The 53,811-nt window shown below is 66.1% G+C and carries 65 protein-coding genes (1 of these 65 running past the window's edge); 40 read left to right on the forward strand and 25 right to left on the reverse strand.

Going from position 1 to position 53,811, the window contains the following annotated elements; genetic code table 11:
- Positions 1-40 carry the final stretch of a hypothetical protein gene (locus ACWUI7_RS11630; RefSeq protein ID WP_496642384.1) on the forward strand. Its footprint begins 185 nt before the window's first position, so the window shows 40 of its 225 coding nt (coding positions 186-225); its start codon lies off the left edge, out of view; the stop codon is at positions 38-40.
- A gap of 18 nt (positions 41-58) precedes the next feature.
- Here the strand turns inward: ACWUI7_RS11630 and ACWUI7_RS11635 are convergent, their stop codons facing one another.
- Positions 59-2,131, reverse strand: coding sequence for an AAA family ATPase (locus ACWUI7_RS11635; RefSeq protein WP_496642385.1), 2,073 nt, complete (start codon positions 2,129-2,131; stop codon positions 59-61).
- A 213-nt stretch (positions 2,132-2,344) separates the two neighbouring features.
- Here ACWUI7_RS11635 and ACWUI7_RS11640 point away from each other — a divergent pair, with 213 nt between their 5' ends.
- From ACWUI7_RS11640 to ACWUI7_RS11655, 4 genes are all read left to right on the forward strand, one after another.
- On the forward strand, positions 2,345-4,327 hold the full coding sequence (locus tag ACWUI7_RS11640) for a bacterio-opsin activator domain-containing protein (protein ID WP_496642386.1): 1,983 nt from the start codon (positions 2,345-2,347) through the stop codon (positions 4,325-4,327).
- Positions 4,324-4,773 (forward strand): SRPBCC family protein, encoded by a 450-nt coding sequence (locus tag ACWUI7_RS11645; RefSeq protein WP_496642387.1) that lies wholly within the window; start codon positions 4,324-4,326, stop codon positions 4,771-4,773. The genes ACWUI7_RS11640 and ACWUI7_RS11645 overlap by 4 nt, the downstream gene beginning before the upstream one ends.
- Positions 4,774-4,884: 111 nt before the next feature.
- Positions 4,885-6,018, forward strand: coding sequence for an SPFH domain-containing protein (locus ACWUI7_RS11650; RefSeq protein WP_496642388.1), 1,134 nt, complete (start codon positions 4,885-4,887; stop codon positions 6,016-6,018).
- 124 nt (positions 6,019-6,142) lie between these two features.
- Positions 6,143-6,760: a winged helix-turn-helix transcriptional regulator gene (locus tag ACWUI7_RS11655; protein ID WP_496642389.1), complete on the forward strand. Its 618-nt coding sequence runs from the start codon at positions 6,143-6,145 to the stop codon at positions 6,758-6,760.
- Between the two features lie 72 nt (positions 6,761-6,832).
- Here the strand turns inward: ACWUI7_RS11655 and ACWUI7_RS11660 are convergent, their stop codons facing one another.
- From ACWUI7_RS11660 to ACWUI7_RS11670, 3 genes are all read right to left on the reverse strand, one after another.
- Positions 6,833-7,087: a DUF7123 family protein gene (locus ACWUI7_RS11660; RefSeq protein WP_496642390.1), complete on the reverse strand. Its 255-nt coding sequence runs from the start codon at positions 7,085-7,087 to the stop codon at positions 6,833-6,835.
- 144 nt (positions 7,088-7,231) lie between these two features.
- A complete protein-coding gene (locus ACWUI7_RS11665; protein ID WP_496642391.1) occupies positions 7,232-7,846 on the reverse strand; it encodes a DUF84 family protein in 615 nt (204 codons plus the stop codon).
- On the reverse strand, positions 7,843-8,757 hold the full coding sequence (locus ACWUI7_RS11670; protein WP_496642392.1) for a helical backbone metal receptor: 915 nt from the start codon (positions 8,755-8,757) through the stop codon (positions 7,843-7,845). The genes ACWUI7_RS11665 and ACWUI7_RS11670 overlap by 4 nt, the downstream gene beginning before the upstream one ends.
- Positions 8,758-8,976: 219 nt before the next feature.
- On the opposite strand from ACWUI7_RS11670, the gene ACWUI7_RS11675 reads away from it, so the two are divergent.
- From ACWUI7_RS11675 to ACWUI7_RS11765, 19 genes are all read left to right on the forward strand, one after another.
- Positions 8,977-9,948: a transcription initiation factor IIB gene (locus ACWUI7_RS11675; protein WP_435160542.1), complete on the forward strand. Its 972-nt coding sequence runs from the start codon at positions 8,977-8,979 to the stop codon at positions 9,946-9,948.
- Positions 9,949-9,986: 38 nt separating this feature from the next.
- Complete coding sequence (locus tag ACWUI7_RS11680) at positions 9,987-10,403, forward strand: DUF7994 family protein (protein ID WP_496642393.1); 417 nt, start codon at positions 9,987-9,989, stop codon at positions 10,401-10,403.
- 24 nt (positions 10,404-10,427) lie between these two features.
- Positions 10,428-11,171: a type I 3-dehydroquinate dehydratase gene (locus tag ACWUI7_RS11685; RefSeq protein WP_496642394.1), complete on the forward strand. Its 744-nt coding sequence runs from the start codon at positions 10,428-10,430 to the stop codon at positions 11,169-11,171.
- A 75-nt stretch (positions 11,172-11,246) separates the two neighbouring features.
- Positions 11,247-11,855, forward strand: coding sequence for a trimeric intracellular cation channel family protein (locus ACWUI7_RS11690; RefSeq protein WP_496642446.1), 609 nt, complete (start codon positions 11,247-11,249; stop codon positions 11,853-11,855).
- A 69-nt stretch (positions 11,856-11,924) separates the two neighbouring features.
- Positions 11,925-12,329 carry a DUF4864 domain-containing protein gene (locus tag ACWUI7_RS11695; RefSeq protein WP_496642395.1) on the forward strand — a complete coding sequence of 135 codons (405 nt, stop codon included), beginning with the start codon at positions 11,925-11,927 and terminating at the stop codon, positions 12,327-12,329.
- Positions 12,326-12,808 carry a metalloprotease family protein gene (locus ACWUI7_RS11700; protein ID WP_496642396.1) on the forward strand — a complete coding sequence of 161 codons (483 nt, stop codon included), beginning with the start codon at positions 12,326-12,328 and terminating at the stop codon, positions 12,806-12,808. The genes ACWUI7_RS11695 and ACWUI7_RS11700 overlap by 4 nt, the downstream gene beginning before the upstream one ends.
- 75 nt (positions 12,809-12,883) lie before the next feature.
- Positions 12,884-13,834, forward strand: coding sequence for a rhomboid family intramembrane serine protease (locus tag ACWUI7_RS11705; protein ID WP_496642397.1), 951 nt, complete (start codon positions 12,884-12,886; stop codon positions 13,832-13,834).
- A gap of 10 nt (positions 13,835-13,844) precedes the next feature.
- Positions 13,845-14,693: an endonuclease V gene (locus ACWUI7_RS11710; RefSeq protein ID WP_496642398.1), complete on the forward strand. Its 849-nt coding sequence runs from the start codon at positions 13,845-13,847 to the stop codon at positions 14,691-14,693.
- An 83-nt stretch (positions 14,694-14,776) separates the two neighbouring features.
- Complete coding sequence (locus ACWUI7_RS11715; RefSeq protein ID WP_496642399.1) at positions 14,777-15,793, forward strand: aldo/keto reductase; 1,017 nt, start codon at positions 14,777-14,779, stop codon at positions 15,791-15,793.
- A 64-nt stretch (positions 15,794-15,857) separates the two neighbouring features.
- On the forward strand, positions 15,858-16,295 hold the full coding sequence (locus ACWUI7_RS11720) for a hypothetical protein (protein ID WP_496642400.1): 438 nt from the start codon (positions 15,858-15,860) through the stop codon (positions 16,293-16,295).
- A gap of 43 nt (positions 16,296-16,338) precedes the next feature.
- Positions 16,339-17,379, forward strand: coding sequence for a zinc-dependent alcohol dehydrogenase family protein (locus tag ACWUI7_RS11725; RefSeq protein WP_496642401.1), 1,041 nt, complete (start codon positions 16,339-16,341; stop codon positions 17,377-17,379).
- 78 nt (positions 17,380-17,457) lie between these two features.
- Positions 17,458-17,730, forward strand: coding sequence for a DUF7385 family protein (locus tag ACWUI7_RS11730; protein ID WP_496642402.1), 273 nt, complete (start codon positions 17,458-17,460; stop codon positions 17,728-17,730).
- Positions 17,731-17,883: 153 nt separating this feature from the next.
- Positions 17,884-18,597: a cob(I)yrinic acid a,c-diamide adenosyltransferase gene (locus ACWUI7_RS11735; RefSeq protein WP_496642403.1), complete on the forward strand. Its 714-nt coding sequence runs from the start codon at positions 17,884-17,886 to the stop codon at positions 18,595-18,597.
- Positions 18,597-18,950, forward strand: a complete 354-nt coding sequence (locus ACWUI7_RS11740) for a DUF8152 family protein (RefSeq protein ID WP_496642404.1) — start codon at positions 18,597-18,599, stop codon at positions 18,948-18,950. The genes ACWUI7_RS11735 and ACWUI7_RS11740 overlap by 1 nt, the downstream gene beginning before the upstream one ends.
- 8 nt (positions 18,951-18,958) lie before the next feature.
- Positions 18,959-20,623, forward strand: a complete 1,665-nt coding sequence (locus ACWUI7_RS11745; RefSeq protein ID WP_496642447.1) for a cobyric acid synthase — start codon at positions 18,959-18,961, stop codon at positions 20,621-20,623.
- Between the two features lie 32 nt (positions 20,624-20,655).
- Positions 20,656-21,315 carry a metal-dependent transcriptional regulator gene (locus tag ACWUI7_RS11750; RefSeq protein WP_496642405.1) on the forward strand — a complete coding sequence of 220 codons (660 nt, stop codon included), beginning with the start codon at positions 20,656-20,658 and terminating at the stop codon, positions 21,313-21,315.
- A 62-nt stretch (positions 21,316-21,377) separates the two neighbouring features.
- Complete coding sequence (locus ACWUI7_RS11755) at positions 21,378-22,070, forward strand: LysE family translocator (RefSeq protein WP_496642406.1); 693 nt, start codon at positions 21,378-21,380, stop codon at positions 22,068-22,070.
- A gap of 95 nt (positions 22,071-22,165) precedes the next feature.
- A complete protein-coding gene (locus ACWUI7_RS11760; protein WP_496642407.1) occupies positions 22,166-23,218 on the forward strand; it encodes an NAD(P)-dependent glycerol-1-phosphate dehydrogenase in 1,053 nt (350 codons plus the stop codon).
- Between the two features lie 45 nt (positions 23,219-23,263).
- Complete coding sequence (locus ACWUI7_RS11765; protein ID WP_496642408.1) at positions 23,264-23,899, forward strand: DUF420 domain-containing protein; 636 nt, start codon at positions 23,264-23,266, stop codon at positions 23,897-23,899.
- A gap of 53 nt (positions 23,900-23,952) precedes the next feature.
- On the opposite strand, the gene ACWUI7_RS11770 is transcribed toward ACWUI7_RS11765, so the two are convergent.
- Positions 23,953-25,257 (reverse strand): M28 family peptidase, encoded by a 1,305-nt coding sequence (locus ACWUI7_RS11770; RefSeq protein WP_496642409.1) that lies wholly within the window; start codon positions 25,255-25,257, stop codon positions 23,953-23,955.
- A 114-nt stretch (positions 25,258-25,371) separates the two neighbouring features.
- Between ACWUI7_RS11770 and ACWUI7_RS11775 the strand changes: the two genes are divergently transcribed.
- Both ACWUI7_RS11775 and ACWUI7_RS11780 read left to right on the forward strand, forming a co-directional pair.
- Positions 25,372-26,145: an NAD(+)/NADH kinase gene (locus ACWUI7_RS11775; protein ID WP_496642410.1), complete on the forward strand. Its 774-nt coding sequence runs from the start codon at positions 25,372-25,374 to the stop codon at positions 26,143-26,145.
- Positions 26,146-26,159: 14 nt separating this feature from the next.
- Positions 26,160-26,603: a DUF7313 family protein gene (locus ACWUI7_RS11780; RefSeq protein WP_496642411.1), complete on the forward strand. Its 444-nt coding sequence runs from the start codon at positions 26,160-26,162 to the stop codon at positions 26,601-26,603.
- A 303-nt stretch (positions 26,604-26,906) separates the two neighbouring features.
- Here the strand turns inward: ACWUI7_RS11780 and ACWUI7_RS11785 are convergent, their stop codons facing one another.
- The 7 genes from ACWUI7_RS11785 to ACWUI7_RS11815 form a co-directional block, all read right to left on the reverse strand.
- On the reverse strand, positions 26,907-27,179 hold the full coding sequence (locus ACWUI7_RS11785; RefSeq protein ID WP_496642412.1) for a DUF7314 family protein: 273 nt from the start codon (positions 27,177-27,179) through the stop codon (positions 26,907-26,909).
- Between the two features lie 4 nt (positions 27,180-27,183).
- Entirely contained in the window at positions 27,184-27,615 is a 432-nt protein-coding gene (locus ACWUI7_RS11790) for a DUF7315 family membrane protein (protein WP_496642413.1), read from the reverse strand.
- 20 nt (positions 27,616-27,635) lie between these two features.
- Entirely contained in the window at positions 27,636-28,424 is a 789-nt protein-coding gene (locus ACWUI7_RS11795; RefSeq protein ID WP_496642414.1) for a cytochrome b family protein, read from the reverse strand.
- 4 nt (positions 28,425-28,428) lie between these two features.
- Positions 28,429-29,238, reverse strand: coding sequence for a cytochrome b (locus ACWUI7_RS11800; RefSeq protein ID WP_435160566.1), 810 nt, complete (start codon positions 29,236-29,238; stop codon positions 28,429-28,431).
- A 7-nt stretch (positions 29,239-29,245) separates the two neighbouring features.
- The gene (locus tag ACWUI7_RS11805) at positions 29,246-29,635 is read right to left on the reverse strand and encodes a DUF7318 family protein (protein ID WP_496642415.1); all 390 of its coding nucleotides are present in this window, start codon (positions 29,633-29,635) and stop codon (positions 29,246-29,248) included.
- A complete protein-coding gene (locus tag ACWUI7_RS11810) occupies positions 29,632-30,285 on the reverse strand; it encodes a halocyanin domain-containing protein (RefSeq protein ID WP_496642416.1) in 654 nt (217 codons plus the stop codon). The genes ACWUI7_RS11805 and ACWUI7_RS11810 overlap by 4 nt, the downstream gene beginning before the upstream one ends.
- A gap of 96 nt (positions 30,286-30,381) precedes the next feature.
- On the reverse strand, positions 30,382-31,302 hold the full coding sequence (locus ACWUI7_RS11815; protein WP_496642417.1) for a DUF7319 domain-containing protein: 921 nt from the start codon (positions 31,300-31,302) through the stop codon (positions 30,382-30,384).
- A gap of 179 nt (positions 31,303-31,481) precedes the next feature.
- Between ACWUI7_RS11815 and ACWUI7_RS11820 the strand changes: the two genes are divergently transcribed.
- The 7 genes from ACWUI7_RS11820 (at position 31,482) to ACWUI7_RS11850 (ending at position 37,236) form a co-directional block, all read left to right on the forward strand.
- Complete coding sequence (locus ACWUI7_RS11820; RefSeq protein ID WP_496642418.1) at positions 31,482-31,964, forward strand: DUF7321 family protein; 483 nt, start codon at positions 31,482-31,484, stop codon at positions 31,962-31,964.
- 57 nt (positions 31,965-32,021) lie between these two features.
- Positions 32,022-32,642 (forward strand): HAD family hydrolase, encoded by a 621-nt coding sequence (locus ACWUI7_RS11825; protein WP_496642419.1) that lies wholly within the window; start codon positions 32,022-32,024, stop codon positions 32,640-32,642.
- Positions 32,639-33,679 (forward strand): CobD/CbiB family cobalamin biosynthesis protein, encoded by a 1,041-nt coding sequence (locus tag ACWUI7_RS11830; RefSeq protein ID WP_496642420.1) that lies wholly within the window; start codon positions 32,639-32,641, stop codon positions 33,677-33,679. Before ACWUI7_RS11825 ends, ACWUI7_RS11830 begins: the two co-directional genes overlap by 4 nt.
- Positions 33,676-34,479, forward strand: a complete 804-nt coding sequence (gene cobS, locus ACWUI7_RS11835; protein WP_496642421.1) for an adenosylcobinamide-GDP ribazoletransferase — start codon at positions 33,676-33,678, stop codon at positions 34,477-34,479. Before ACWUI7_RS11830 ends, cobS begins: the two co-directional genes overlap by 4 nt.
- Before the next feature lie 79 nt (positions 34,480-34,558).
- Positions 34,559-35,278, forward strand: a complete 720-nt coding sequence (locus ACWUI7_RS11840) for an NTP transferase domain-containing protein (protein WP_496642422.1) — start codon at positions 34,559-34,561, stop codon at positions 35,276-35,278.
- 93 nt (positions 35,279-35,371) lie between these two features.
- The gene (locus ACWUI7_RS11845) at positions 35,372-36,379 is read left to right on the forward strand and encodes a threonine-phosphate decarboxylase (protein ID WP_496642423.1); all 1,008 of its coding nucleotides are present in this window, start codon (positions 35,372-35,374) and stop codon (positions 36,377-36,379) included.
- Positions 36,376-37,236 carry an adenosylcobinamide amidohydrolase gene (locus tag ACWUI7_RS11850; protein WP_496642424.1) on the forward strand — a complete coding sequence of 287 codons (861 nt, stop codon included), beginning with the start codon at positions 36,376-36,378 and terminating at the stop codon, positions 37,234-37,236. The genes ACWUI7_RS11845 and ACWUI7_RS11850 overlap by 4 nt, the downstream gene beginning before the upstream one ends.
- Here ACWUI7_RS11850 and ACWUI7_RS11855 read toward each other — a convergent pair.
- The 3 genes from ACWUI7_RS11855 to ACWUI7_RS11865 all read right to left on the reverse strand — a co-directional run bounded on the left by ACWUI7_RS11855 (position 37,233) and on the right by ACWUI7_RS11865 (position 40,930).
- Entirely contained in the window at positions 37,233-38,054 is an 822-nt protein-coding gene (locus ACWUI7_RS11855) for an MBL fold metallo-hydrolase (RefSeq protein ID WP_496642425.1), read from the reverse strand. The genes ACWUI7_RS11850 and ACWUI7_RS11855 overlap by 4 nt on opposite strands.
- A gap of 39 nt (positions 38,055-38,093) precedes the next feature.
- The gene (locus tag ACWUI7_RS11860; protein ID WP_496642426.1) at positions 38,094-39,926 is read right to left on the reverse strand and encodes a radical SAM protein; all 1,833 of its coding nucleotides are present in this window, start codon (positions 39,924-39,926) and stop codon (positions 38,094-38,096) included.
- An 89-nt stretch (positions 39,927-40,015) separates the two neighbouring features.
- Positions 40,016-40,930 (reverse strand): DUF429 domain-containing protein, encoded by a 915-nt coding sequence (locus ACWUI7_RS11865; protein ID WP_496642427.1) that lies wholly within the window; start codon positions 40,928-40,930, stop codon positions 40,016-40,018.
- A gap of 54 nt (positions 40,931-40,984) precedes the next feature.
- Here ACWUI7_RS11865 and ACWUI7_RS11870 point away from each other — a divergent pair, with 54 nt between their 5' ends.
- The 3 genes from ACWUI7_RS11870 to ACWUI7_RS11880 all read left to right on the forward strand — a co-directional run bounded on the left by ACWUI7_RS11870 (position 40,985) and on the right by ACWUI7_RS11880 (position 42,710).
- Positions 40,985-41,140, forward strand: coding sequence for a DUF7559 family protein (locus tag ACWUI7_RS11870; RefSeq protein ID WP_496642428.1), 156 nt, complete (start codon positions 40,985-40,987; stop codon positions 41,138-41,140).
- Positions 41,141-41,144: 4 nt separating this feature from the next.
- Entirely contained in the window at positions 41,145-41,576 is a 432-nt protein-coding gene (locus tag ACWUI7_RS11875; RefSeq protein WP_496642429.1) for an Hsp20/alpha crystallin family protein, read from the forward strand.
- Positions 41,577-41,687: 111 nt separating this feature from the next.
- The gene (locus ACWUI7_RS11880; protein ID WP_496642430.1) at positions 41,688-42,710 is read left to right on the forward strand and encodes a glutathione S-transferase family protein; all 1,023 of its coding nucleotides are present in this window, start codon (positions 41,688-41,690) and stop codon (positions 42,708-42,710) included.
- Positions 42,711-42,770: 60 nt separating this feature from the next.
- On the opposite strand, the gene ACWUI7_RS11885 is transcribed toward ACWUI7_RS11880, so the two are convergent.
- Positions 42,771-43,472, reverse strand: coding sequence for an HD domain-containing protein (locus ACWUI7_RS11885; protein WP_496642448.1), 702 nt, complete (start codon positions 43,470-43,472; stop codon positions 42,771-42,773).
- A 170-nt stretch (positions 43,473-43,642) separates the two neighbouring features.
- On the opposite strand from ACWUI7_RS11885, the gene ACWUI7_RS11890 reads away from it, so the two are divergent.
- From ACWUI7_RS11890 to ACWUI7_RS11900, 3 genes are all read left to right on the forward strand, one after another.
- A complete protein-coding gene (locus tag ACWUI7_RS11890; protein ID WP_496642431.1) occupies positions 43,643-44,440 on the forward strand; it encodes an alanyl-tRNA editing protein in 798 nt (265 codons plus the stop codon).
- Between the two features lie 103 nt (positions 44,441-44,543).
- Positions 44,544-44,867 (forward strand): transcription factor S, encoded by a 324-nt coding sequence (locus ACWUI7_RS11895; RefSeq protein ID WP_496642432.1) that lies wholly within the window; start codon positions 44,544-44,546, stop codon positions 44,865-44,867.
- Positions 44,868-44,977: 110 nt separating this feature from the next.
- Complete coding sequence (locus ACWUI7_RS11900) at positions 44,978-45,526, forward strand: DUF6517 family protein (protein ID WP_496642433.1); 549 nt, start codon at positions 44,978-44,980, stop codon at positions 45,524-45,526.
- On the opposite strand, the gene ACWUI7_RS11905 is transcribed toward ACWUI7_RS11900, so the two are convergent.
- The 3 genes from ACWUI7_RS11905 to ACWUI7_RS11915 form a co-directional block, all read right to left on the reverse strand.
- Positions 45,523-46,074 carry a DUF7332 family protein gene (locus ACWUI7_RS11905; protein WP_496642434.1) on the reverse strand — a complete coding sequence of 184 codons (552 nt, stop codon included), beginning with the start codon at positions 46,072-46,074 and terminating at the stop codon, positions 45,523-45,525. The two genes, ACWUI7_RS11900 and ACWUI7_RS11905, sit on opposite strands and share 4 nt — an antisense overlap.
- Before the next feature lie 74 nt (positions 46,075-46,148).
- Positions 46,149-46,568: a methylglyoxal synthase gene (locus ACWUI7_RS11910; protein WP_496642435.1), complete on the reverse strand. Its 420-nt coding sequence runs from the start codon at positions 46,566-46,568 to the stop codon at positions 46,149-46,151.
- 110 nt (positions 46,569-46,678) lie between these two features.
- Complete coding sequence (locus tag ACWUI7_RS11915) at positions 46,679-48,604, reverse strand: beta-CASP ribonuclease aCPSF1 (RefSeq protein ID WP_496642436.1); 1,926 nt, start codon at positions 48,602-48,604, stop codon at positions 46,679-46,681.
- Positions 48,605-48,818: 214 nt separating this feature from the next.
- On the opposite strand from ACWUI7_RS11915, the gene ACWUI7_RS11920 reads away from it, so the two are divergent.
- Positions 48,819-49,328: a DUF7984 family protein gene (locus ACWUI7_RS11920; protein WP_496642437.1), complete on the forward strand. Its 510-nt coding sequence runs from the start codon at positions 48,819-48,821 to the stop codon at positions 49,326-49,328.
- Between the two features lie 114 nt (positions 49,329-49,442).
- On the opposite strand, the gene ACWUI7_RS11925 is transcribed toward ACWUI7_RS11920, so the two are convergent.
- From ACWUI7_RS11925 to ACWUI7_RS11950, 6 genes are all read right to left on the reverse strand, one after another.
- Entirely contained in the window at positions 49,443-50,309 is an 867-nt protein-coding gene (locus ACWUI7_RS11925) for an SDR family oxidoreductase (RefSeq protein ID WP_496642438.1), read from the reverse strand.
- An 87-nt stretch (positions 50,310-50,396) separates the two neighbouring features.
- Positions 50,397-50,879: a GNAT family N-acetyltransferase gene (locus ACWUI7_RS11930; RefSeq protein ID WP_496642439.1), complete on the reverse strand. Its 483-nt coding sequence runs from the start codon at positions 50,877-50,879 to the stop codon at positions 50,397-50,399.
- Positions 50,880-50,936: 57 nt separating this feature from the next.
- Entirely contained in the window at positions 50,937-51,713 is a 777-nt protein-coding gene (psmA, locus tag ACWUI7_RS11935) for an archaeal proteasome endopeptidase complex subunit alpha (RefSeq protein WP_496642440.1), read from the reverse strand.
- A gap of 4 nt (positions 51,714-51,717) precedes the next feature.
- Positions 51,718-52,197 carry an Rpp14/Pop5 family protein gene (locus ACWUI7_RS11940; RefSeq protein ID WP_496642441.1) on the reverse strand — a complete coding sequence of 160 codons (480 nt, stop codon included), beginning with the start codon at positions 52,195-52,197 and terminating at the stop codon, positions 51,718-51,720.
- Positions 52,194-52,883, reverse strand: a complete 690-nt coding sequence (locus ACWUI7_RS11945; RefSeq protein ID WP_496642442.1) for a class I SAM-dependent methyltransferase — start codon at positions 52,881-52,883, stop codon at positions 52,194-52,196. The genes ACWUI7_RS11940 and ACWUI7_RS11945 overlap by 4 nt, the downstream gene beginning before the upstream one ends.
- Positions 52,867-53,619: an RNase P subunit p30 family protein gene (locus ACWUI7_RS11950; RefSeq protein WP_496642449.1), complete on the reverse strand. Its 753-nt coding sequence runs from the start codon at positions 53,617-53,619 to the stop codon at positions 52,867-52,869. The genes ACWUI7_RS11945 and ACWUI7_RS11950 overlap by 17 nt, the downstream gene beginning before the upstream one ends.
- Positions 53,620-53,811: the final 192 nt, after the last annotated feature.

Below are 53,811 nucleotides of genomic sequence, written 5' to 3' on the forward strand. Positions count from 1 at the left end.
CGCGTACTTCGTGCTCAACCTGCACGAGACGCGCGGGTGAACCGACGCCGCACCACGATCACTCCGCTGGGACGTCCCACCGGCCGTCCGGATCGACCGACGGTTCGGTCTCCTTGAGCGCGCGCTCGACGTCCGTGCGACTGACGGTGACGTCCGCGGCCGGATCGGCGGCCGCGGTGCCGTCGGTCAGCGTCGTCTCGATAGCGAGCATCGCCGCCTCGCGAATCAGCGCGGCAAGGTCGCCACCGCTGTACCCGGCGGTCTGTCGTGCCACGGCGTCGAGGTCGACGCCGGGGGACAACGGCGTCTCTCGCGTGTGGATAGCCAGTATCTCACGGCGAGCCGTGCGGTCCGGCAGCGGGGTCTCGACAGCCGTCTCGATGCGACCCGGCCGCAACAACGCCTCGTCGATCGTCTCGGGGCGGTTCGTCGCCGCGACGACCACGACGTCCGTGAGCGGCTCAAGCCCGTCGAGCTCGGTCAACAGCTGTGAGACGACACGCTCGCCGACCCCGGTGTCGTCCCCGCGACGGGCCGACGAGATCGCATCGACCTCGTCGAAAAAGACCACCGCAGGAGCGCTCTCGCGGGCGGTCACAAACAGTTCTCTGACCGCGCGCTCGCTCTCGCCGACGTAGCGGTCGAGCAGCTCGGGGCCGTTCACCGACATGAAGTTCGCATCGCTGAGGCCGGCCGCGGCGCGCGCGAGCAGCGTCTTCCCGGTCCCTGGGGGGCCGTACAACAGCACCCCAGATGGCGGCTCGATTCCGGCCCGTTCGAAGCGGTCGGCGTACGCGAGCGGCCAGTACACCGTCCGGACAATCTCGCGTTTGGCGGCCGAAAGCCCCCCGACGTCATCTAGTGACACCGAGGGGAGTTCCAGTGAGACGGTCCGGAGGCCAGTCGGCTCGATTTCGTCGATGGCGTGGTCGAGGTCCGCCTGCCCAACGGTCGGCTCGCCAGCCCGCCGAACCGCGCGCTCGAGGGCTGCGTCAACCACGGCGGCCACGTCGGCGAGAACGAAGCCACTGATGCGGACCGCCGTCGCCTCGAGGTCGACGTCGGCCGCGAGCGGGACATCCTGGGTGAGCAGGTCGAGCGCGTCACACCGGTCGGCACCGGTCAGGTGATCGAGCGCGATCTCCCGATCGAACCGGCCGCCACGACGCAGCGCTGCCGGGACGCGTCCGGGGTCTGTCGTCGCCCCGATGACGACCGTTCCGGCGGTCGCGCGCAGCTCGTCCACCGTCTCGCGAAGCCGGTCGCCGAGTGACGACCCGGTGCCGCGGTCGCCGAGCACCTCGAGGTCGTCGAGAAGGACGATACTCCGGTCCGTCTCGCGCGTCGCCGCGACGACCCGGTCGAGCCGGTCACGCTGGTCTGCACTCGGCGCCGCGTGGAGTGTCGCAACCGAGACGGGCACGAACTCGGCGGCCGCCGACGCAGCGACAGCCTCGACGAGGGACGTCTTTCCGGCCCCGCGCGGCCCAGAGAGCAGCAGGCCAATCGATGCGGATCGGCCGGCGGCTGCGAACGTAGACGTCTCGTCTAACCGTGTCGTCACGATGTCGCGGAGCCGCCGGTACGTCGACTGGGGCACGGTTCGGTCGGGTTCGTCGACGTTCGTCTCCACGGCGACCGCGTCGGGATCGTCGTCGGTTACCACGTCGAGGTCGGTCGACGGCTCGACTATCGCCGGCGACGACGGTTCAACGGTGTCCACGACGAATCGGAGCGTCAGCGCGCCGTCGAGGTGACTGACCGTAACAGCGTCGCCAATGGTGACGGCCGTGTCCGTCAGCCGGCGGCGCAGCGACTCCTCGACGCGGGTGAGCGAGAGCGAGCGGTCGAGTCGGACTCGAACCGTCTCGGCCGTGACGGGTGATTCGCGCTCAAGCGCGACACTCTCGCCGGCAGCTACGTCCGCGTTCGCACGCAGCGATGGGCCGAGACAGACGCCCTGGTGGTCAGTGCTGACACGCTCGACGACGGCTGCGGTCTGGTCGTCACCCGTCACCGAGAGCAGGTCACCGGTGTCGACGCCAAGGGCCGCACACACCGAGGGTGGAACGCCGATACGACGGGACGGCAACGACGCAGGCGGCTCAACGACGGCAACGCGGGTACTCATGATCGCACCGGGCTCTCGACCGCCGGCGCGACAATAGCGAGTTGTGAGCGGTGGACGGGTCGCGACGATCGACCGGGTAAAACCAACATGCCGATCGGTACGGGCGGGAACGTCAAAGAGGCCTCGCCGTCGGGCGGCGATGCGGGGCCGGCGCGTGACGACTCTGTGAAAGAACTGCCAATCGTTAATGTACCCCGGCCCAAAGCGGGAGTAATGTCGGATTTGCGGGTGCTGGTCGTCCACGCTGCGGACGGGATCGATCGGATCGTATCGGCGCTCGAAACCGAGGGATTCGATGTAACGGCCACCCACACAGCTACGACCGGCGTGGCAAAAGCCGTCTCCGGCGCGTTCGACTGCCTCGTCGCCGCCCACGACCTCCCGGGAGACGACGGCCTCGCGCTGCTTGATGCCCTCGCGGAGTCACGTGTCGACCTTCCGACTGTACTGGTAGCCGACGAAGCGGGCGTCTCGGCGGCCGCGTACGATCGCGGCGCGGATCGGGTCATCCGGCGCGACGGCGCGGGAACCGCCGACCAGCTCGCGAACGAGGCAGTCACCGTGAGCGCCCGCGCTGGGATCGCACAGCCACAACAGGACGTGAGCGGTCACAAGCCAACTCATGCAGAGATCGAGCGCGCGATAAGCGAGTCGCCAATCGGGATTAGCCTCTGTGACCCGGACCTTCCGGACTACCCACTCGTGTACGTCAACGGTGCCTGGGAGCGACACACCGGCTACGAGCGCGAGGAGGTGCTCGGCCGAAATCCGCGGTTCCTACAGGGGCCAGAGACCGACCCCGCGACGGTCGATCGGCTCGGTGAGGCGATCGGCGAGGAGAAGCCCGTCACCGTCGAGGTCCGAAACTACCGGCAAGACGGGACTCCGTTCTGGAACGAGCTCACGATTGCTCCCGTGTACGACGGCGACGAGCTGGTCCACTACGTCGGCTTCCAAAACGACGTGACCGACCGGAAGATGGCCGAACAGCTCGCCGAAGAACGCGCTGAGCAGATCGCCGCCGAGCGGGAGGCACTCGACCGCGTGCTCGGACGCGTAAACGGCCTCCTCAACGAGATCAGTCGCATCCTCGTCGAGGGCGAAGACGGCGAGACGGCCTCGCGACGCATCTGTGAGAAGATCGCCGAGGAGCCGGGGTACGCCGGGGGATGGATCGGCGAGGTATCGAAAAGCACCGGTCGGCTCGAGATCACCGCCTCGAGCGGTGTCGGCGTCGACGGTGAGGAGTCATTCGACTTGGAGTCGGTGCCGGCGGCGGTCGAGCAGGCCGAAGAGACAGACGAGGTTCACGGCTGTGCGCCAGGTAAGGCGGCCGATCGCTCGCTGGCACCTGATATCATCGATGCCAGAAAGCTTCTCGTCGTTCCGATCACGTACGGCCACCACCGGTACGGCCTGCTTGGCATCTACAGCAGCGAAGCTGACGCACTCGACCGACGCGAGCAGAAGGTGTGTGAGTCGCTCGGGAAGATGATCGCGAACGGGCTCCACTCACTGGAGACGACCCGCATGTTGACCACCGACCGCGTGATCGAACTCTGTGTCGACATCGCCGACGAGGAGTTCACCTTCTCGCAGATCGCCGACGCGATCGGCGGACAGATAACCCACTTGGGGACCACGCGGCTCGATGACGAGGGCTGTGAGCTTTACTTCACGACCCACGTAACCCACTTCGACCGCGATCCGGTCGAGCGGCTGCCGTTCGTGGCATCGCTCCGCGTCGTCTCGGAGACAGATGATGACGTTACGTTCGCGGTAACAACGACCGAGTCGCCGCCGTTCGCCCGACTCGCCGAACACGGCGGCGTCGTCGACGCGGCAACCGCGGAGTCGAGCACGGCCAGCCTGACAGTTGAGGTGCCCCCAGAACAGAACGTCCGGTCGATCCTCGACGTGTTCCGCAGCGAGTACGACGGCGTCACGCTGCACTCGCGTGTCGAGCGCGAGAACCGCGATCGCAGCCTCACCGAGTTCGCCGCTGCGGTCGACGGCCGACTCACCGACAGACAGCGGTCGGCGCTCAAGACCGCGGCGTTGAACGGCTACTTCGAGTGGCCACGACCGGTCGACGGCGACGAGATCGCCTCACAGATGGGCATCACCCGCCAAACGTTCCACCAACACCTTAGGGCGGCCGAACGCAAACTCGTCGAGGCGTACGTTGACCCGTGAGCCGACCGATAACCGCGGCGGACACCCGTCAGATTGCGGCCGACGTCGAGATGGTGTTCGCCTTCCTCGACGACCCGCACAACCACGCGGCAGTGACACCCGGACTCACCGACGTCAGGGACGTCGAACGGCTCGACAACGGCGGGAAGCGACTGACGTACACCTACCGAATGACGGGGATCGGCGTCGACGGCGAGATCATCCAAACGGTCCACGAGCCGGATGCACGGATGTACTTCGAGCTTCGCGGGCGGCTCACGGGGACGATCGACCTCACCTTCGAGGCGGTCGACGACCAGACCGTGCTCGGGTACGAGGCGGTCTACCAGCTGCCCGAGTCGCTGCTGACGACCGCCGGCGCGCCGGTGCTCCGGCGGTTCAACGCGCGGCAGCTACGAACGACGCTCGACAACGTCGCGGCACACGTTGCGGCCGGCGACGAGTGACACGTAGTGGTACATAGTACGAGCGCATACTCGCGTCTTCAGGCGCGGGAGGAGGTCAATTCGAGCGGTCCGCAGGCGAACAATTAAGCCGCTGATAGCCCAAACAGGTGTATGCTATCGTTTCTCCTGCAGGCCGGGTTCGGACTGGCCGGTGTCGGGCTCCTCGTGCTCCTCCTCGCGGTCGTCACGATATGGCAGTCCGTCGCAATCGTCGACGCGTACGATAAGGAGGCGCTCACCGTCTTCGGTGAGTTCCGAAAGCTGCTCGAACCGGGAATCAGCTTCATCCCGCCGTTCGTCTCACGGACGTACGCGTTCGACATGCGGACACAGACGCTCGACGTGCCGCGGCAGGAGGCGATAACCCGGGACAACTCGCCGGTGACTGCCGATGCGGTCGTTTACATCAAGGTGATGGACGCAAAGAAGGCGTTCTTAGAGGTCGACGACTACAAGAAAGCCGTCTCGAACCTCGCACAGACGACGCTTCGGGCCGTCCTCGGCGACATGGAGCTCGACGACACGCTCAACAAACGCCAGGAGATCAACGCGAAGATCCGACGCGAGCTTGACGAGCCGACCGACGAGTGGGGGATCCGCGTCGAGAGCGTCGAGGTGCGTGAAGTGAATCCCTCGAAAGACGTTCAACAGGCGATGGAACAACAGACGTCCGCAGAGCGACGCCGTCGCGCGATGATTCTTGAGGCGCAGGGTGAACGACGCTCGGCGGTCGAACAAGCGGAAGGTGACAAACAATCCAACATCATCCGCGCACAGGGTGAAAAACAAAGCCAGATCCTCGAAGCACAAGGAGACGCCATCTCGACGGTGTTGCGCGCACGCTCGGCCGAGTCGATGGGTGAGCGGGCAATCATCGAGCGGGGGATGGAGACGCTCGCCGAGATTGGCCAGGGCGACTCGACTACGTTCGTCGTGCCACAAGAGCTCACCAGCCTCGTGGGTCGCTACGGGAAGGGACTCTCTGGGTCGGACGCCCAACAGATGGAGGGGCTCGAGGGCCTCGAGTTCGACGACGATACCCGCGCCATGCTCGGGCTCGACGACATCGACGAGATTCTTGGCCAGATCGACGAGGCGGCGGAGATGGACGTCGAAGAGCTCGAACAGGAGGCGGAGGCGATAAAAACCGGGTCAGGGGCGAACATCCGCTCGGCTGATGAGGTCATTCAAGAGATGGACGAAGAGGTGCCAGAGGGCGAAGTCGAGCGGGCCGAAGAAGAGTAGACGAGAGAACCGTCGACGTCAGCGGAAGCAGCCGATGTCCGGGGTGCGAGCTGGTCAGAACCGATCTTTTCATGCCGATGAACCCGGCGAAGCCCTTTTTATCTGTCCTGAAGTAGCAAAGGCTGTGACGGACGAGGTCGACGAACAAAAACGGCGAACGCTTCGACAGTTCGCCGCCGTGGGTGCTGCGACGCCACTCGTCAGTACGACGAGTGTGGCGGCTGCTGAGGGGGACGACGTGCCCAACGAGACCCGAGAAGCGATCCGCGGGTACGTCGCCGCCACGCCAGGCGTTCACTTTTCTAAGCTGCGCGACGACCTCCACCTTGGGACCGGCGAGACGCAACACCACCTGCGTCGACTCGAGCGAGGCGGGATCATCGAGTCACACAAAAAGGCTGACTACCGGCGCTACGTGCCAGCCGGTCAATTCTCCGACCGCGAGCGACGGATACTCGGGGTATTGCGTCGAACGACTCCACGGCGCGTGGTGATCGCGCTCTTACGCGACCCCACGGCAACCGGCGCGGCCCTCTCCGATAGACTTGGTGTCACGCGATCGACAATAAGTGCGGCCGCAGGCACCTTAGCCGAGGCTGGAGTGCTCGACCGCACCGACGGGTACGAGCTGGTGCACCCGGAGATGACGCTCACGCTGTTGGTGCGATACGCGGACTCCTTTGGCGACGAGACGGTCGCGCTCGCTGACAATGCGGCCTCCATCATCACGCACGACCCGTGACTGGCGGGTACAACGTTTCGCCGTCGGCTCGCCGGCTCGCCGCGGCAGGTCGTCGACGGCCGCAGTCCAGGTTCAACTGGTAACCATCCACGTCGTTCCCGAGGAGTACCCCCACTTTTCCACGTCGAACTCGTCTGCGGCCTCAACGACCGCGCGCATGTTCGCGCCGACTTCTTTTGCTGAGAGGTCGAGGTCGTCGGCGATGAGTCTGGATTTGAAGTAGGTCTGGTCGTCGGCGTGAGCGCGAAGGTACTCGAGGATTCGGGCTTGCTTTGCCGAGAGTCGGACGTGGTCGACCGCCGCGGGCTCCGTGTGTGCCGTGCTCATACGAATCAGAACGGACGGATCCGTCAAAAGCCGGTTGGTACGATCGGTTAACCCGCTCACACCTTGCGGTTTTGGCCGTGTCCGAGGGGGTGAAGCCTACCGCAAGCGTATGATTTGGGTACAGATCGCGAATCCGTCGCGTGTTCAGTACCGCGGCGAGACGAAGCGGCCGAGCGCACCTGCGACGGCGACGGCGAGCGCGTCGGCCCGGTCGACGGCACCGTCGGTCAGGGCTGCCGCGGCGCCGCCACGTCTCGCGACGTCGGTCGTGTCGAGGACGTCGTCCATCACGTCTCCGAGCTCAGAGCCATCGTCGAGGCGCGAAGCGACAGCAGCGGGGAGCTCGATGCTCGGTCCTGCGGCACGGCCGACGCGGGCTCCATCGTCGACGGCCGCCCACATCACCACGTACTGACCCTCAATTTCGTCGTAGGTGGCGACCCCGCCCTCGAGACCGACGCCAAGGTCGTACGGTCCAGCTTCGAGGACTGCTGCGGCGCGGTTCACGGCGCCCGTCGCGGTCTCAGCGTGGCCCGTTGGCTGGTCGCTCACTCCAGAGGGGACCGGGACGGACTCGACGACCGGTGCTTGGCCATTGGTGTCGAGGTCCCCAGCCGACTCGCCGTCAATCCCATCGGCGGCCGCCTCGGTCTCGGTGTCGGTCGCGAGCCAGTCGAGCGCCCGGATGGTCGCTCGACGCTTCACCGGATTGCCGCTCCCGACGCCAATGTGACGATCACAGAGCGCTGCCGGGATCACGACGGCCCCGTCGAGTCAGTCGGTGTCGTGGTCGCATCGATCGATGTCGTGGTCGTGGTCGTATCAGGTGTTGTCACCGCCGTATCGGGCGATGCCAGGGCGTCGGCCGCCGTCGGCGGAGTCGCAGGGACCGAATCGGGATCGACGACGCCAAACAGCCCGGCGAGCCGCTCAATGCCGGCGACGAGCACGGGGCTGGGCTGGTTCAATAACGAGTCGTCGATCACGTGGACCGGGGCGTCGATCCAGTCGCGGTCGGCAACGGTCGTCGGGTCAACCCGCTCGCCGTGCCCGCAGACGTGGACGACGACGTGGTCGGGGTCGGCGGCCGCGACCTCATCCGGGTCGACCTCGCGGGACCGCGCGCCGGCCTCGACGAACGGGTAGGTGCCACCGGCTGCAGCGACCGCATCGGGGACCCAGTTGCCCGCTGCCATCGGCGGATCAGACCACTCCTCACAGTAGACGACGGGACGCGGCTGGTCGGCGGCAGCTGCGGCGACGTGGTCGAGGCGTGCGCGGGCGGCCGAGACGAGTCGCTCACCGACAGCCGGCCGGTCGATTGCCTCGGCCCGGGCGTGGAACCCCGTGAGAACGTCGTCGAGCGTGGCCGGCTCCCGGTGAGAGACTGGGATCTCGCGCTCGCGACACGTGGCCGCCACCTCGGCTTGGAGGCCATCGCTCGTGAATACGACGTCCGGAGAGAGCGCCTCGACGCGGTCGAGTGCGGGCGTCGTCCAGCCACCGACGGCGACCGGCGAGGTGTCGTGTGCGGATCCGGCGGTCACGGGCGGGTCACAGTGGTGGGTGACGCCGACAAGACACTCGGCCGCACCGAGCGCGGCGAGCGTCGCGGTCGCACTCGGGGCCAACGAGACCACGCGGGGTGGGTCCGAGCGGGTGGCAGTCATGATGTAAACGTTGAACACGAGTCCTGGAAAGCGTTCGGTTCGCAGCGGGCGTCAACGACGACGACCAGCCCCGATCGACCGAGTCCGCGCGGCCGGCGTGAGGGATCGTGATATCCGCCGACCGCGCCGGGAACCGTTTCGGGTCTTTTAAGTTACGTTCTGCCGTTTACTTGGTAAGACTGTTCCCGTGCGTTTTCGATTACGGGGAGACAGATAGCCATGACCGAACGACTACATACCCGGGGGAGTCGCGCCCGCGGAGAGACCGAAGAAGAATCGGACCGAACAGACGAAACGCTGCGGTGTCCAGAGTGTGAGGGGCGCGTCGTCACCGACGAAGAACACGGCGAAACCGTGTGTGAAGACTGCGGACTCGTCGTCGAGGCGGACTCCGTCGACCGCGGGCCAGAGTGGCGCGCATTCGACTCCCGTGAGAAGGACGAGAAATCCCGCGTTGGTGCACCGACGACCAACACGATGCACGACAAGGGGTTGTCGACAAACATCGACTGGCGGGACAAAGACGCGTACGGCCGCTCCCTCGGCGCACGCCAGCGCCAGAAGATGCAGCGGCTTCGGAAGTGGAACGAACGCTTCCGCACGCGCGATTCCAAAGAGCGCAATCTGAAGCAGGCGCTTGGCGAGATCGACCGCATGGCGAGCGCACTCGGCCTGCCGGACAACGTCCGTGAGACCGCCTCTGTGATCTACCGACGCGCGCTCGATGAGGACCTCCTTCCTGGCCGCTCCATCGAGGGCGTCTCGACGTCGTGTGTGTACGCCGCCGCCCGGATGGCGGGCGTACCGCGCAGCCTCGACGAGATCGCCGACGTCTCTCGGGTAGAGAAAGCGGAGATCGCTCGGACCTACCGATACGTCGTTCGCGAGCTCAAACTGGAGGTAAAACCAGCGGACCCCGAACAGTACGTGCCTCGGTTCGCCTCAGACCTCGAGCTCTCAGAGGAGTCGGAGATGCGAGCGAAAGGCCTCCTGAAGAACGCGAAAGAAAAGGGCGTACACTCCGGAAAGTCGCCGGTCGGCCTCGCTGCCGCCGCCGTCTACGCGGCCGCGCTGTTGACGAACGAAAAGACGACGCAGGCAGCGGTCTCTGCGGTCGCCGACATCTCTGAGGTCACCATTCGCAACCGCTACCACGAGTTGCTCGAGGCCGAGGACGGCCTCGTCGCGTGACGCGGGAGAGCCGGGTCGATCTCGTCGTGAGTCACTAAATGGTTCACACCCGCGACCTCGTCTCCGGTCTCTCGGTACTCGCCGTTGCTGTCTGGTTCGCCCGTACTACGAACACCGGTGGCGGGCGGCCGACGCTCGTCGTCGCCGTCGCCGGGTGTGTCGTGGCGGGGGTGGCGTACCTCGTTGCGGCCGTCGTCGATACGGAGCAGCGCATTCTCGCCGGCGTCGATGTGTCTCACGAGCGGGCGCGCGGCCTCGCCAGCGTGAGCCTTGGCGTCGCCATCGTCGCACTCGGTGCAGATGGCTTGGCCGGCGGCCTCGACGCACTCTCGGCTGTACTGATCGCAGGCGGATCACTGGCTATAGCCGCCGGCTGGCTCCGGATTCAACGCGGACGGCCGGCTCGTTCCCGACCGGACGCGAGCGAACAACCGAGTCCAGACGACGAGAGCTAAGTCGACGCGGGGACACGGTCGCGTATGTTCGAGGAGTTCGTGCTGGCGGCGAGTACCGACACGCTGGAGACGACAGCTCGGGTCGACGCCGCCGACGCGGTCGAGTTCCGGATGGACCTCGCGAGCGACCCGCTGGACCAGTTGGCCGCCTACGAAGGCTCGCTGCCGCTCATCGTAACGAATCGCGCGGCCTGGGAGGGCGGAGAGGCAGAGAGGACAGACCGCTACGACGCGCTCACAGAGGCGGTCGATCACCCCTCCGTCGTCGCTGTCGACATCGAGCTCGCCGCGCTCACCGGTACCCCCCCGGCTGTCGGAGCGACAGACGCGTCGACAGAGCAGTCGCGCGCAGAGGAACTCCGGTCGCAGGCGCGGGAGGCGAGCGTCGAGGTGATAGCTTCAGTACACGACTTCACGGCGACACCGCCGGCCGACGAGCTCGTCGACCTGCTCGCGACTGCGGCAACGGCCGGCGACGTGGGGAAGCTGGCGACGACCGCGACGGACCACAGGGACGCCCTCGCGATGCTCCGCGCGACCGACCAGGCGACCACAGCGGGCCATCGGGTGGCGACGATGTGTATGGGTGAACCGGGCCGACACACCCGCGCCGTCGCGCCGGTGTACGGTTCGGTGATCGGCTACGCGCCGGTTGTGGCTGCCGAAGCCACGGCCCCCGGGCAGTATCCACTCGACACGCTGCGGCGGCTCGTTGACGAGCTTCGCAGCGTAGACGATACGGCCGATCGACCCGAACCCGAGCGCTGAAACCCATCGGGGACCGACGTGTACGCAGTGACTCACGCGGTGTCTGTCGTCCCGACGCTTGACCCATTCGCGGTGATGAACGCCATCGGGCTGGTTGCTTTCGCACTCGTCGGGGCCGCAAAAGCGATCCGCGAGAAGTTCGACTTGTTCGGGGTCGGCGTCGTCGGACTCTCCATGGCGTTTGCCGGCGGGGCGACCCGAGACGTGCTCGTAGGACGGGTTCCGTTAGTGTTACGCTCGCCGAGTGAGGTCGCGCTGGCACTCGTTGGCGTCGGGCTCGCGATCGGATTGAGTGCCGTCTTAGCCTCTCCAGACGACCACCCGGTCACGCTCGTCGCTGACGCGGTTGGACTGGCAGCCTTCGCGACGGCTGGCGCCATCGTCGCGACCAAGGCTGGCGTCTCCGCGTTCGGCGTCGTCACCATCGCGACGATCAACGCGGTCGGCGGCGGCGCGTTCGCGGACGTGTTGCTCGACCGCTCGCCGTTCATCCTCTTCGACGACTTCTACGCGACGTGTGCGGTCCTCGGTGGTGTCGCCTACTGGGCGGCGGCGACGGCCGGCGCGGCGGCCGGAACCGCGGTTCTCGTCTGTGCAGGCGTCACCGTCGCCACGCGGCTGGTCGCGGTCGCACGCGGATGGGAGCTTCCGACAGCACAGTGGCTGCATCACCGAGGTCGGTGAGATGAGCCAGTGGTGGTACCGAGACAGGTTGAAGTGGCCCGAGTGCGTGTCACAATCACTCACCCGCGCATGGACGACTCATCGTATCCAGTCAAGCGGCTCCCGATGCCCGAGCCGTCGCAGGGACCGGGGGCCGTCGTCGAGACACAGCTTACAGCGTTGGCGGACAACGACACGCCCGTCGATAACGCCGGGATCAAGACGGCGTACAACTTCGCGTCGCCGGCGAACCGCCGGGCAACCGGTCCGCTAGACCGATTCATCGAGATGGTTGAGGGGCCGCGGTACGCCCCGATGATAGACCACACGACAGCCGTCACTGGACCCGTCGAACGGGACGGCTCACAAGCCACACAGCGTGTCACACTCACCGGACCGCAAGGCCGAACTGTGACGTACCGGTTCGGCGTCTCGAAGGGATCCAGCGATCCGTTTGAGGACTGCTGGCTCACCGACCGCGTCGTGCTGGAATGACGAGGCGGTCGGCGTCGCGTCGGCGTCGCGTCGCCCGGGCCCTCGTCGCACCGATCGTACTCCCGCACGAGCTGGCCCACGCACTCGTCGCGCACGTCGCCGGGCTCAACCCCACGATTGAGCTCCTCCCGCGGTGGGAGGGACCGACCGTTCCGCTCGGTCGATTCGACGCCGCCATCAGCGCGACGACGCCGACGTGGGTTGTCCAGGCGGTGGCGGTCGCCCCCGCGCCGATATCGCTCGGCGTCGCCGCCTTCGTCCGAGCGACGGGGACGCTCGAGGGCGTACTCGCCGTGCCGCTGGTGCTCGCGCTGGGATACACAGGGAGCCTATCTGGTGGCGATATCGCCGTGATCGTGAACCCGACCGCGGCACGGGAGGCCGGCAGGTTCGTCGTCCCATCGACCCGATGGCAGGCGCTGTCGGTCGTTACCGCACCCGCAACGACCCTCGCGGTCGCGGCGCTCCTAGTCGGCTGATGAGAGTGAGTGGCCGTGCCGGGTCGCAACGCCGAGAGCCAAACCGCTTTACCGGCGCCGGCGTAAGTATGCGTAATGGCGACGTGCGACGAGTGCGGGGCGTACGAGAACCTCCCATACCAGTGTCGACGGTGCGGGCAGACGTTCTGTGCGGACCACCGCCTGCCGGAAAACCACGACTGCCCGGGACTCGCCGAGTGGAACGACCCGGGCGCGGTGTTCGACAGCGGCTTCGACGACGGTGTTCAGGCCGAATCCGGCACCGATAGTGGGGTTGTCGGCCGGCTCAAACGCCGCGTCGCCCGCGAGCGGGGGACCGGTGGGATTCTAGGGTACTTCCGTGGGAACGCGACGTACGTGTTGCTCGCGGCAATGTGGCTCACCTTCGTCGCGCAGTGGGTCGCACTGCTCGTCGGCGGAGCGGAGCTCCACAGCATGTTGTTCGTGCTCCGCTCTGACGCACTTGGGAACGTCTGGACGTGGGTGACGTCGGTCTTCTCACACTCGCCGACGGGACTGTTCCATATCGTCGGTAACAGCATCGTGCTGTTCTTTTTCGGGCCGCTCGTCGAGCGCGCAGTGGGCTCGAAGCGGTTCGTCGGATTCTTCCTTGCGGCGGGCATTCTCGCCGGGCTCGGACACGTGGTGTTCGTGCTCGCGACCGGTGGGGTCGTCGGCGTGCTCGGCGCGAGTGGTGCGACGTTCGCGCTCTTGGGCGTGTTGACGATCTGGCGGCCGAACCTGGAGGTGCTGTTGTTTTTCGTCGTCCCGATGAAACTCAAGTACCTCACCTGGGGGATCGCGATCATCTCGGCGCTGCTCGTGGTGCAGTCGGGTGCGGGTGGCGTCGGCGGCATCGCCCATGTCGCTCACCTGATCGGCTTCGCGATCGGTCTCGCGTACGGCACGCGAAACGAGGACCTCGCGCGCCGAGCGGGCGGTCCCGGTGGCATCCAGATGGGTGGCGGACGCGTTCGCGGTCCCGGCGGTCCGCGGGGTCCGGGCGGACCAGGGGGGCGGCTCTGAGTTCAGCGCGATGACGCTCGCCCGTCCGTCGTTTCGACCGGACCCGAAGCTCTCGCGTGACGAGATGTTTGCGCTCCAGCGTGAACTGGCAGCGGCTGCGACGTTCGACGACGACCACGACCTCGCGCCTGTATCGGTCGCCGTCAACGAGGCCACCTCCCTCACGAGCGGGCTCCCCGAACCGGAACCGGATGCCGGCGACACGGACGATCCGGTCGTCGTCGGTGTCGACCAAGCGTTCTGCACCGACCGCGATGACGGGCCTGATGCCGCGGTCTCTGCTGCTGTCGCGTTGCGCGGCGGGCGCGTGATCGAGTATGCGAGCGCGGTGACGCCGCTTTCGATCCCATATGTGCCCGGGCTGCTCTCGTTTCGCGAGGGAGTGCCGATCCTCGCCGCACTCGAGTCGCTCGCCGTCTCACCCGACTTCCTCGTCTGTGATGGCTCTGGACGGATCCACTACCGCCAAGCCGGACTCGCGACGCACGTCGGTGTGACCGTCGGCTGTCCGGCAATTGGCGTCGCGAAACGACTGTTGTGTGGCTCTCCCGAAGAGTCGGTCGACGAACAACCCGCCGGCTGGCGAACGCCGATACGTGCGGATGACTCGGTAGAGCCGGTGAGCGAGGCCGACGTCAACCGCGCGGAGCCGCCGGTGATCGGGTACGCCTACCAGTCGCGTCAGTATCCCAACAGCCGTCGGGTGAACCCGTTGTACGTGAGTCCCGGCCATCGCGTCTCGGCGGCTACCGCTGTCGACCTCGTAGCGGCCCTCTGTGCCGGATACAAGCTACCCGAACCGACCCGGCTCGCCGATGCTCACGCCGATCGAGTGAAGAATCAACACAACAACCGCTGAGCACCAGCATCCCGAGAGCCGCCGCCGTGGCGTCGGGGGCCGCAACGCGGACGTTTTTGTTCGATGCCGCAGAACCGGGTTGTATGGACTACCGACAGCTCGGGGCGACCGGGACGCGCGTTTCGGAGCTTTGTTTCGGCACGTGGCGGTTCGGCCGGCGCACCGGCGGCGTCCTCGAAACCGACGAGGCGGCCGCACACGAGCTTCTCGACGCGTTCGCCGCGGGTGGTGGCACGTTCATCGACACCGCAAACATCTACGGCGAGCCGAACGGGACGAGTGAAGAGTACATCGGTAACTGGCTTGAGACACGCAACCGCGACCGGTACGTCCTCGCCTCGAAGGTGTACTTCGAGTTTGACGACGCGAATCCCAACGGCTCGGGGCTCTCACGAACGCACATTCACAATCAGATCGAGGGAACACTTGACAGACTCGGGACCGACTATCTCGACCTCTACTACATCCACCGCTGGGACGAGCACACACCGATAGAAGAGACCCTTTCCGCGCTCAACGGGCTCGTCGAGGACGGACGCATAAACTATCTCGGCGCGTCGACGATGGCGGCCTGGCAGCTCACAAAGGCGCTCTGGACATCGGACGTCAACGACCACGCGCGCTTCGACGTGACTCAGCCGCTGTTTCACGCCGGCTACTACGAGGACGTTGAGCCGTACTTGGACGTTGCCGCCGATCAAGACCTCGCGGTGTGTCCGTACTCGCCGCTCGCCGGCGGCTTCCTCACCGGGAAGTACACCAGAGCTGACCCGGACGACCCGAAGTCGGTGCGCGCACCCGACGGCTCCCGCGGAAGTTTCGACGAGCGGTTCGAACGATTCTACCTCTCCGAGCGGGGCTGGAAGGTGCTCGAGACGGTGCGGGAGGTTGCCGACGAGGTTGACGCGACCCCAGCACAGGTGGCACTCCGGTGGCTGATGGACCAGGAGGCGTTCACCTGCGTCCCGATTGTGGGCGCGCGGACTGTCGACCAACTGGAGGAAAACCTCGGTGCGGCCGCGGTGTCGATGAGTGAGGCCCAACACGACCGGATCACCGACGCGCGCTACCGCGAGGACGGCCGGCGTTGGGGCCACTGACCCGGCCGGTCATCGATCCAACCACTTACCAGGCTCGCGACCGTGTATACGATACTCCGAACTGATGGACCAAACAGACCCTTCACCGCCACGATCCGATGACCCGGACGACCGTGTTCCGGGTTCGTGTCAGGCGTGTGCGGCCGCGATGCGGTCTCCCGCGCGGCGTGAGTTGTCCTTCCTGCTTTTGGACCACCTAACCGTTCCGCTCATCGGCTGTGCGGACCACGTTGACCAATTCGCGTCAGTGTGTGGGTACACGACGGCGGATTCCACGACAGTGATCGATCATCGGCCCGCAGGTGGCGTGAGCTGTCCTAGCTGTCGGCTCGTGCCGTACAGCCCAGATCAGCTCGTCGTGCCGGTCGAGTCAGGGGCGGTCGGCGTGCTTGCCTGTCCGGCGCATCGAAACGAGCTGGTCGAACGGTTCCACGCTGGTCTCGAGACCCGTCGGCAGCTCAGCATCGACCCGACGGAATCCACTGGCCACGCCGGCCGCTAGGACACTCCGTCACGCCTATGCGTCGACTCACCGTACGATCGATATGCGCGCAGCCGTGTTCCACGAACCAGGCGATATTCGGGTCGAAGAGGTCGAGAAACCGGAGCTTCAGGCGCCAACGGACGCGCTTATCCGAGTCACGCACACAGCGATCTGTGGGTCTGACCTCTGGTTTTACAACGGTGACAGCGATCGAGAAGCGGGCTCGCGGGTCGGTCACGAGCCGATGGGAATCGTCGAGGCCGTCGGCGACGACGTGCGCCGGGTTCGACCCGGCGACCGGGTCTTCGCACCGTTCGTAGTCAGCTGTGGACACTGTGAGTTCTGTCGGCGAGGACTTCACACCTCCTGTGTGAATGGCGACTCGTGGAGCGGTGCCAACGGCGGGGCACAAGGAGAGTACGTTCGGGCACCTCACGCCGACGGCACGCTCGTTCGGGTTCCCGACCGCTACGCCGACGACGAAGACGTACTTGAGTCGGTGTTGCCGCTCACGGACGTGATGGGAACCGGTCACCATGCGGCTGTCAGTGCCGGTGTCGAACCCGGGAGCACCTGCGTGGTCGTGGGCGACGGCGCGGTCGGGCTCTGTGGCGTCCTCGCTGCCAGCCGGCTGGGAGCTCGCCGGATACTTGCTGTCGGCCATCATCAAGACCGACTCGATATCGCGAGTGACTTCGGGGCCACCGAAACGGTGCTCGGCAGTGAGACCGACGCAGTCGAGCAGGTGCTGTCGATGACGAACGGCGGTGTCGACCACGTGTTAGAGTGTGTTGGCGCGGCGTCGTCGATGGAGACCGCCGTGGACGTCTGTCGGCCTGGCGGGACGGTCGGGTACGTCGGCGTCCCTCATGGCGTCGACGAGGCCGGACTCGCGCTGACGGACTTTTTCCGCAACAACATCACGCTCCGGGGCGGTGTCGCACCGGTGCGAGCGTACGCCGACACACTGCTCGAAGACGTCCTCGGTGGGACGCTTGATCCCGCACCGATATTTACCAAAACGGTCGACCTCGATGGCGTTCCCGAGGGGTACCAGGCGATGGCCGACCGCGAGGCGCTGAAGGTGATAGTCAAACCGTGAGCGGCCACGCGCAAGCTGATGGGCGGAGCTGTAGGGCGCGCGGATCGGATTTATATTCGCGGCCGCAAATCGTGATCTATGAGCGACGAGAACGCGGCTGGAGCGATGTCGGCCGAGGAGTTCCGGTCGCTGACCGATGGGCTGGTTCGCCAGGGGTCCGGTGGCGGGACGACAGTGTACAAGAATGCGGCAGGCGTCGGCTGTCCAAACCCCAAGTGTGATCTCGGCGTGTTTCAGACGCTGTTCGTCAGCGACCACGGCTGGCAGCGGATCGGTGCGACCCGTGAGGGGATCGAGTTGTGCATCTGTAACACCGAAGACCGCCGACTCGTCTTCATTCACGACGAGTGACCGCGACGACCGGGCCGGCCCAGTCGATCCGCATCGGTCAGACCGACCATCGGCGGATCGTCACCGGAGAGCCGGCTGGCAGAAGACCGGCCAGCGGAGACCCGGCCTGCAGGGGACCGCACCGATAAGGCCGTCCGCCGCGAACGCCGTCGCATGACGAACGACACCGACCAGCCGGCCGACGGCGACGACATCAGCGCACAGACGAAGCGCAACACCCCAGGACGCGGCATCTCCCCGGCAGCGAGTCCGATCGAGGCGAGCGCACCCGAGGAGTTCGGTCTCGTCCAAGCGTGGTGGGGTGACGGCAAGGGAAAGACGACGGCAGCACTCGGGATGGGCGCCCGCGCGGTCGGCCACGGGTACCGGGTCCACATGCTTCAGTTCATGAAAGGCGGGGCAGACTCCGTCGAGGCGGTTCGCGGCGAGTACAACGCGATTCGTGCACTCCCGGGCTTCTCGTACGAAAACACCGGTCACTACGGCTGGCATGGACTCGCGGACGGTTCCGCAGATGACGACCACGAGCGCGATGCGCGCGCCGGACTCAAGCGAGCTCGTGAACTCGTCGACGCCGCTGCGGAGACAGCCCTCGAATCGCCGATTCCACTGGATGCCGATCCGGAGGCGGGGATGCACATGCTGATCCTCGATGAGGTGCTTTATGCCGCCGACCGCGAGCTCGTCATGCCGGCGGAGGTCTGTGACCTGATCGACCGCGCGCCCGAGCAGCTCGAACTCGTGCTCACCGGGAGTCACACCCGACCGGCGTATCTCGAGGGGGTCGCAGACCTGATCACCAACGTCCGCAAGGAGGCCCATCCCATGGACGCCGGACAGCGCGCCCGCAAGGGGACGGAGTACTGATGACTGGAGACGACGTCGACGCGGTCGACGACGCCGCTGACGATCCGTCGACGCGGGCCGCAGCCGCCGAGGCACTCGCGTCACACCTCGTCGAGACGGAGACGCGGCCGGTCGACCGGGAAGCAGGGTGGCGACTTGGTGAGGCACAAGCGCTCGCAGAGGCCATTGCACCGAAAGAGACTGATGCGTCTGTCGTCCGCGAAACCGCCGGCGAGATCGAGACGTTACTCGCCGCGATCGACGAGACGGGCGACGAGACGGCCGACCGCCACGTCGACGCCGCGGTCTCACTCGCCGCGAGGCTCGCCGCGGGGGCGTGGGACACGGACGATACCGTGGACGAACCGTCGTGAAAGACGACATGCCCGATGGATCGGCCACACCAGGGCGAACCCTGCTCGTCGCAGGCACTGCCTCGCACGTCGGAAAGTCGACAGTCGCCACCGGGCTCTGTCGACACCTCGCGGACGCCGGGGTGGCCGTCGCCCCGTACAAGGCACAGAACATGTCAAACAACGCCCGGGCGGTCTCGACTGCACCGGGTGCCGACGTCGACGTCGACACCGCGTTCGGCGAGGTGGGGATCTCCCAGTACGTCCAGGCGCGAGCGGCTCGGGTGACGCCACAGACCGATCACAATCCGGTGTTGCTAAAGCCCCGGGGCAAAGGGGAGAGCCAGCTCATCGTGAACGGTCAAGCTCTCACCCACGCGTCTGCGGCCGACTACTACGGCGGACGATGGGAGACGGCTCGCGCGGCCGCGGCCGCGGCCCACGAGCGACTCACCGCCGCCGCCGACGTGGTGGTTGCCGAAGGGGCCGGGTCGATAGCCGAGATCAACCTCCACGATCGAGACTTGGCGAACGTCGAGACGGCACGGGCGTTCGACCGGGCGACGGACGCAGCGACGGACGGGACTCACGTCGACGTGCTGCTGGTCGCAGACATCGAGCGTGGAGGTGTTTTCGCGTCGATCGTGGGGACGCTCGAGCTCCTGCCGGCCGACGTCCGTGACCGAGTGGCCGGAGTGATCATCACCAAGTTCCGTGGGGATCGATCCCTGCTAACCCCGGGTATCGAGGCCGTCGAAGAACGAACTAGCGTTCCCGTACTCGGCGTGCTCCCATATGACGACCCGGGGCTTCCAGAAGAGGACAGCGTCACACTTCCCGCCGCCGGCGAGCGAGTCGTCCGCGGTGACGAACACGAGGCCGACGGGGTGGTGACCGTCGCCGTTCCCCGGCTACCGCGCATCTCGAACGCGACGGACGTCGAACCGCTCGCGGCCGAACCGGGGGTTCGAGTCGCGTACGTGCCGCTTGACGACCCACTCGACGATGCCGACGCGGTCGTGCTTCCGGGCACGAAGAACACCGTAGACGACCTTCGCGCCTGCCGTGCGGCCGGCCTCGACGAGGCGCTTCGTCGATTCGACGGCCCGATCGTCGGCCTCTGTGGGGGGTACCAGCTCCTCGGTGAACGAATCACGGGCGCCGACGTCGAGAGCGCGGCCTCGGACGCGCCACGGGTGGTCAACGGGTTCGGCCTGCTCCCCGTCGAGACGGCCTTCTCGACTGAAAAGCGGGTCGCGGCTACGGAGCTTCAGGTCGACCCCGGAGAAACCGACGTCGTCACCGGGGGAGCGGCGAGCAGTGGGGGAGCGATCCCCGTGACCGGCTACGAGATCCACATGGGAGAGACGAGTCGATGTGCCGACACTAACCCGGTCTCGACGCCCGTGTGTGACCCTGATGCCGACCGAGAGGGTGTCGCGCTCGGCGCGGCAACGCCGGGCGTGTTCGGGACGTACCTTCACGGACTGTTCGAGAACGACAAGTTTCGTCGTGGCTTCGTCGCGCGCGTTCGCCAGCAAGCCGGAATGTCGCTGACGGGGCACGAAAGCGACGGGTCACGGACACGTCCCCGCGATCCGATCGATCGTGCGGCCCAGCTTGTGTGCAATCACGTCGACCTCGAGGCGCTCGGATTGCCGCCTGGAACTCCCGACCCGACCGCCGGTCGGTAGGTATTTGCCTCGCCTCCGACTACGGCCGACGAATGCTGAGTGACGTGATGGAGGACTACCTGAAGGCCGTCTACGTGCTTCAGGCAGAGGAAGGGCCTCCCGTTTCGACGTCCACCATCGCGGAGTACCTCGACAAGAGCTCGCCGTCGGTGACAGACATGATCGGGAAGCTGGCGGACCAGGGGCTCCTCGACCGCGAGCCGTACCAGGGTGTCGAGCTCACGACCGAGGGCGAGGCGGTCGCACTCGAGGTCGTCCGTCATCACCGGCTGATCGAGGCGTTTCTCGCCGACCAGCTGGATTACGACTGGAGTGACGTTCACGACGAGGCCGACGCGTTAGAACACCACATCTCCGAGGAGTTCGAACGGCGCGTCGCCGACGCCCTCGACGACCCCGAGGTGGACCCACACGGCGATCCGATCCCCGGTGCCGACCTCAAGCCAATCCCGGAGTCTGGCGGACGGCGGCTCGCTGACCACCCGGCGGGTGACCGACTCGTCGTGACGCGCGTCTCCGACCGAGATGAGGCCGAACTCGACTACCTTGCCAACGCCGGCATCACCCCGGGGACGACGGTCGAGGTCGTCGACGTCGCCCCATTCGGCATGGTCACGGTGCAGACGCCATCAGGCGAGCAAAGTCTCCCTGCCGCCGTGGCACGCTCGATTCGCGTCGAGGACGCGCCCTGACAGCCCACCGACGACCCTGCCGGCCACGGGATTTTTTACACCGCCACCCGTCTTTGCGCATCGTGAATACGGTCGGGACCCTCGTCGTCGGGGTGGTGTTCGGGTTAGCGCTCGCGGCACCGCCGGGACCGATGAACGCGGTTATCGCCGAGGAGGCGGTGTTACGTGGGTGGGCCGCGGGCACCAGGGCGGGCCTCGGCGCAGCGACTGCCGACGCGATCTTCTTCGTGCTCGCATACTTCGGTGTCGTATCCGTGGTGCAGTCGATCCCTCGGCTTCAGACGGCCATGGTCGCCGTCGGCGGCTGTCTGATGTGTTACTTCGCGGTCGGCGCGGCTCGCGGCGCGCGCGCCTCCTTTCGGCCGACGTCGGACGACGAGCCGCGGATCGCTGAGGGACAGGGGTTTCAGAAGGCGCTCGCGCTTGCGCTCACGAACCCCTTCCAAGTGCTATTCTGGCTCACCGTTGGCGTCGGCATGTTGCGTCCGGGCGAGCTGGACGTCCTCGCGCGGCTCCCTGTTGTCGGCGCGGACCTCGCCGGGACGCTCGTCGTAGCTACCGGCTCTCCGGCCCTGCTCGGCGGGTTCTTCGTCGGCGTGCTCTCGTGGATCACGCTGTTTCCGGCGGGACTCGCCGCTGCAGAGCGGCGCATTGAGACGGTTGCGCCCGTGGTCGCCGTCGGCTCCGCGCTGGTGCTCGCCGGGTTCGGGCTCTTTTTTCTCGTTGACGCCACGACGACGGTCCTCTCGTGGTGAGCAACGGTGACGCGGTCGTGGTCCCCGAGAAGGGCCGGAGGATGGTTCCGGTAGCGAGGAACAACGGCTTTCACTGCCCGGTGTGAGGTGCCGGTATGTTCGAGAAGTCGACGTGGATCAAGCTCCCACGCACCGTGCTCGTCGGCCACGACGTCGTCGACGACCTCGGTACCGCAGTCGGCGAGCTCTACTTGAGCGGTCGCCCGCTCATCGTGACGAGTCCAACCCCGGAGTCGATCGCCGGCGACCGCGTCCGCGCGCAGTTCGACGACCCCGAAACCGCGGTCGTCGAGGCTGCGTCCTTCGACGCTGTCGAGTCGCTCAAAGAGACCGCAGAGGCGGTCGATCCGGGGTACCTGATCGCGCTCGGCGGCGGCAAGCCGATCGACATCGCGAAGATGGCCGCCGACCACCTCGGTGTCGGCTTCGTCTCCGTCCCGACGGTGGCCTCTCACGACGGGATCGTCTCGGGTCGGTCGTCGATCCCCGAGGGTGACACTCGCCACTCGGTGGCCGCTGACCCGCCGTTGGCGGTCGTCGCAGACACGAGCCTGCTCGCGGAGGCGCCGTGGCGACTCACCACGGCTGGCTGTGCGGACATCATCTCGAATTACACCGCGGTGAAAGACTGGCAGCTCGCACACCGGCTGCGAAACGTCGAGTACAGCGAGTACGCCGGAGCCCTCTCGGAGATGACCGCGGAGCTGCTCGTCGAGAACGCCGACCTGATTCGCCCGGGAGTCGAGGAATCCTCGTGGGTGGTGGTGAAGGCGCTCGTTTCCTCGGGCGTCGCGATGTCGATCGCGGGCTCATCACGACCCGCCTCGGGCGCAGAACACCTGATCTCACACCAGCTCGACAGGATCGCTCCCGGGAAGGCGCTGCACGGTCACCAAGTTGGCGTCGCCGCGATCGTGACTGAGTACCTCCACAGCGGCGAGCACGGCGAGTGGGCCGCGATCCGTGATGCGCTCGCTGAACTCGGCGCTCCAACAACCGCAGGCGACCTCGGTATCGCCGACGACGAGCTCATTGCCGCGCTCACCACCGCCCACGAGATCCGCGATCGATACACGATCCTGCAGGGGGGGATCAACGAAGCAGCCGCGGTCGAGGTCGCGACGGCGACCGGCGTGATCGAGCGGTGAGGCCGGCCTCGAAAGGACGATAACGGTCCCGTCCGTACCGAAGGTATGTCCACCGTCACCGTCCGTGATCGGGCCAAGAGACGGACCCGCGAGATCACCGTGTTGCTCACTGTCGTCGGGTATGGGGCCGTCCTCGGAGCGTTCCTCGTCCCCGAGTTCCAGGCACTATTCCCGGAGTTGACGCGGGGACAGGTCGACCTGCTCGCACACGCGATTGCCGTCGTGAACACGATCACGATCGGGACGCTCTCGCTCGGGTGGTACTGGATCCGCACCGACCAGGTGAAAAAACACGCCGCGGCGATGGTTTCCTCGTTCGCGCTGATCCTGGTCTTTCTCGGGATGTATATCCCGAAGGTGGCCGGCGGTGGCACGAAGTACTTCGTCGGTCCCGACCCGGCGTATTACGCGTACCTGATCATGCTCGCGATCCACATCGCGCTTTCTATCCTCTCGGTGCCGGTCGTACTCTACGCAATCGTCCTCGGGCTCACCCACACCGAACACGAGTTGCGAACACAGACGCCCCACCGGACGGTCGGCCGGATCGCCGCGAGCGCGTGGCTGCTCTCACTGGTCCTCGGCGTCGTCGCGTACGTCCTGTTGAACCACGTCTACGACTCGACGTTCCGCGCCGCCGAAACGGCCGCAGTGATGCTGCCGGCGCTGCCGGGGGTCTGAGCGTCCGGTCGCCTGAGTGTCTGCGTGTCTCCCGTCGGCGCTTGAGCTGAGACTCAGTACGGCCAGTCGCCGATGATTCGCATCCCCTCGGCGAGGTCCTCGGCTTCGAGCTGTGCGGCTATTGACGTCGGATCGCGGTGTGGAACCGTCGTCGAGTCGTCAGCCAGCTCCACAACCAGCTCGGTCAGCAGTATCGACTGTTCACGGATGGTGCGCGGCTCGAGTTTATCGAGCGTATCGGCGAACGTGTGCCCCCAGCCGCGTCCCTCGTCGCCCGTCTCGCTCATCACGTGAATCCCCGGCACCCCCCACTGGACGTACGGCCAGTGGTCGCTGTGTGGTCCAAGCTGGGGGACCGTCGTGATCGGGTGATCAAACCGCTGGGCGACCGTCATCGTAGCCGTCTCCAGTGTATCAAACCCGTGTGTGTACAGTCGAAGCGTACGGCCCCGTCCGACCCCGTCGTTGTTCACGATCGCCTTGATAGTCTCGTGATCCCGGGTCTCAGCGTCGTGACCGGATCCCACGAGGCCGACCTCTTCGGCGCCGTACACCAGACAGTGGACACGGGTGTCGAGGTCGTCTTCGCGGGCGGCAAGCGCTCGTGCGACTTCGGCGACGACGGCGGTCCCAGCGCCGTTGTCGCCGGCGCCCTCGGCGATGTCGTGGGCGTCGACGTGGCTCGTGAGGAGCACGGCTTCGTCGGTGTCGGGACCGATATCGGCGTGCACGTTCTGGCTCGTCGCGTCGTGAATCGTCGCGTCGACACGGACCGTCACTGGCTCGCCGTCGAACCGTCGCCCGAGTCTAGCGCCGACCTCCTTCGAGACGCCCACAGCCGGAATCTCGCCGATCGGTGACGCCTCGGTACCGACACTACCAGTCGGGGGGAGACACCCCTCGACGTGATTACGGAAGACAAATCCGGCCGCGCCGGCCTCGACAGCGTAGTAGTACTTCTCGCGGCGATGGATGAATCGATCGTAGTGGTCGGGAACGTTTGAAGCGACCATCACGATGGTCCCCTCGAGGTCGACGTCCTCGAAGTCCATCGGGAGGCCGTAGCCGAGATCGACTAACTCGCCCGTCGCGGCCGCCGACGGACTGCGCGGAAGGGCGATGCTGTCTTGAGTTGTCTCTCCCGCCTCGACCGCCGACGACCCCCGCGTCCACCCTTGGACGTCGAAGGACTCGAGTTGGGCGTCGCGGGCGCCGACTGCAGCGAGTGCCTCGCGCGTCGCCTCGGCCGCCCGACGCTCGCCGTCGCTTCCAGTCATGCGGTTTCTGATGTCGACGAGCGTCTCCAAGTGCTCCCAGCCAACGTCACTCATGAAGGTGTCACCGATCCACGTGCTCATGGATCGTATCGAGCGTTCGCGCGTGAGTTGAGCGTTTGGGAAGCGGCCAGGCAGTGGCGGCCCATGGACCCCGAACCGGGAGCTTTTCCAGCGTCCCGCACGCACGACTCATGCATGGAGCAGCCGCCCGCCCGCGTCGCCGTCGTCGGTGCCGACGCGTCGCTTCGGTCACGAGTGCGGCAGGTCGTCGAGGACGCTGGGGGCCGCCCCGTCGACCGAGCCGAGGCCGATGTGCTCGTAGCGGTTGGTGCGGGAGCGGTCGGCGAGGCGGTCCGTGCGCGTGTGTCACCGACTGAGGAGTCGGACACTGACGATGACCGCCCGGCCGTGGTTCCGGTGGTCGACCGCAGCGACACGCTCGGGACGACCGTACTCACCGCCGTCGAACGCCTACTCGCTGGCGAGACCCGGTGGGTCGAACACCCGGTCCTCTCGGTCGTTGGTGAGTCAGTGACAGCCCGAGCCGCGCTCGACGTCGCCGTGGTCACCGACGAGCCCGCCCAGATCGCCGAGTACGCTATCGAGCGGCCACACAGTCGACCGGTATCGGTTCGATCCGACGGCGTCGTGGTTGCTACGCCACTCGGGAGCCGTGGATACACGGCCGCTGTCGGCGGCCCTCGGCTTGACGCCGGTGCAGGCCTCGCGGTGGTCCCGATAGCGCCGTTTAGCACTCGAAAGTCGGTGTGGGTCGTTGACAGCGGTGTGAGCGTCGGACTCGAACGCGGTGATGGGGCCGTCGCACTCGTCGTCGACGGCGACAGTCGCACGTCGGTCGAGCCCGGTGAGACGGTCGACGTCGAGGTCACGGACCGCATCGCCGTGGCGGCACCTGGCCAACTGAATACCACGGTACACGCCGATCGGAAAGGTTCTAATAACTCGTGACCGGATGGATCGATATGGATCCATTGCAGTTCCTCGTTCCGCTCGGCTGGCTGTCGGCCGTCGGTCCGGCACTGCCGTTCGCCATCTTCGTGATGGCGGTCACGAACCTCGCCACCCGACACGTCGCGCACAGTCGCCACGTTGTGCAGGCGAGCGTCGGCGACAGCGTCGAGCCGTACGGACCACACGCGTTCACGAACTTTGGACTTGTCACACTCAGTTTCCTCTTTGCAATCCACCAGCCTACTGGCGGTGCGATCCTCTCGATCCTCGCCGTCACGCTCGTGCTTGCCGACCTCTTCGAGTACGAGTCGCGAAACGTCGAGGCCCGCAACGACATGCCGATCGAAGCACCCAAGAGCGCAATCGTCACCTCGGCGCTCATCCTGCTGTACGCCGGCTACTACGCGTTCTTTTTCCTCGTCGCGGATATCTGGAACCAGGCCATCCTCGCGTGAAGGGCGGCGCAGTCATACGCGCCATTCATGCCCGTCGATCACCGTCCGTGAGCCACACTCGGTCAGCGCACACGTCCGCCACTGTCACACAGACGCTCACCTGCAGCGGTTCGAACGTCGGTGCTAAGTGCGATGTGGCCACCAGATAGGTACTGAGATGCCCGTTTCACGTCTACGGACCGTGGGATACGACACAGCGGTGCTGCGCTCCGCTGTGTGGGTGTCCCAGAGACACCGCGGTCGGTGTGGCGTCTGCGTTGACCACTCGTCCAGGTCGTCGAAAAGCCGAGTCGAAATGCGGTCTCAGTTTGCTGCGTCTTCGCCGACGCTACGACGAATCTGTCGGGTGATCGGGATGAGCACCCAGAAGGTAATCGGCCCGAGGATCATCAGCCAGTACAGTGCGTCACCGGTGAGTACACCTACTTGACCGTACACCGTCTCCACCCCCTCTGCGGGGTTCACCAGCTGGACGATCTCGTAGTAGGAGGGCGTCCGGTACCACGCACCGAAGGTGATCCAGCCGAGGCCCCCGAGCGCGAACAGGGCCAATCCTTTGATGAACTCGTCTGCCATTGGTTTACCCTTCGGTGGAGTCCTCTTGAGGCTTTCCCATTCCCTGGGCGCGGAACCGCGTTCCGAGCACGTACACCGCCGTTCCGAGCAGTATCGAGCCGACGCCGACGATAGCGAACGCGGCGGTCAACACGTCATCGGGCGGGGTAACACCGACCTGTGAGAGGGCATAGATGAGTATCCGGCGAAGAATGCTCACCTGCAGGGTCGCCGCGTCGATCAGAATGAATCCCACGAGATACGTCACCACCGCGACGAACGTCGACAGCGCCGTGACGGTCTTGTACAACGAGAGTGGGACAACGATCTCGCGACCGTTTGGACCGACACGGGCGCCGACCGGCTCGGTGCGCGGGTCGGCCTCGTCACCGGCGGCTATCGGATCGCCGGTCGCGTCGGTGGGCTGGACATCGTCGTAGTCGTCGGACTCAGACATGGACAAAACGGGAGTGCCGATTACTTCGGCGGCCGCAGCATGAAGTAACGACGGTTGAGGTCATACGAGTACCCTTCACGCATGGTCTTTAATACCGCGTAGGTGATGACCCCCGCGAGCACCGGGAGCATGAATGTCAGCGTGATAAGCAGCTCAAGCTCGAACGGGAAGAAGTTCTGGATTGCGAGCGCCGCCAGCGTGAGCGACAGCACAACACCAGCCATCCCGACGCCGGCCCAAAACGGCTCCTCGACCGGGCGTCGCGCGTTCCCTTTGTTCAAGAACGGAACGAGTCCGATGAAGCCGAACAGGATACCGTGTGCGACGATCCCCAAGAACTCGTTGCCGATGAGGATGTTGCCGCCGAGCACAGCGAGTTCGGGGTTCAACGGGTTGAGCTTCAACAGGCCGAACGACCAGTACAGGTACCAGTCGGGCAGAATGATAGCTGGCGTTGAGCCGGGGTTTGCCGGGTGACCGAAGTGCGGGGGCATGAGGGCTGCGATGAACACCATCATCCCCACGAAGAAGCTCGCGATCGCGAGATTGCGGATCGTCTCGTGTGGCCACGTCGGGAAGCCAAGCACGTCACGCTCGACGTACGTCGACTCCGCACGGAGGTCCTCGTCTTCACGACGGGATCGCTCGAAGTACTGGTACGTCAGCTGTGCGAGCCCCTGTGAGTGTTCTTTGCGCTCGGTCCACGACGGGGTTTCGTCGTCCGGTGGCACCGTCGCTGGGGCGCCGCCGTCGGTCCGTGCGCTCTCGTCGGTTCCGCCGTCCGTCATCGGTTCGGTGTCGTCAGTCATTGGCTTAGTGCGGCTCCGCAATACCCTGCACCCAGACGATGCCGACGTGGAGCGCGATGAGCGAGGTCACCACGAACGGCAACACGAACACGTGCAGGATGTACATTCTCACGAGCGTCGCCTGTCCGAGCGTGAACCCGCCGAACAAGAGCTGTGCGGCCCACTCCCCGACGATCGGGGTCGCGAGCGCCATCTCGACGCCTATCTGTGCAGCCCAGAAGGAGAGCTGCTTCCACGGCAAGACGTACCCGGAGAAGCCGAAGAACAGCGTCAATCCGATCAGGATGACGCCGAGGATCCAGTTGACCTCACGCGGCTCCTTGTACGCGCCCGTGAAGTAGACGCGAAGCATGTGAAGAAACACCGCAGCGACCATGAACTGTGCCGCCCAGTTGTGGATCGACCGAAGCATGAAGCCGAACTGGACGTCTTGAAGAATGGTTACGACGGAGTTGTACGCGGCTGTCGGGTCACCTTGGGCGGCTGCACCCGCCGTCGATGGCGAGTAGTAGAATCCGAGTAAGGCACCGGAGACCGCAGCGACTAGATACGCGAGGATCGATAACGACCCGAGCGAGTACAGCGGGTACCAGTACCAGAACTTGTTGTCGAGATCGTACTGTTCGGTGTGGCTCTTTGGCATCTGGAGGTTCGCGCGGTAGTACATCGTCTCTAGCAACTCGAGGTAGTCGACGATGCGAAGCCGCTTGTCGATCCAGATGAGCGTGGTCAAGAACGCCGTCTCGATGACCGTGAGGTCTTGGCTCTTGAGCCACGCATTGTGGTCCATTTCGTCGCGTTTTTTGAGGCTCATTGGGTGATCACTTCTTGTAGTACGGGTAGACGGCGCGTTTCACCGTCTCCCAGGCGTCGTCTGTACCGATCTCCACGCCGTCTTTATTTTCCTCGCTAATGTAGAGGTCCTCCCACTTCCGCCGACGCTTCTTCACGATCATCACATCGGGGAGGAACTCCTTGCGGTATAACACCAAGATGAACGCGAGGTCGAGGAAGATGAGCGCTAGGACGGCGCCCATGAACATGTTCCCGAACTCCGTCGACGCCCACGAGAACATCAGTCCGTAGACGAAGAGGAAAACGAAGACGACCTCGATGACGGTGAGGAGAACAATAGCGATCGCGGCCGCAGTGCTCTCTCTGGCCGGCTCGTACCGGTGGATATCACCGTACGACGATCCGCTCGAGCTCATTGGGTTCCCCCGTGTCCCGTATGTGCGGACTCGCCGTACTTTAACGTATAGAACGTGAAGACAAACGTCAACACGATCCCGAGGCCCGACGCGACACCCACCCAATGAGCGTGGATCGGCATCCCGACGTCGGCGATGTCCTCAGGCCACCCGGTGTTCGCGGCCCCGCCGCCCGCTTCGACGGTCGCGACGTCACCACCAACGGCGAGACCGGCGTGCATACCAACGGCCGTGTGGGGTACACAGTGGTAGTGGGTGATCCCGGCGTCGTCTTCGGTTACCTCGTACTCGTAGGTGTATCCCTCTTCACCGACCGGGTCACCGCTGTCGAGACTTGCCGGCCCGCCGCCATCGACTGTCTTTACGTTGTGGGCGCCGCCGTTGCCCGTCCACTCGAAGGTGATCGTCGTTCCCGGGTCGACCCACAGCTGGGTCGGGTCGAACGCCAAGCCGCTGCCGCCGGCGCCGACCTGGACGGTCACCTCACTCTCACCACGAGCGTCTTGGTAGGTACCGAGGTTGCCGTTCGTGACCCCGCTCGGCCAGTCCGGTTTGACCTCCTGTGCGGCGGCCGTTCCGGCCGTGCCAACGGCAGCCGTGGCCGCGGCGGTTGCCCCGCCGGCCGTCCGCACGAATTCCCGCCTTTTCATACAATTTTACTGCGCACGGGGTGCGCTTAAACCCACCGACTATCGACGTCCGTCTGGTGCCACATACGGGGTGTGAAACCCCCAAATTCGGCCGTTTTACTGATCGTCTCGAGCGTCGGTCAGTGCGGCCTCGTCGACGGGGACGAACTCGGGTCGTTCTTCGGCCTCTCGAAGCGCGCGAAGCCGGTCACGGTACTCCGCCGATCGGAACCGATCGGAGAGCCGCGCGTTCGCAACCATGGCGAACAAGAACCCGCCGACGAGAAGAAAGATAATCCCCATTGCGGGACCAATGATGCTCTCGAGATTGAAGAAGAACGACGCACCAAGAAGTATCGCGCCGGCAATCACCTGGACGGCCGCGATCACCTGTATCATCAGGTTGCCAAACTCACCGGACCCCTCGGGAACGCTCTCTGGATGCGGAAGCGACCAGTCAGCCGGCGGTTCGGGCACCTCGTACTCCTCCATTGCCGCCATCGCGACGAGCGGTTCGACATCTCGAAGCACGGTGCCGCGACCGCTCACCTCTCCTGTTGGACGGACGATCGCGTACCCCTCATCAGAGTAGACGAGAATGCGCTCTTCACCGTCCTCACGGACTCGTTCAAGCAGCCCGAACACCTCCCGTCGTGCGATCCGCGACTTGAGTTCTGCCTCGACGCGGTCGAGCAGCCGCCCGCCGGTGATCCACGTCTCGGGATCGAAGGCGGCGGTCCACTCCTCGGCGGTCATTCGTGCCATGTCCGCTGGTCCGAAGTCGTCGAAGTCGTACTCGGCGTCGACGCGCTCGCGGAGCGCATCGAGATCGTCTACGCCTGCGCCCTCCCCATCCGCATCCGTAGTCTCGGCGGCGCGTGAATCCGAATCGGGGGCCACCTCACTCGCGTCTGCGTCCGTCGTGGTCTCCTCGTCGTCGCGCTCGGCCTCGTCACTCTGGCCGGGCTCGTCAACGGCGTCCTCGGCGGCGCTCCGATCGGGGTCGTCCGACGCCGCTCGCGTCGAGGTGTCCTCCATCAAACCCATCTACGGGCTCGGGGGGCTAACTGTTTTCGTCCGACGCCGCCCTGCGGGCGTCCCCCGGACGTCACGCTGCCGGAACCACCGACAGCGAATACCAGCGAGTCACATCAACGAGACGAGTTGCGATGGCGGCAAATCGGGGAGTTTTACGCGTTCCGGCCCGATCAGCATGCATGGTCGACGAGTCGGTGATCGCGGCAGTGGCCGGGCTATCCGTGACGGCGAGCCTGCCGTTCCTTCTGTACGGCGCGTGGATCATGATCGACGCAGAGGTAGTGACGTGGAACGTATTGACGTACCACCTCAAGTTCATCCTCGTTGGTCTCGCGCTCACGACAATCCCGATAACGACGTGGATGCTCCCGCGGATACTCGACCAGTTGTCGGGCGGGGCAGTGATACACGCCGTCTTGGGGCTACAAGCGTACGCGATGTTGACGCTCGCGCTCACCGGTATCGTTCGGATCTTACAGGCCAAACGCAGTGCTGATGCTTACGACGACCCCGACGTCGACATCGACGAGATTCACGAGGACATCGGTCACTGGCGGAGCCGGCTTCGGCTCGGCGTAGCCGGGTTTATGATCTTCTGGCTCTGTGCGTGGCTCACGGGACTCTACCGGTTCTACACGCTGCACATCGTCCCCGCGCTGTAAGCGGCTTCGGTGAGCGACCGACAAGTTAAATCCCTGATTGCCCCTACATCGAGTATCGTGGCAGTAACGTTCGATCTCTTCGGCACGCTCGTCGACGTCGACTACCCGACAGACCCCGCCGAGGTCGTCGCGCGCGAACTCGAGTCGCGTGACGTCCCCGTTCCCGACGACTGGCACGTCGCGTACGGTGAACGCCACGTTGACGCACCTGCAGGCGCAGAGACGCCGCTGCCAGCGCACGTGAGTGCCGCCCTCGACTCCCGTGGTGTCACGGTCGCAGACAACGTCGTGCGGCACGCTGTCGTAGCCGCCTTCGACCCGACAGTGACCCGGCGCGAGGGGGCGCTTGAGGCGGTGCGAGCCGCGGGCGAGCGCGGCCCGGTCGGGCTCTGTTCGAACTGTTCGGTACCAGAACTCGTTCCCCGAACTCTGATACGCGCAGACCTTCGCGGAGAGTTCGACGCAGTCACCACAAGCGTCGGCTGTGGCTGGCGGAAACCGCACCACTCAGCGTTCGAGGCGGCGGCCGATGCACTCGGAGTCACACCGGACGCGCTCGTGCACGTCGGTGACGACCCGGCCACCGACGGCGGGATCGTCGACGTTGGCGGCCGGCTCTTCGACGTGACACAGACTCCGCTCTCAGCACTCGCTGGCGAGCTGGAGGCCGAACCGTGAGCCTCGCGGCGGCCGGCGCGATCGCGCTCGCCGCCGCCACAGACCGGGCGTTCGGTGAACCGCCGACCCGACTCCACCCCGTGGCCTGGCTCGGGCAACTCGTCGGCGGACTCGACACCAGACTTCCAGACACCCGGCTCGTCGGTGTGGGGATTGCGGTGGGTGTCCCCACGGGCTTCGGACTCGCGCTCGCCGGATTCGTGCTCACGGGCGCTGCGAGCACGCGCACAGCGGTCGGATCCGGCGAAGGCGTCACCGCGATGGTCCTGGCTGCGGGCGCGCTGTTCGTCTGTACAAGCCATCGCATGCTCCTTGAGGTTGCCACAGACGTGATCGCGTTGAGTGAGTCAGACCTCGACAAAGCGCGTTGGGAGCTGCGTGCACTCGCTGGTCGAGACGCGAGCGCACTCTCGCCGGCGTACGTCCGGTCTGCGGCCGTCGAGAGTGCAGCAGAGAACCTTGCTGACGGGCTCATCGCGCCGCTAATTGGGTTTGCGCTCGGGGCGCTCATCGCCGTCGGGGGAGGACTCTCGACAGTCGAGGGGCTCGCAGTCGCCGCCGGCGTGGCCGGGTGGGTAAAAGGCGTCAACACGCTCGACTCGATGCTCGGCTACCGCCACCGCATCGCGGGGTGGGCACCGGCTCGCCTCGACGATACGGTCATGTGGCTCCCGGCTCGTGTGGCTGCGGTGCTGCTTCTGGCCGCTGGGCACCTCACTCGCCAGCAGCGGGAGAGGCGACACAGTCTCGCTCCGACAGTGCAGCCGTCGGTCGAGCAGACTGCCGGGATTCCCGACTCGCCGAACGCCGGCTGGCCGATGGCGTCGATCGCAGCCCTCCTCGGCTGTCGACTGGAGAAGCCGGGTGCGTATGCGTTGTACCCCGATCGACCGCTACCGACGGCCACAGTGGCTCAAGCCGGCGTTCGGGTCGTCTCACGCGCCGGCTGGCTCGGGATTGGAGCTACGGGCGTGGTCGTCGCGGGGATCGGCAGGGTCGTCTCCCGATTCGAGAGCTACGGGGTGGTCGTGACGTGAGCGACCAGACAGGCCGCGTGGGACCCGCGAGGCCAATCCCTGCACTTCGCGGCGCCTTCACCTTCCTGACGCGTGTCCCGATCCCGGGTAGTGATCCCGCGGATTGGCACGCGTTTCGTCGGTCGCCGTGGACGTTTCCCGTCGTAGGCGCGGGGCTCGGGGCGGTTGCGGGGCTCGCACTGCTCGCGCCGTCGGCGTGGAGCGCCGCGGCCGGCTATCTCCTCGCGCTCTACTTGCTCGGTGGTGTCACCCACGCCGACGGCTTGGCCGACCTCGGCGACGCGATCGCTGCCCACGACCCCGAGCGCCGCCGGGCGGCACTCGACGATGCCGCGCTCGGCGTTGGCGGCGCCCTCGCGCTGGGCGTGACCCTTGTTACGACGACGCTCGGCGTGCTGGCACTCGCTACTGGCTTTACTGGCGGGCAATCGCTCGCTGGGACGACGGCGTACCGGGTGGTGCTCGCTGCCGAAGTGGGTTCGAAAGCCGGGATGGCGCTGCTCGCCTGCGTCGGCCGGCCGGCACACGAAGGGCTTGGGTCGGCCGTCGCAGGCGATGTAGGGCCGGTATCGATGCTCCCGGTTGTCGTGCTCTCGGTGCCTGTCGTGCTCGCGCCGCCCGCTGGAGCGTTCCCAGCGTTGGTGGCGACCGTGCTTGCAGGGCCGGCCGTGGCATTGTTTGTGTACCGTCGGGTGTCGCCGTGGCTGGGCGGCGTAAGCGGTGACGTGCTCGGAGCGACGAACGAGCTCGGGCGTGCCGTCGCGCTTCACGTGGGGGTGATCGTGTGGGCGTTCGTGTGAGTTTGAACGCTGCGAGCGCACGGCGTGCACCACCGATCTTCGGCCCGACGGCGTCACAGCACCGGTGATACGCGGATCGATGACGGATACCGCAAACGCGGCTACACACGCCTCGAGCCGCCCTGTGATGCCGGCAGTCCTCCTGTGTGGAGGACGCGGGACCCGACTCAACGAGAACCGGGAGAAGCCACTTGTTCCAGTCGACAGCCGGCCGATGGTCGGACGGGTGCTTGACGCGCTCGCCGCCGCACGCATTACACGGGTCGTCGCAGTCGTCTCACCGCACACACCAGCGACCGCCGACCGACTCCGCGACGAGCTCGCCGATGCAGTCGCCGTTCCCTGTACCGTGCTTGAAGGAAGCGGCGACGGCTACGTGACGGACCTCAACCGCGGCCTCGACACGGTCAGTGGTCCGGCGGTTACAGTCGCTGCCGATCTCCCGCTACTCCGTGGCTCCGACGTCGACGCGGCGGTCGATGCCGCGGTGAGGCCAGATACCGGCAGCGGCGACGCGTATGCGCCGGTAGACACGCGAGATGACACCACGGGTGATTCCTCGGTACAGTCCGTAACGGTCTGTGTGCCGGCAGCACGGAAGCACGAATTGGGCGTAAGCGTCGACACGACGTTCGAGCACGAGGACGGGGTGCTCGCACCGAGCGGGCTCAATGTCGTGGGAGACGACCCCGACCGGATCCTCGTGAGCGAGAATCGGTCGCTCACGATCAACGTCAATCGGCCGCGAGACCTCTCAGTCGCTCGTACAGTCGCCGCGGAGCACGCCGAGTTGCGGTGATAGGCGTTCGAACACAGTCGATCGTCGTCGCATGTTTCGGCGAACGTGGTAACGAACGGAGAGGTTTTTATTACCCACCCGTACTCCCCGTGTATGGACACCAGTGCGCTTGACGAAGTCGGCTGCGTGGCACACGGAGGGACCACCGATCCCCACGTTGTCGACTTCAGTGCGAACACCAACCCACGGTCACCAGCCGGGGTGGCGGGTGTGTACGAGTCGGCACTTGCAGCGGCGCGTCGGTATCCCTGTGACGGCTACACGGACTTCCGGACGGCCGCCGCTGAGTACGTCGGATGTGACCCCAAAGCGGTGATCCCGACCGCGGGTGCGACCGCCGGGATGCGGCTCCTCTTTTCGATTCTCGTCGAATCCGGCGACTCCGTTGCCGTTCCGGCCCCGTCGTTCGGCGAATACGAACGAGAAGTTCGGCTTCAGGGTGGCGTCCCGATTCGGATCGCTCACGACACGATCCTCGAGGTCGACCCGACAGACCACGCGGCCGTCGTGGTCTGTACCCCGAACAACCCGACCGGTGAGCTACCGCCGCGCCGGGGGCTCCGTCGGCTCGCCGAGCGGTGTCGTGACGCCGATACCACGCTGCTTGTCGACGAAGCGTTCCTCGACTACACGCCGCAACCGTCGCTCGCAGGCGAGCCGGGCGTGGTCGTCGCACGGTCGCTCACTAAGCTGTTCGGGCTCCCAGGCATTCGTGCCGGCTACCTCGTCGCCACCGGTCAACTCCGCGATCGGCTCGACACCGCACGCATCTCGTGGGGGCTCTCGACGGTCGCCGCCGAGGTGAGTACGCACTGTCTCAGGCGGTCCGAGTTCGTCGAACGAACCCGGCAGCGGGTCGCCACAGAACGTGAACGGATCCGCAACCGGCTCGAGACACGCTGGGAGGTCTACCCATCTCAGGCGCCGTTCCTGCTCGTCGACGCCGGCGACGACGACGTCGACGAGATTATCTCGACCGCGAGAGAGCGCGGCGTTGCGCTGCGCGACGCCCGCACCTTTCCAGGGCTCGACGACCACCTACGGACCGCCGTTCGTGGCTCCAGGGACAACGATCTTCTCCTCGAGGCGCTCGAGGTGTGAGGGCCCTGGACGAACCCACCGAGCCAGACGGGGCGTTTCAGGTGGTGGTCTCCGACGGCGTCTGTCGATTCTGGCGGCCAAACCGGCTGACACGGTTTCTCTCGACTGGCTTCGACGGCGGCGAAGGCATTGCGGGCGCAGCGTACAACGTGACCGTCCCAACAGGATGGGGAGACGACGGCCAGCGCGACCTGCGGGCGTACGTCTCAGATCGAGTGACTGCGGCCGGTTTCGGTGAAGACAACACCGTACAGGCAGACGGACCACCGGCGTTACTTACCGGTGTCGCCCAGCGGCACGCCCGAGTGGCACGGCTCGACGGCGCGACCGTTCTCGCCACGGCCGGTGTTTCGAACCCTGCGGCGCTGCCGGTTCCACCAACTGCAGCGGGCGAGCCTTCAACGATGAGAGAGCACGACGAGCAGCGTCGCGACTCGGGAGATCAGGCCGACCGAGACCGATCGACCACGCGACGAGCGGACGGTACGGTCAACCTGCTCGTCGGGGTCAACCGCCCGCTCGAACCCGGAGCACTCGCCAACCTCGTGTCGGTCGTCGCGGAGGCGAAGGCGGCGACACTGCTCGCGACGGTCGGTGTGCCCGGGACCACGAGTGACGCCGTCGTCGTCGGCTGCACGCCGACAGACGCACCTTGGGGCCGGAAGACAGCGCCATTTTCCGGGTCGGCGACGCCGGTCGGGGCGGCAGTCCGGGCCTGTGTGCGCGACGCCCTTCGTGCGTCGCTTCGCTCGCGATACGGACCCGACTTCGCCGACGCCCCTCCGTCGGTCGCGGACGCCGAATACGGCGTCTCGACCGAGCGCATGGCAGCCGTGTCGGTCCCCACAGAGCGCTAGTCTTCACCCGTCCACGACGTCGCGATACGGCCCTCGGCGACTAACTTCTCGAGGTGGGCGCGAACAGTCCCTCGTGCGAGACCAACCACACCCGAGAGGTCGCGGTCGTACGCGGCATCAAGGACGGCGTCGACGTCGCTCGCACCGGCTTCGACCGCCTCGAGGACGCGTCCTTCGCGGTCAAGCCGGTGCTCGGCGAGACGCCGACACGTCACAGCCGGATCGTCGACGACCGGCCCGTGTGCCGGGGACAGTCGGTCGACACCACTGTCACGGACGCGGTCGAGACTGTCTAGATACGCGGCAAGATCACCGTCCGGTGTGGCGACCGCAACGCTTCCCTCGGCGACGACGAGGTCGCCGACGATCCCCACGGTCTGGTCGGGTCCGTCCGTCACGAAGGCGAGGTGGTCCGGCGCGTGCCCGGGCGTCGCCCAGACGCGAACGTCGGTCGATCCGACCGTGTCGCCGTCGGCGATCGTCTCGTCGGGGGCGACACCGGTCGCCTCGCGGAAGCGGTCGACGTGGTTAGCGTGCGCGTACACGGTCGCGCCGGTCCGTGACGCGTATGCGGCGACCGCGCCGACGTGATCCGAATGGGTGTGTGTCACGGCGATCGCCGTCACTGGGGAGCCGTTTGCGGCGGCCGCAGCCACCGCCCTGTCGAGTGTGTCAGTTTGTGCTGCCGGGTCGACGAGGAGTCTATCGACGAGGTAAGCACTTGTGGTGCCGCCCGGGGCGTGGGTCTCTACCGGGAGCGGGACGCGGGTGACGTGTGTGGTGTCGTCTACGGCCGGGTCGGGTTCGTGGTGTGACATCGTCTGAGCGGCTATCGTTCGGTTCTGGCGTGAGCGCTATCAGTCACCGCGACCCAGCGAGGATTGCATGTCGGGACCCGGACCGGAGCCGCTTCGGTCGGACCCTGGGATCGCGGCTGAGGCATCGCCGGCCACCGCAAACCGCGAGAGGTCGGCAACGCCGTCGTCGACGGCCGAAACAGTCTCGTACGGCCGGCTGACGACGATGTCGCCGGCGCGGCTCCGGGTGATCCCCGGAATCGCGGTCAGCTCGGCCATCGATGCCGCGTTGACGTCGAGCGGGTACGGCACGCCGGTGACCGAGCGGTAGCCGTGGTCGGTGACCGCCACGTCGATGACGGTACCGAGCTCGCGCTCGCCCGGAACCGCCACGAGCAGGGCGTACGTCCCGACCTGTCGACCGAACGTCTTCCCATCCTGGTGGTACTCCAAGTGGACATCAGGGAGGACCGTTCCCGGTGGGACGACGCGGTCGAGCATCGGGTTGTCGACCGTCTCACGGATCTCGCGTTTGTACGCCTGGAACTGGTCGCGGTGGGCCTTCGCGATCTCCGCGCCGGTCTCGGCCATCTCCGTGCCCGCGAACGCCATCACCTGCCGGACGTTGATGCGGCGGAGCATGAGCCCCTCGTCGTAGACGGATTGAAGGAAGCGCTTGTTGTGTTCGTACGTCTCCGGACGCTCGCCTTTCAACCCGTGAACGAGGTTGATGCCAGGCAGGAGCTTCGGGAGCCGCGGCGAGGCGGCGGGACCGGTCGAGGGACCGTAGCGGCGGTCGGGGTCGGGACCGGAGACGCCACCGGACTCACTTGCCGGCGGATCGCCTGGCCGCCAGCCGCCCTCCTCGTTGACGACGCGAACGGCCGCCAGACACTCGTCTGCGGTGACGAGCAGGTCGTTCTGGGATTTGACGACCGGATCCGCCGACTCGAGTCCGAACGCAGCCGTGTCGCCCGGGGTGTTGTGTTCGGCGATGATACGGATCGCCTCGCGGGAGGCGTCCGGGTACTCAGTGATCGTCACCGGGTTCATATTGTCGAGGTGGAGTGTCTCGAGGTCGGGCGCGACCCGCCGAATCCCCCCGTACAGGTCTCGAAGCGCCGCTGGATTGGGCGCCTCGCCATCGCCGCCGAATGCGAGGATGTCTGCCTGCCGCCCGAGCCGAAAGTGGCGCACTCCACGGTTGGAGAGGGCGTCGACCTCGTCGACGACTGCGCCGGCCGTCCGGAACGACGGGTTCCCGTAGAGCGGCTCCGTACAGAACGAACAGCGGTACGCACACCCCCGGGCGGTCTCCAGCTCGCAGATGAGGTAGTCGGGGTGGTTCGGGTGTTGTTCGACGACGAACGCACCGAGTGACGCCCAGCGGTCGGCTTCTTCGGTGTCGCGCATACGGTCACCGAACCCCTCGAGTCCGTTCACGACCAGGTCGTGTGCGGCCGCCTCGACGTCGCCTTTCGCGACGAAATCGTAATCAAGGTCGTCACGCTCCATCTCTTGTGCGCCGGCGTTCTCCTCGCCGACGCCGAACCGGACGGGACCGCCGAGGAGGGTCGTGCCGTCCGCGGTCCACGCGAGGTCGCGCACCTCGTCGGGCTCTGCTGGCGTCCCGCCAACGTACTTACCCGGGACCGTCATGCCGCCGACGTAGACAAAGAGATCGGCGTCCGCGACTTCTGCGCGCGTCTGGCGGTCTGCGCGAAGCTCGTCGATCGTGTGATACGTAATCGCCGACTCAGGGACGCCCGCATCGACGAGCGCGCCGGCCGTGTACCGTGGGTACGTCGAGAGGTACGGCGGCACCCCGAAGTGCGCCGGTTCGTCGACGTAGCCGTCGACGATCGTGACGGAGGTGTCGGCCGGGGAAATCATGCTGACGCTGTATACACGGTGGAGGCTGAAAACGCGTGCGGAATGGTCGAGTGTCGGCGTTCGACTGAGGCGGTGAGACGATTGTGCCCTCAGTAGTGAATGAACCCCTCACTTGGCGGTGCACGGTGGTCGGTGGTAGGGCGATCACCGCGGACCCAGGCCGCGGCCGCCCACGCCGCGAGAAGGCTGTCGAGCGCGTCCCCGCCGGCGTCGTCGGCGACCACGGAGCGAATCGCCGTCGCCGTCGGCTGGGGATCGACGGTGACCGCGTCACTCGTGAGAATCTGGTCGAGCACGGCGCGTCGAAACGCTGGGTCGTCGTGGGCGTCTTTGTACGTCGTCGAGCGGACCGCGAGCCGCGACCCGAGCACGGCAGCGGGATACGTCTCGAGGAGCACCCGGTCGGCCGTTGCCGCACCCGGCTGGAACGGCCACGCGGCGGCCGCGTCCGACCGGACGAGCGGCACGAGGAGGTCTCGGAGGGCGTGGTAGGTGATCCGAAAGACGAATCGGTTGTACGGACAGAGGCCGTCGAACCGCTCGTCACACCGTCGCAGAATCTCCTTGCGGTCGCCACCGGTGGCGCGCTCCGTCAGTCGATGACACGTCGTTTGAAAATCGTCTGCGTCCGAGAATGTGTCCGGAACGGTCTCGAGGAACGCCCGCCAGTCGGGCTCCTCGACGATTGGGTCGGGCAGTGAGAACGGGGCATCGAGCCCCACGACAGCCGGCGGCTCGGCCTCGGCTATCGTCTGGCGAAGCGTGTCGAACACGGCATCTCGACTCCGTGGCTCGCTCGGTAGCGCACGCGCCGGAAACGGGTTCTGGAGGGCGACCGCTCCGTCAGTGACGGTCGCTCGCGTTATCCACGTCTTTCGATGGGCGGCCGACGCCGACGCGCTGAGGTCGACGCCGAGCACCGTGACGGGGGCCTCGGCGGATGTGTCGTGAGGGGTCGAGCCGCCGTCAGCTGACGTGTTGTCGCGTGTCGAGTCGGATCGCACACTCGATCGAGTGCTGCCACGCCGTTTAAGCCCTCGCCCACACAACGTCCACACATGCCAGCGACGATGGAGGTCAAGTGCGTCGACGACGACTGCGAACTCGACATGTTCGAGAACCACTACACGTACGACGTCCCCGACGAGCACGCGGTGGGTGACCTTTCGTGTCCGTACTGTGGCGGGACCGAGCTGGTTGAAATCGAGGTGTGATCACGTGTCACAGATCGTCGAAACCGGTCGATCCGTCGTACACCGGGCGCTCTCCCGGGCCGGTCGCGGCTGGAGCAAGCTGCAGGAGCGCCGACCGCTCTCGGTCGATCTCCTCGAGAGCGATGACGCCTACCTTGTCGTCTTCGACGCCCCCGGCGTCCGCGGCGAGGACGTCAGCGTGCGCTTTCGTGACCACACCATCGAGGTACAGCTTGACCGCTTCCGTGAGTTCTACGAGCACGCCGAACTCGTGTTTCCCGGCCGCGGACTCGAACTCACCGGAACCGCGACACTTCCTGAAGACGCCGACGTGACTCCTCGGGGAGCGACCGCGACGGTTACCACCCACGGCACGCTCGAAGTCGAGATCCCCAAAGACGACGCGGTCGAATCGGTCGACGTGGTCGAAGCAGACGACGCGGACGACGGTCACTGACGGGGTGTGTCGCACGCGCGCACCGATACCGAGTGCCCGAGTGACGCACATCGACCCGGGTGACACGCGTGTCCCCGCCCCGACTATACGTCTCCAGGCCGTCGATAGGGTATGAATCAACTCGTCGACGGCGAGTGGCGAACAGACACCTTCGAGGCGACCGACGAGACGGGGGCGTTCGATCGACAGACGACAACGTTCCGGAACTGGATCGCCGGCAGCGACGTCCCCGATAACGTGGACGCAGAACCCGACGACCGCTTCCAGCCGGAGGCGGGTCGGTACCATCTTTACGTATCGTACGCCTGTCCGTGGGCACACCGGACGCTCCTCGCGCGGTCGCTGCTCGGACTCGAAGACGCGATCGGCGTGAGCGTCGTCGACCCGTGGCGCGGTGAGGATGGCTGGCAGTTCACACCCGACAAGCCCGGCTGTACCGTCGACCACCTCCACGGGAGCGACACCCTCCGCGAACGGTACGTCGCTGCTGACCCAGAGGCGACCTGTCGCGTAACCGTCCCCGTGCTCTGGGACACCGTCGAAGACACCATCGTCAACAACGAGTCGCGCGAGATCCTCCGGATGCTCACGACCGCGTTCGACGACCTCGGAAACGACGTCTCGCTGCTGCCGGACGACCCGGCGATCCGTGACCGAGTTGATGCGGTCATCACAGACATCTACGAGCCGATCAACAACGGCGTCTACCGCGCCGGCTTCGCGACCAGCCAGGCCGCCTACGACGAGGCGATAGCCGACCTCTTTGCCGCGCTCGACCGGTGGAACGACCACCTCGCAGATCAGCGCTACCTCGCCGGCGACACCCTGACCGAAGCAGACCTCTGTCTGTTCACGACGCTGGTCCGGTTCGACCAGGTGTACCACACCCACTTCATGTGTAACCGGCAGCATATCCACGAATACGAGCACCTGTGGCCGTACACCCGCGACCTGTATCAGACGCCGGGCGTCGCCGAGACGGTCGAGATGGCCCACATCAAAGAGCACTACTACACGACGCACCCAGACGTGACGCCGACCGGGATTATCGCGCGCGGACCGGATCTTGACTGGGAGGCCCCACACGACCGTGACCAGTTGAGCGGCGAGACGCCAGTAGCCGCAGACGACTGAGTCGGTCGGCTGGCTCGGGACGCCGCATCGGTAGTATGGCCGCTAGACCACGGTCACCCGCTATCGGTCGGTGACGCCCGCAGCATCCATCTCGGCGACCTCCATCTCGAGCCACTCGCGGAGCCACCGAACGCGCTTGAGCCGCTGGTGAGCGATGCTCTCTGCGGTGTCCGAGACGACCCGGTCGATATGGTCACGGCCGCGATCGAGTACCCGGTCAACCATCTTTGCGGCGTCCATGTGCGTTCGAGATTCGTAGCCCATGCGCAACAACATCAACACGGCGCCGTTCGCCCCAACTTTGTCGAGCACGTCGGCCTCTATCAGACACCGGCTCTCGAGGGGAACGTTTGCGAGGTCGCCGGTGTACGAGTGGTCGACGACCGCACCCGCTACCTCCTCGATGAACGACTCGGGATACGTTCCGCGGCTCTGGAGGTATTCCCGGGCGACCCGGGCACCGGCCTCGGCGTGGACGTCTTGGTCGGCTTCGAGCTTCGCGACGTCGTGGAACACGGCGGCGACCCGAACGACGTCGACGTCGGCGCCCTCGGCGTCCGCGATCTTCTCCGCGAGGTCGACCACGTTGAGGATGTGGTTGAAGCGGTAAGCGGCCGAGTGCCACGGATACCACCGCATCCGACCGCCATCGTCTTCGGCCTCGACGCTGGCGACAAGATAGTCGCGCACGAACTGTCTCATCTCGGTGAAGTCCGCATCGGTGACCTCCGTTTGCTTAATTTCGACGCCCACACAGACCACCCCGGGCGAGAGACTCATGATTCATTACGCTACTGGACGGGCGTTTCGTTCTTAGGCGTTACGACGCCCGCCGTCAGGCGGCAGACGGTGGATGGTACCCGGATCGTCACGTGAGCCGCGACCGGCCGAGCCCCCGAGAGGTATACGTGCCCCGGCCGAGTAGCGCGAACGTGACCGAACAGCGCTATCTCACCGACGACACGGTCGAGACGTTCGAAGCGACCGTCGAACGGACCCTTGACGACCGAGTCGTCCTCGATGGAACCCACTTCTACCCGACCGGCGGCGGCCAGCCACACGACACCGGTACCCTGGCCGTCGCCGACGGCCCAGATCGACGGTTCCGCGTCGTCGACGTGGACAAACAAGATGCCGTGTACCACACGGTCAAACCGGCCGACGGAGATGCCGACGCGACAGCGGTGGATACCGACGACACGTCGACGCTTCCCGCACCCGGAACGGTCGTTGTGGGGACGATCGACTGGGAGCGACGACGGGCACACTCGCGGTACCACACCGCCCAGCACCTGCTGTCGGCACTGTTGCTCGAGTCGTTCGACGCCTTGACGACCGGGAACGCGCTCTACGCGGACCACGCCCACCTCGATGCCGCCTACGATCGGTTCGATGACGACGACCTCAGACAGATCGAGACGAGGCTCAGAGAGCTCGTCGACGCCGACCTGCCGGTCGATCGCTACACGCTGGACCGCGCGGAGGCGGAGGCGACGCTCGACACCGAACGGACGCGTATTCACCTCCTCCCCGACTCCATCACCGAGCTTCGGATCGTCGAGATTGGGGGCACAGACGACACAGAACCGTACGACCGCACCGCGTGTGCGGGCACACACGTCGATACGACCGGTGAGATCGGCGAGATTGTACTCACCGGACGAGAGACCAAGGGGGCCGACGAAGAACGGATTCGCTTCGCGCTCGCAGACCACTTCGAAACGCCCTGAGCCGCCTGTTGCGGTCTGTAGAACGGCAGATCCAGTCGAGTCGGTGCCGCGGGACGGCACGGCGGATCCCGCCGCTTATGTATCGTGCGGGGTTGTGACCGGCATGAAGTTCTGCGACGAGTGCGGATCGATGATGAAGTCGGGCGAGGGCGAAGACCACTGGGTCTGTACGGCGTGCGGCTACGAGGTCGGACGTGACGGCGACGACGAAGACGTCTGGACAACAGAGTCGCAGGTCGAATCCGAGATCGTCGACGTCAGCGACGCCGAAGACAAAGGGCTCCCGACGACGACCGCGCATTGTCCCGAGTGTGACAACGACCGGGCGTACTGGTACATGCAGCAAATCCGCTCGGCAGACGAGTCAGAGACTCGGTTTTTTGTCTGTACAGCCTGCGAACACAAGTGGCGCGAAGACGACCACTGAACACACTCCCGGAGACGAGCGGCGTGTCGTTCGAGCACCGATCTCGACGGTGCTGACAGCGAACCGAGCGATCCCCGGTGTTTAATCCGCCTGCGTGGGACACAACGAGTATGGATCCGCCGGTCGTCCCCGCTGATCAGCTCGGCGACTGGCACCAAGTCGAGCACGCCACAGAGCAGCCATTCGCCGCCGGCCCCGTGTCGGTCACGGCGACAACGGTTCGATTCGAGCGACCGGCCGAGCAGCCGCCCGCGCCCTTCTTTTTCGCGAGTCGACTGGCGATCCGACCCGAGACATCGCCGAACCGGGCGCTCACCCGACTCGTCGAGCGTCGCGCGCGCTCGGGATTTCGCGACCGCCTCGCGGACCGCAGCATCGACGCGGTCGAGTCGCACGGTGAGCGACAGATCAGTATTGACGATCCGGCTGCTTCGCGGGCGACGCTCGTGACCTACCGCGGGCAGGCCGTACTAGAGCCGGTCGAGGACGCACCCAACGAGACGATTGCGGGCACTCCCGGGCACGTCCCCGTCGAGGCGCTGCTCGCCGTTTGGACGGCCGACGACTACCTGCTTGCGGGAGGCGGGTATCCGCTCGGCGACAGGGCCGACGAGGCGCGTCGAACGTTGCTGAGACTCGTCCGCCGTGTGCGAGGCTAGTGTCGACACGGGACGGCGTCGGTAGCACTTCCCACCGGTGGAACATCGCCTCGATACGCGGACGTGCCGAGTGCGCCGGCGAACATCGGAAGCTGAAGCTCGTAGGTGTACAGGAGATCGAACGCGGCGAACGGGTTCGCGCCCGCCGCGAGGATCCCCGGCGCGTCGAGGCGGACACCAGCCGCGAGCGTCACGATTCGCGTTTGCTCGAGGCTACCGGCGAGCTCGACGCCCCCCTCGTCGCCAGCGGCCGGATCCGTGAGTACCGAAGCGTGGACGGCCGCATCGATCTGTGCCGAACCGTTTCCGATCGCGAGCGGATACCCGTCCCCGGTGAAACATCCTGTGATCGGACCACCGTCGCGGGCGGGTGACTCAGCGGGCGACGGGTCGATCGATTGCCCGACGAGTGGACCGTCGGCCGACGTACCCTCGACGACCTGCTCGGCGGCGACGACACCTAGCCCCACCGCGGCAGCGAGACAGCAGACACTGACGAGAACGGCGACGAGCATCAGTCGAGCGCGCCGCGTCGACGGTCCATCCATGATCGTATCGAGCCGGAGTGGATGATAAATCCCGGCGGCCCAGGTATCAGCGCTGAGAAGCGGGGTCCGACCCGTCAGTCGGTGAGCGGCGACTCGTCGTCTAAGAGGTCGGTGTCGAACGAACCGCCGTGCTCAAAGAGCCCCTGTATCAACAGCTCTGCGGTCGCCATATTCGTCGCGACGGGCACATCTTTGACGTCACAGACACGCAAGAGCGCGGAGATGTCGGGCTCGTGCGGCTGGGCCGTAAGCGGATCGCGGAGGAAGATCAGGCCGTCGACGTCGCCGTCGGCCACCATGGCACCGATCTGGAGGTCACCGCCGAGTGGTCCAGAGGCCTGCGGTGTCACCGACAGCGACGTCTCATCAGCAATCCGGCCACCGGTGGTGCCAGTCGTCACCAGCTCGTGGTCTGTGAGGACGTCCGCGTGGGTGTTCGCGAACGCGACCATCTCGTCTTTCAGTTCGTCGTGCGCGATGAGCGCGATGCGCATGTTCAGGCACTCTCCGGGTGGGGGCTTAAGCGCTCTCGTCGCGTCGAGTGACGGCAGCGCACACGCAGGCGTTGAACGACGATGACGACCCAGAGGCAGTCACGAACGCCTCATTTGAACCGGAACGTCTCCAGATTCTTCGGGGCGAACGTCCGCATGTTGTAGTCGTGATACAGCGCCGACGAGAGGTCCTGGACGGAGCGCTCGTCGCCGTGGACACAGAGCACCTTCTCTGGACGCGGGTTCATCGTCTTCACGAAGTTCTCGAGCCCTTGGCGGTCGGCGTGTCCAGAGAAGCCGTCGACGGTCTCGACGCCCATCTCCAACGAGAGAGTGTCGCCGCGGCCGCCGTTGCCCCAGTCAGAGACGGGAATCTCGTCCCAGCCGTTCTGGAGTCGTCGGCCAAGCGTCCCCTGCGCCTGGTAGCCGACGAAAACGAGCGTCGAGTCCGGGTCGGGACCAATGTGGCGAAGCCACGACATGATCGGGCCGCCTTCGACCATCCCGGAGGTCGAAAGCACGATACATTGGTCGCCGTCGGCGACATCTTGGCGCTCGTCTTCACCGCCGTCGATGTGGTTGAACTCCTCGGCGAGGAACGGGTTCGCGTCTTCGTGGAATATGCGGTCGCGCAGGTCGTCACGCAGGTACTCCGGATACGTGGTGTGAATGGCGGTCGCTTCCCAGATCATGCCGTCGAGGTGGACCGGCATCGACGGGATATCGCCCTCGCGCATCGCCTCTTCTAAGACGAGCATGATCTCCTGTGAGCGCCCCACCGCGAACGCCGGAATGACAACCGTACCACCGGCCTCGTACGTCTCGTTGATCACCTTTTTCAGCTCGCGCTCGGAGTCGGCTTGGTCGGTCTGGTAGTCGTTGCGGCCGCCGTATGTCGACTCTAACACCAGGGTCTCGACCCGCGGAAAGTCGTTTACCGCGCCGTTGAACAGTCGGGTGTCCTCGTAGTGGATGTCGCCGGAGAAGGCGACGTTGTAGAGCCCGTCACCGATGTGAAAGTGCGTCACCGCGGAGCCGAGGATATGGCCCGCGTTATGGAAGGTGATCTTGACGTCGGGCGCAATGTCGGTGACGTCACCGAACTCAAGCGGGATCGTGTGTTTGATCGTCTCACGGACCTGTGCGGACTCGTACGGCGGCGTCCGTCCCTCCTTGGCGGCGACATCGAGGTAGTCGAGTTGGAGCAGCCCCATTAGGTCACGGGTCGGCTCCGTCGTGTAGACGGGGCCGTCGTAGCCGTACTTGTACAACAGTGGGAGCAGCGCCGAGTGATCGAGGTGTGCGTGGGTCAACACCACCGCGTCGATGGTCGCGGCGCCAGTCCCGAGCCCCTCCGGCACCTGTAGGTACGGAACCTCGCCCTCCGCGCCCGGTTTGTCGCCGCAGTCGATGAGGATCCGGGTCTCCGGCGTCGAGAGCACGAACGCGGCGCGTCCGACCTCCCGACAGCAGCCGAGTGTCGTGATCCTGACCCACTCGTCGTCCGAGAGCTCCTCACGGTGGATCTGTCTCCCGACGCGCTCGAGGATGTCGCGGCGCTCTTCGCGCTCATTTTTCAGGAATCCCCGGACGTTCGAGACGGTCGATGACTCGATAGGTGGCGTCCGTACTACCTCGGGCGTCCACCCCACTTCTTGGGTGATCTCACGGAGCGTCGACCCTCGTCTCCCGATCACCATTCCAGGTTTTTGTGCCTCGATCACCACCTCACCGGTATCCTCGTGGAAGTCGAGGTCCGTCACACCGGCCGCTTCGGGGATCACCTCGCGGACCTCCGCTTCGGCCCGGTCCGGTGAAGAAAGCACGGACGGGTCGGGACGGACCGTAATTCGCTTCCGGAGTTTGGAGGCGAGCTGGCGTATCAGGTCGCCATCGCCGGCAAATTCCTTGGGGTCGCGGGTGTACACGACCAGTTCTGGGCCCTCGTACTTTACGTCCGTAACGCGGACGTCGCTCGGGACCTCCTGTTCTATCGTCGACTTCAGATTCTCGAGTTGCGTATCGACTTGGCTCATAGCTCAACCGCGGGCCGTAAGGTGCCGTCGCCGTCTCGCCGACGGGTACGCGACGCGTCCAGGTGCGTACGAACCGTGACGGAAGACATCGTGGACGGACTCTCTATATGTATTGTGCGGGAACAGCCAGCGAAAACCCGCTTGTATCCGAGTAGACCCCCATCGTTATAAAACACTTCGCAAAACGGATATTCCCTCGTGGGCACCGGGATGCATGCAGATCACCCAAACGCGCGTCCGCGAGGAGCGCGACTGGCTGCGCGAGCGCGCCCCGGTCGTCGTGCCGATCCTGAACGAAACACGCGACCACCTCGGCCGGCGCTTCGACACCGAGGTGACGCACGTCGAACCGGAGACGTATCGTCGCGAGGTCGACGCCGTCTTCGCGGATGGCGCGGTCGCGGTGAACGTGGCCGGCTACGTCGGACTGTTACGCGACCTCGACGTCGAGAGAGACTACCCGGGCTTCGTCGTCGACGAGGTGCTTGGGCGTGAGTTGGCCGCAACGATAGCCGGAGGGCAGCCACTATCGGTCCTCGCGGGCGCGACGTTCCACGTCGCAGATACGTTCGTTGACGACGATGCCACCGCGACGGGTACCGGCACCGCGGGCGCCGACGACCTCGACGCGGCAGTCGCCGCCGGGTTCCAGACACGGCTCCCGGGGTGGCCGTGGCGTGCGCGTGAGAGTCCATTCGCGCTCGATCCACACGATGAGCGCTAGTGATATCACACGATGAGCGCTAGTGATACCACACGATGAGCGCTAGTGATACTGGTCCAGCCACGACCGCAGAATGCGTCGCCTGCGAGTGCGTTCCGGCCACGAACCAGTCGCTCAGGTGGTGAGCTTCCGGAGGAGGTCGAATCCGCGGTCCCGAACCGAGTCGGGGAGGAACCGCGCGAGGACCCCGATCCGCGCCGGGGTTCCGGGTTGGATGCGCGCCGGCGGATTCCGTGCGGCCGCGGCGTCGACGATCGCCTCGGCGACAACCACCGGATCGACCGCACCCGGTCCATCGCCACCGATCGCCTGGGCGTCCTCGAAAAGCGCGTAAAATTCGTCGTACGCGCCGGATCGCTCGATACCGTCGGTCTCGTCCGGGTTGGCTTCTCGGCTCACCCGGTCGGAAAACTGCGTGCGAACCGGACCTGGCTCGACGACAACGACGTCGATGCCGAACTCCCGCACCTCGTTCCGAAGGGCGTCCGAGAGCGCCTCAAGCGCGAACTTCGAGCTCGAGTAGACGCCACCGCCGGGGACAGCGACCCGACCAGCGACAGACGAGACGTTCACGATGGTTCCATCACCCTCACGTCGCATCGCAGGCAGGGCCGCGCGGATCAGCCGATGGGGGCCGTAGACGTTCACGGCGAACTGGTCGTGAACCCCATCGGGGGTGACGTCTTCAACGGGGCCAAACTGGCCGTAGCCGGCGTTGTTCACCAGCGCGTCGATCGTGCCCGTTTCGTCGAGCACCCGGGTGACGACGCGGTCAACGTCATCTGGGTCGGTGACGTCGAGTGTCGCCAGCTCACAGCCCGCCTCGCCGAGCGTCTGCACGTCGGCCGGACGTCGCGCGGTGGCGTACACCGTCCACCCCTCTTCGAGGAACGTCTCCGCCGTCGCGCGACCGATACCCGACGAACAGCCGGTGATGAGTGCCGTCTGCTGCACGGTCGACCCGTCGCGGGCCGTCGGCATAACTCTCCCGAAGACCCGGACAGTACACGGTCACCCGTACGGCGCAAGGTCGCTCGTACGGCGAGCACTGACTCGTGTGACGTTCGATTACTCGTCGGACGGGGTGAACGATCGCAGCGACTCGCTGCGGACGCCCATGGCTCTGGAGTCGGGCGCCGTATCCTCGAAGCACCACCGCTCGTAGAAGCCGTCGACGTCGGCGAGCAGGTCGACGTAGGCGCCGTCAGGAGCAGTCGCTCGTATCCATCGAACGACTGCGTCGACCATCGCGGTGCCGATCCCCCGTCCCTGGTGTGGCTCGGCGACCGCGGTGTCGACGAGGTGAAAGTTCGCGCCTCCGTCGCCGACGACACGCGCCATCCCGACCGCCGTCTCCGTATCTGTCTCGACGACGTGAACACCGAAGAGCGTGTGTGGGAGGCCGCGTTCGGCCGCCTCGCGAGACCGCTCGCTCATCCCGGCCGCGCGTCTGAGTCGACAGAAGTCCTCGGCCGTCGGCGTCGATGGGTGGAGTCGGTAGCCGTCTGGCAACAGCGTCGACGGCTCGGTCGTCGGGTCGGGTTCGGCCATGCGACGCCACGTCCGCGGAGAACCCTGGTCGTTTCGGTTGTGGGGGGCGCGACGCGACTATTCGACGTCGCTGGCGTCGTCCGCGTCGGACTCGTCGTCAGACTCGGCGAGTAGGTCGTGGTCGTCGAGGATCGTCTCGAGCTCGTCAGCTGGTACCTCGCGGTACTGTCCGTCGTCGGCCGTGATCGTCGCGACGCCGACCCCGTCGGGCTCCATCCCCTCGTCTGTCGTCTCCGCGAGGGTGTCGAGTGCGAGTGCGACCGCCTCGTCCGTCGAGATGTCAGGATCGTACTCGGCCTCGAGGTAGTCGCGGAGGTCACTCCGGTTCGACCCGATAGAGAGCGCCTGCCACTCGTAGGGCGTCCCGGAGGGGTCAGTCTCGAAGAGGCGCGGCTCGCCGCCTTCGACGCCACCGACGATCAGTGCGACCCCGAAGGGACGGGCGCCACCGATCTGAGTGTACTGCTGGATATGATCAGTGATCGTCTTCGTGAGCGTCTCGATGCCGATCGCCTCGCCGTATCGCAGCCGGTTGACCTGTGCCTGGCGGCGGGCGAAGTCGATGAGCTGTCGCGCGTCGGCGACGTGCCCCGCACTGGCGACACCGACGTGGTCGTCCGCCTTATGTAGCTTCTCGATGCTCTCCGGCTCCATGAGCGGAGAGCGGGCGCGCTTGTCGGCCGCGAGGACGACGCCGTCTGCCGCCCGGATACCGACACTCGCAGTACCACGTTTGACGGCCTCACGCGCGTATTCGACCTGGTAGAGCCGGCCGTCGGGAGAGAAGATGGTGATGCCACGGTCGTACGCCTGCTGTTGGGATTGTCCCTGCATGATATCACTCGATGTCGAACGCGGTCGCGCCGACGGTGCCCGACTCGGTCTGCACGTCGCACGCGTCTCCACGCACGACGGCGGGCCGCTCGGCGCCCCCGAACGCGACGTCTCGCTGTGTTAAACTGGCGGCCGCGCGACGCATATATCTTTCTTCACAGGCTCGCACCGTCCCCGAGATTCCGCGAATGTGGATGCCCACTGGGTCGCCGTCTATCGCGTGCACGCAGGCGATAGCGGCGCGAGCGGACTCGGTGTGGTCTCGCCGAACGCGGACGACCGCCTCGCCTGTACCCTCCGAAAAGCGGAACGAGAGAAGCTCCAACCCGGCGTCTGCGCTCCCCGGATCACCAAGGAGGTTGCCGGCGCTGTACCAGAGCGCTCGCTGGAACGCCCGGCGGCCGAAGTCGGCGTCTGACCACGCCTCGATTCCCACCGCGAGATAGCGCCAGCGCGGGCGGAGGTGCTTCGGGAGGTGCTTCACGAGTCACCGGCGCTCGGACTGTCGGCCGTGTTCGCGTCGCTCGTAGGGCCCTCATCTGGCTGGTCACCGTCTCCAAGCCGTTCGGCGACAATCACGCCGATTTGGTCGTGAACGCGCTCAACATCGACCACCGCGAACCCCTCGTCGGTGAATGCCTCAACGAGTGTGCCGACCGTCGCCGGGTCGTCGACTTCGGGGCTATAGAAGGGCTCGTCTGGGTCGGGGCCCGCAAAGAACATCACGTCGCCGAGGACGATTCGGCGCGCGCCCGTCTCGGCCATCGTCGCGATTGCCTCGCGCTTCTCGTCGTCGTCGAGGTGGTGGAGCGCGAAGTTCGACGTAACAACATCGATCGGGCGGTCGTCGGGCGTCGTGAGGTTCGGCTCGCGGAACCGACCGTGAGCGAACTCGACGTTGGTGATCCGCGCCGACGAGGCCTTCCGGCGACCTTCCTCCATCATTCCCTCGCTCACGTCGCGCGCGAGGACGTAGTGGGCGTCCGGCGCGACCGCGAGCGCGATCGCGCCCGTGCCGGCACCGAGGTCGGCGACCACGTCGTCGTCGGTCGGATCGGCGTGGGCGACAACGAGGGACGCACAGGCGTGATACTCGTCGCTCTTCGAGTCGTCGTACGCGGCCGCTTTCTCCGTGAAGCGTGCCGCGTGCTCCTCAACGCTCTGTTTCATACCGTCCACGTCTGACGCCGGGCTCTATGAAACTCCCGGAGCGTCGGTCCCGGTTCCGGGAGGCGATCGTCGCCCACGCGACCAGCCCGTCTCGGACCCACTCGCGGTCGAACCCCGCCTCGACGGCAACCGCGACGAGCTCCCGCGGCGCACGAAGCCCGAGGTGTGACCGGGGGTTCGCGCTCACGACGTGCGGGGCGTCGTAGTGTGTAACGATCTCCCGAAGCTTGCGGAGGCTCGCGAGCGCGCGAACGCGCTCACCACCCGTCGACCGGAGCACCGGCCCGAAGTCGAACTCGACGTGAACGCCGTTGTCGCGGGCGGCCTTCGCGAGGACGTGATTGAAATCGCCGCCGGCCGCGGTCGGGCGGGTCAACACGTCGACCCGCGGGGTTTCGACGGCGTACCGATTCAGCCGGTCGTCGCCGCCGACGACGCAGACGACCGTGTGACTCGAGCGGGCGCTTCCGACCGCACCCGAGGCGCCGCCGGGGTCGTCGGCGTCGACCTCGACCGCGTCGACGACGTCGACGTCGTACCGATCGGCGACGGCAGTGGCGGTGGGCGGCCGGTCAGTGTCGGGTGTGTCGTCGACGCCGGCTCCTGTCGCTGACACCGGAGAGAGCGCTGAGCGGGTCCGAACGACGATCCCGTCGTACCCGTATCGGGCGGCGGTGGCCGCGTGGCGTGCGACGGTGGCGTCGCCGTCTGGGTGGGCGTGGACCGCCTCGTACATACGGCTCGATTCGACGCCCCGCGGTATCGTCGTTGCGCTTTCGAGTGCCGGGACACGAACCTCGCCTCTCGGCTTGACATCCTCCACACGGCTGAAGCCGTGGGATTCCTCGCGTTGGGGGTCTGGCATTAGCGCCACCCCCCACGGGGGCAACTTTCTCCTACGCCGACCGTAGGATACTCTGGTCTGTAT

It is taken from the genome of Halorubrum orientale, from assembly GCF_059623105.1.

Bases quoted from the DNA above. Each gene is read 5' to 3' on its own strand.
- ACWUI7_RS11685 (WP_496642394.1), top strand. From the start codon at position 10,428: ATGTTCGAGGAGTTCGTGCTGGCGGCGAGTACCGACACGCTGGAGACG.
- ACWUI7_RS11870 (WP_496642428.1), top strand. From the start codon at position 40,985: ATGCCAGCGACGATGGAGGTCAAGTGCGTCGACGACGACTGCGAACTC.
- ACWUI7_RS11745 (WP_496642447.1), top strand. From the start codon at position 18,959: ATGCCCGATGGATCGGCCACACCAGGGCGAACCCTGCTCGTCGCAGGC.
- ACWUI7_RS11800 (WP_435160566.1), bottom strand. From the start codon at position 29,238: ATGAGCCTCAAAAAACGCGACGAAATGGACCACAATGCGTGGCTCAAG.
- ACWUI7_RS11950 (WP_496642449.1), bottom strand. From the start codon at position 53,619: ATGTACGAGGCGGTCCACGCCCACCCAGACGGCGACGCCACCGTCGCA.
- ACWUI7_RS11640 (WP_496642386.1), top strand. From the start codon at position 2,345: ATGTCGGATTTGCGGGTGCTGGTCGTCCACGCTGCGGACGGGATCGAT.
- ACWUI7_RS11740 (WP_496642404.1), top strand. From the start codon at position 18,597: ATGACTGGAGACGACGTCGACGCGGTCGACGACGCCGCTGACGATCCG.
- ACWUI7_RS11705 (WP_496642397.1), top strand. From the start codon at position 12,884: ATGGCGACGTGCGACGAGTGCGGGGCGTACGAGAACCTCCCATACCAG.
- ACWUI7_RS11840 (WP_496642422.1), top strand. From the start codon at position 34,559: ATGACGGATACCGCAAACGCGGCTACACACGCCTCGAGCCGCCCTGTG.
- ACWUI7_RS11880 (WP_496642430.1), top strand. From the start codon at position 41,688: ATGAATCAACTCGTCGACGGCGAGTGGCGAACAGACACCTTCGAGGCG.
- ACWUI7_RS11780 (WP_496642411.1), top strand. From the start codon at position 26,160: ATGGATCCATTGCAGTTCCTCGTTCCGCTCGGCTGGCTGTCGGCCGTC.
- ACWUI7_RS11725 (WP_496642401.1), top strand. From the start codon at position 16,339: ATGCGCGCAGCCGTGTTCCACGAACCAGGCGATATTCGGGTCGAAGAG.
- ACWUI7_RS11735 (WP_496642403.1), top strand. From the start codon at position 17,884: ATGACGAACGACACCGACCAGCCGGCCGACGGCGACGACATCAGCGCA.
- ACWUI7_RS11660 (WP_496642390.1), bottom strand. From the start codon at position 7,087: ATGAGCACGGCACACACGGAGCCCGCGGCGGTCGACCACGTCCGACTC.
- ACWUI7_RS11925 (WP_496642438.1), bottom strand. From the start codon at position 50,309: ATGCCGACGGCCCGCGACGGGTCGACCGTGCAGCAGACGGCACTCATC.
- ACWUI7_RS11750 (WP_496642405.1), top strand. From the start codon at position 20,656: ATGCTGAGTGACGTGATGGAGGACTACCTGAAGGCCGTCTACGTGCTT.
- ACWUI7_RS11680 (WP_496642393.1), top strand. From the start codon at position 9,987: ATGGTTCACACCCGCGACCTCGTCTCCGGTCTCTCGGTACTCGCCGTT.
- ACWUI7_RS11930 (WP_496642439.1), bottom strand. From the start codon at position 50,879: ATGGCCGAACCCGACCCGACGACCGAGCCGTCGACGCTGTTGCCAGAC.
- ACWUI7_RS11860 (WP_496642426.1), bottom strand. From the start codon at position 39,926: ATGATTTCCCCGGCCGACACCTCCGTCACGATCGTCGACGGCTACGTC.
- ACWUI7_RS11855 (WP_496642425.1), bottom strand. From the start codon at position 38,054: ATGTCACACCACGAACCCGACCCGGCCGTAGACGACACCACACACGTC.
- ACWUI7_RS11785 (WP_496642412.1), bottom strand. From the start codon at position 27,179: ATGGCAGACGAGTTCATCAAAGGATTGGCCCTGTTCGCGCTCGGGGGC.
- ACWUI7_RS11760 (WP_496642407.1), top strand. From the start codon at position 22,166: ATGTTCGAGAAGTCGACGTGGATCAAGCTCCCACGCACCGTGCTCGTC.
- ACWUI7_RS11765 (WP_496642408.1), top strand. From the start codon at position 23,264: ATGTCCACCGTCACCGTCCGTGATCGGGCCAAGAGACGGACCCGCGAG.
- ACWUI7_RS11775 (WP_496642410.1), top strand. From the start codon at position 25,372: ATGGAGCAGCCGCCCGCCCGCGTCGCCGTCGTCGGTGCCGACGCGTCG.
- ACWUI7_RS11730 (WP_496642402.1), top strand. From the start codon at position 17,458: ATGAGCGACGAGAACGCGGCTGGAGCGATGTCGGCCGAGGAGTTCCGG.
- ACWUI7_RS11895 (WP_496642432.1), top strand. From the start codon at position 44,544: ATGAAGTTCTGCGACGAGTGCGGATCGATGATGAAGTCGGGCGAGGGC.
- ACWUI7_RS11900 (WP_496642433.1), top strand. From the start codon at position 44,978: ATGGATCCGCCGGTCGTCCCCGCTGATCAGCTCGGCGACTGGCACCAA.
- ACWUI7_RS11635 (WP_496642385.1), bottom strand. From the start codon at position 2,131: ATGAGTACCCGCGTTGCCGTCGTTGAGCCGCCTGCGTCGTTGCCGTCC.
- ACWUI7_RS11790 (WP_496642413.1), bottom strand. From the start codon at position 27,615: ATGTCTGAGTCCGACGACTACGACGATGTCCAGCCCACCGACGCGACC.
- ACWUI7_RS11845 (WP_496642423.1), top strand. From the start codon at position 35,372: ATGGACACCAGTGCGCTTGACGAAGTCGGCTGCGTGGCACACGGAGGG.
- psmA (WP_496642440.1), bottom strand. From the start codon at position 51,713: ATGCAGGGACAATCCCAACAGCAGGCGTACGACCGTGGCATCACCATC.
- ACWUI7_RS11910 (WP_496642435.1), bottom strand. From the start codon at position 46,568: ATGCGCATCGCGCTCATCGCGCACGACGAACTGAAAGACGAGATGGTC.
- ACWUI7_RS11720 (WP_496642400.1), top strand. From the start codon at position 15,858: ATGGACCAAACAGACCCTTCACCGCCACGATCCGATGACCCGGACGAC.
- ACWUI7_RS11815 (WP_496642417.1), bottom strand. From the start codon at position 31,302: ATGGAGGACACCTCGACGCGAGCGGCGTCGGACGACCCCGATCGGAGC.
- ACWUI7_RS11945 (WP_496642442.1), bottom strand. From the start codon at position 52,883: ATGAAACAGAGCGTTGAGGAGCACGCGGCACGCTTCACGGAGAAAGCG.
- ACWUI7_RS11920 (WP_496642437.1), top strand. From the start codon at position 48,819: ATGCAGATCACCCAAACGCGCGTCCGCGAGGAGCGCGACTGGCTGCGC.
- ACWUI7_RS11690 (WP_496642446.1), top strand. From the start codon at position 11,247: ATGAACGCCATCGGGCTGGTTGCTTTCGCACTCGTCGGGGCCGCAAAA.
- ACWUI7_RS11915 (WP_496642436.1), bottom strand. From the start codon at position 48,604: ATGAGCCAAGTCGATACGCAACTCGAGAATCTGAAGTCGACGATAGAA.
- ACWUI7_RS11710 (WP_496642398.1), top strand. From the start codon at position 13,845: ATGACGCTCGCCCGTCCGTCGTTTCGACCGGACCCGAAGCTCTCGCGT.
- ACWUI7_RS11675 (WP_435160542.1), top strand. From the start codon at position 8,977: ATGACCGAACGACTACATACCCGGGGGAGTCGCGCCCGCGGAGAGACC.
- ACWUI7_RS11810 (WP_496642416.1), bottom strand. From the start codon at position 30,285: ATGAAAAGGCGGGAATTCGTGCGGACGGCCGGCGGGGCAACCGCCGCG.
- ACWUI7_RS11715 (WP_496642399.1), top strand. From the start codon at position 14,777: ATGGACTACCGACAGCTCGGGGCGACCGGGACGCGCGTTTCGGAGCTT.
- ACWUI7_RS11650 (WP_496642388.1), top strand. From the start codon at position 4,885: ATGCTATCGTTTCTCCTGCAGGCCGGGTTCGGACTGGCCGGTGTCGGG.
- ACWUI7_RS11700 (WP_496642396.1), top strand. From the start codon at position 12,326: ATGACGAGGCGGTCGGCGTCGCGTCGGCGTCGCGTCGCCCGGGCCCTC.
- ACWUI7_RS11805 (WP_496642415.1), bottom strand. From the start codon at position 29,635: ATGAGCTCGAGCGGATCGTCGTACGGTGATATCCACCGGTACGAGCCG.
- ACWUI7_RS11670 (WP_496642392.1), bottom strand. From the start codon at position 8,757: ATGACTGCCACCCGCTCGGACCCACCCCGCGTGGTCTCGTTGGCCCCG.
- ACWUI7_RS11820 (WP_496642418.1), top strand. From the start codon at position 31,482: ATGGTCGACGAGTCGGTGATCGCGGCAGTGGCCGGGCTATCCGTGACG.
- ACWUI7_RS11795 (WP_496642414.1), bottom strand. From the start codon at position 28,424: ATGACTGACGACACCGAACCGATGACGGACGGCGGAACCGACGAGAGC.
- ACWUI7_RS11695 (WP_496642395.1), top strand. From the start codon at position 11,925: ATGGACGACTCATCGTATCCAGTCAAGCGGCTCCCGATGCCCGAGCCG.
- ACWUI7_RS11770 (WP_496642409.1), bottom strand. From the start codon at position 25,257: ATGAGCACGTGGATCGGTGACACCTTCATGAGTGACGTTGGCTGGGAG.
- ACWUI7_RS11905 (WP_496642434.1), bottom strand. From the start codon at position 46,074: ATGGATGGACCGTCGACGCGGCGCGCTCGACTGATGCTCGTCGCCGTT.